Origin of the sequence: Pseudomonas reinekei (genome assembly GCF_001945365.1) — a bacterium.
GTDB lineage: Bacteria > Pseudomonadota > Gammaproteobacteria > Pseudomonadales > Pseudomonadaceae > Aquipseudomonas > Aquipseudomonas reinekei.
Window position 1 is genome coordinate 114988 of sequence record NZ_MSTQ01000012.1, and the last position, 56795, is coordinate 171782.

Sequence of the window (56795 nt, forward strand, 5' to 3'; positions counted from 1 at the left end):
GCTCGATGAATTTGCGATTGGCGGACTCAAGACCAACATCAACTTCCTGCGACGGATCATCGGCCATCCGGCGTTTGCCGAGGCGGAACTGGATACCGGTTTCATCCCGCGTTATCAGGAACAGCTGTTGCCGGCTCCGGCGCCGCTCAGCGACGAGTTCTGGCAGGCCGCCGCCCAAGCATTCGCCCTGAGTCAGCACCGCGCGCCGCGAGGTGATGACCCGAGTTCGCCATGGGTCAACGGCAACGGTTTGCGCGCCGGTTTGCCCGCAGAAATCACCCTGCACCTGAGCTGCGAAGGTCAGGATCGCGCACTGACATTGGGCGAGATCAACGCTCAACTGCGGGGCGAGCATCTGCTCACCGAGCGCGAGGGTGTGCGCCGCCAGCAACGGGCGATCCGTCGTGATGATTCTGTGTATTTGCAATGGGACGGTGAACTGCGCCGCATCGAGTCCTACGACCCGATCAGTGCCGTTGAAGCCAGTCACAGCCATCAGGGCGGCCTGACTGCGCCCATGAACGGCAGCATCGTGCGAGTGCTGGTGGAAGCCGGGCAAACCGTCGAAGCCGGGGCGCAATTGGTGGTACTGGAAGCGATGAAGATGGAGCACAGCATCCGTGCACCCCATGCGGGTGTGATCAAGGCGCTGTATTGCCAGGAAGGCGAGATGGTCAGCGAAGGCAGTGCGTTGGTCGAACTGGAAGAGGCGTGAAATGAAGATCGGTCCTACGCGTTGCGTGGACCGATCTGATCAGAACCTGGCTGTTGCCTGAACCACCACGCCGATGATTCGGCACTCGGCGGTGTAAAGGGCTTTCGGATACGTCGGATTAAGCGGGACCAGGTAACGCTGCCCGCCCTCTTCGATCAACTTGCGAAAAATTGCCTCGCTGCTGTCCTGCCACTGAGCAATAACCAGTTTGCCCGGCACGGCGTCCAGATCCGGGTCCACGAGGATCAACATGCCCTCGGCGATGCTGGGGCCGTTCGGCGCGGTCATTGCATCGCCCACCACGGTCAACCAGAAAGCCGCGCCTCGAGCGTGGTAGTCGGACAATTCGAAGCGGTACGTTGCCTGTTCGCCATCACGCACCTCGCCGGTTTCCCGCCAGTCGCTGACCGGGTAACGGAAGTACGGGTTGTACTTCTGCTTCAGGGAAACCTCGTCGTCCTGCGACTCCCCCGGCTCCCTGATCACCAGTGCCACTTCAAGAAAACCCAGGCCCAGCGCCTGCAAGACCCGGTTCATGTCGTCGATGCCGGGCTGACGGCGTTTTGTCAGCCAATGCCCGACGCCACCCTGGGACATCCCGAGGCGCTCGGCGAGTATCTCTTGAGTGACTTTGAGTTCACTCATCTTGGCCTTGACCAATTCAATCCATTTATCCATGTGCGGCACGATACGTGGCAGGCTCCCGCCATCAAAACACAAATTGTAGTATTTAATTTATGGTCACAAATACAGATCGTACTAGGATGAGTTCACGGATCTGAATCTATCACGGAGCTTGCCATCACCATGAACCCACCCGCTAACGACCTGCCCGATCAGCAAATCGACACTTCGCTCACTTCACCAAAAGGCTCCGCCGCTGCACAGCGGGCACTGGACTATTACTTGAAACCAGCTGTTTCAGAGGAGCAGGTCGAGGAGCGTTTCTTCGACGTGAACCGTAATATCAAGAGTGAGGAAGCGCTGGTCCATGCGTCGGACCTGTTGCGATGTGCTGCCGCGACGGCTTTCGAATCAGCCAGCCATCTGCAGGGCTCAAACCGGGACCTGGCGTTTTCGACGGTGCACATGATCGACATGGCCAGAGCCATGGTGGACAGGTCGTTGGAGTGCCACCAGAACGCTTGAAGCGGAGGTGGAAAAGAGAGGACGGGAAAGAATTTTCCAATCGACAGGATGAAAACGTTTGACTTGCAAACGAGAATGATTATTATTGCATCAACTGATCGCGAGATCAGTCGATGGCCCAAGGGACCTTAGGTCGGTCTCCTGGACTATCTCCTCATCAGGCTAATCACGGTTTTTGACCCGGCTTTTTGCCGGGTCTTTTTTTGCCAGTTTTCTGGCTTATAGCTTCAGGCTAATGAAGTCTTTGGGTGCCGCACATTCGATGGCGCGGATGATATCAAAAGAATATTGGTTGGCAAGAGAAGCCTGCGATCATTAGGGCCTGCGAATGGCAAATAGCACTTGAGAATCAATCGCGCAATCTCTAAGCTGCGACCGCGTCAAGGAAGACGCCCCCCGCTCCACCCCGCAATATCCCTCGGTTCCACCTCACTCTTGCGTGTAAAGTAGTCGCCATAAAAATCATATTCAGGAACCGATTATGACCGTGGCTAAATCCTCTTTCGACATTAGCGCCAACTTCGACAGCGGTAACATTCAAGTCATCGACCTTAGCGACCCGCTCAAGCCTCTGCTGGCGATCCGCCCCGATACCAAAAGCAACCATTTTCAATGGTTTCACTTCAAGGCCAGCGGCCTGCACGTCGGCCAGGAACACTGGTTTCGTCTGAACAATGCCAGCCAGTCTTCCTACAACAAGGCCTGGGACGGCTATCAAGCGGTCGCCTCTTACGACCATGTGAACTGGTTTCGCGTACCGACCATCTTCGAAGGCGACTGCCTGCGCTTCTGCCTGGAAGCCACCCAGACCCACGCCTGGTTCGCCTACTTCGAACCCTACAGCCGTGGTCGTCACGACTGGTTGATCGAGCAGGCACTGACCAAGGCCGGCACCGAACTGCTGGCCACCGGCAAGAGCGTCGAAGGTCGCGACATTCAGTTACTGCGCAAAGGCACCGGCGCCGAAGGCCAGCGCAAGGTCTGGATCATCGCCCAGCAACATCCGGGCGAACACATGGCCGAATGGTTCATGGAAGGCGTCATCGAACGCCTTGAACATCACGACGACCCGGTGTTGAACAAACTGCTGGCCAGCGCCGACCTGTACCTGGTGCCAAACATGAACCCGGACGGTGCCTTCCACGGTCACCTGCGCACTAACGCCATGGGCCAGGACCTGAACCGCGCCTGGCAGAACGCCAGCCCGGAAATCAGCCCGGAAGTCTTTTTCGTACAGCAGCAGATGGCAAAGTACGGCGTCGATTTGTTCATCGACGTGCACGGCGACGAAGAAATCCCGCACGTATTCACCGCTGCTTGCGAAGGCAACCCAGGCTACACGCCGCGCATCGAAAAACTCGAAGAACACTTCCGTAGCCACCTCAAGCGCACCACCAAGGACTTTCAGACCAAGTACGGCTACACCCGCGACGAGCCGGGCCAGGCCAACATGACACTGGCCTGCAACAGCGTGGGTCAGAAGTTTGATTGCCTGTCGTTGACCCTGGAAATGCCGTTCAAGGATCACGATGATCATCCGAACCCGCTGACCGGCTGGTCGGGCAAGCGGTCGAAACAGTTGGGCAAGGATGTGTTGACGACGGTGGCAGAGATGGTAGACACCCTGCGCTGATCACCCTTCAAAAACAGAAGATCGCGGCCTTCGGCCGCTCCTACACAGAGCGACGTATCTCTGTAGGAACTGCCGGAGGCCGCGATCTTTTTTTCAGGCGGCGATTAACCGCGATCCTTACCCCGCAACATGCTGTCCAGCACCTCATCGCGCCGCACCCAGCCGTGAAACAACGCCGCCGCCAAATGCAGCAACACCGTCAGAAACAGCAGATAAGCCAGATACCCGTGCGCTTTGCGCAAAAACGCGAACAGCTGCGCGTTGGCGGACACAATCGACGGTAATTGCAGCGAATTGCTGAGCATCACCGGTTCGCCCGACGCCGAAATCATCGCCCAACCCAGCAGTGGCAGAATCAGCATCAAGGCGTACAGCAAGAAGTGGGATGCCTTGGCGGCCAGCGATTGCCAGCCCGGCAGGTCTGCTGGCAGCGGCGGCTGTGGGGTGGAAAAACGCACAACAAGACGCACGATGACCAGCAGCAAAATTGCAACGCCTAAAGGTTTGTGCAGATTGATCAGCCATTCATGACGCTCGGATACCGAGGCGACCATGCCCGCGCCGATGAACAGCATGGCGATGATCATCAACGCCATCAGCCAATGCAGCAGTCGCGCCAAGGGAGCGAAATGGTTCGGTTGGGCGTTCATTGCTGGGCCTCCTGTTTGGCGGCGGGTAACTGGCTGACTTCGCTGGTGCGGCGCAGGTAGGAGTTGGCGTAACCGGCAGAACGTGCGGCGAGCAACGGGTCGTCGGAACCTTCGATACCGGCAGGCAGTACCAGTGGGTCGTAATTGATATCACGGCATTCGCCGTCGAGTTGCGGCTGGGTTTTATCCAGCACCAGGGTGCCGGCGTTCAACACTTTGCGCCCTTCAGGCCAGGCTTTGCTGGCGTCGTTCACCGGGTCGCCAGGGTTGGCCAGGGTGATGTTCAACTGCCAACGCAACGGTCCAGCGGCGATGCGTTGAACCAGGTCTTTTTCCAGATAATCGCTGCCCTCCGGGGCCGTCGCGCCCGGTGCATCTTGAGCCACCGGCACCATGCTCCAGCGCACCGCCTGCCGTTGTCCAGCGGCGTTCACCAGGTAAAACGCGTTGACGCTGTTGTAGGTTTCCGTCACGTAACTGGCCGACGGCTTGGCGGTCTTGATCCAGGCCAGGAACGGTCCGGCCTCCGGATGTGAACCGAAAAATGCTGGCACAGCCTTGGGGTCCGGTTTGCCGGTGGCCGGATCCGGTGATTGCGCCTGCTGCAATTGATAGAACGCCTCGGGCGTGGCCACCGGGAACACCGGCATGCTGTTCATCCCGGTGCGCCATTGCTGGCCGTTGGCCTGGGTGAAGCGCAACGCCAGGCTGCGGATGGGCACGCCACTGTCCGGCGCATAAGGATTACCGGCTGGCAAAGCAAAACGTCCAACCACCGGTGTTCGCGGGTCGTTAAACACCTGGGCGCTGGAATAACTGCGCGCCTCGCCGCTGCTCTCGAAATGACCGATCACGCACACGCCTTTGGAGTGGTTGCGGCGGAATCCCGGGTGCACACCGTTGTTGGTCTCCAGCACATTGATCAGCTTTTTCGGCGTCAGGCGCTGGGGGTCAAAGGTGCCATTGACGTAGGCAAACGCCCCGGCGACGACAGCGACGACAACAGCGATGCCCGCCAGACGCAAGATCAGGCTCGCAGTGCTCAGGGGTGGCCGGGTGGGCGGCGATGATCGATCTACCATGAATAACTCCAGGCCATCGGCCACAGATGAGAAGAATCAAGCAGACGAACCGCGCGCAGGTTTATTCCAGCGGGCGATATTTATTTTTTCAGCCGTGGAATAACCTCCGGTACCGGGCGTCTTCCTAGTCCCAAGCGTAGTGACTCATCAGAACTTCATGAACGATATCGACGAACAACTGAGAGAAATCATTCCCAGATTGCGCCGGTTTGCGGTGTCGTTGACGCGCAACGCCAGCAGCGCCGACGACCTGGTGCAAGCCAGTCTGGAGCGTGCGCTGTCGAATTGGGGCAGCAGACATAGCGACGGAGATTTGCGCGCCTGGCTGTTTTCGATTCTGTATCGACAATTTCTCGATGCGCACCGACGCACAAGGCGCTATGCGCGAATGCTCGAATTTTTTACCGGACGCGACGATGCGCAGCCTTCCGTAGAGCGCACCGTGATCGCCCAATCGACTCTCGAAGCCTTCGACCGACTGCCTGCTGAACAGCGCGCATTGCTGCTGTGGGTGTCAGTGGAAGGCCTGAGTTATAAAGAGGTCGCCGAAATTCTCGACGTCCCCACCGGCACCGTGATGTCCCGCCTGTCCCGGGCCCGACAGGCCTTGCGCCAACTCAGTGAAGGCGAAATCACCCGCCCTGCCCTGCGGAGACTCAAATGATCAGCATGCCCCCAAGCGAGCGTGACTTGCACGCCTACGTCGACCACCAACTCAGCGAGCAAGATCGACGTCTGGTTGAGACTTTTCTCGCAAGTAATCCGCAGGTTGCCATGCAAGTACGCGCCTGGCAGCAAGATGCCCAGCAACTGCGGGCGGCCCTGAGTGGCGCGTTGCAGCAACCGGCCAATCCGGAACTCGATCCCCTCATGATTCGCCAACGTCTGAAACGCCGATCGCGCCGCCATCTGGCCAGCGCAGCCATGTTGCTGATCGCCGTCAGTATCGGTGGCTTCGGTGGCTGGCAGGCCCGGGAAATGACTTTCGTCAGCACTCAACTGCCGATGACTGATGCCTTGCAGGCCTATCGCCTGATTGCCCAGCAAGGTTTTTTGCCAGCGGACTACAAGGCCAGCGACGACGGCGACATGCAGGGCTGGCTCGACCGTTACTTCATCCAGGCCTATCGTCTGCCCGATTTTGCCGGCGCCGGGTTCAAACCGGTGAGTGGGCGCTTGCTCAGCACCGAACAGGGGCCGGCGGCGATGGTGGTCTACGAGAATCAGGGCGGTCAGAAGATCAGCTTTTACGTGCGCCCGCCGGGACCGAAAAATAACCTGCTGCCAAGGGGCAGCCGCAGCGATGGCGGGTTGCAGGCCGAATATTGGTCCGGAGGTGGTTACAACTACGCGATGGTCAGCCCGACGGATACGCCGGCTGCGCAGTTGCTGAGGCAGAAGGTGCAATTCTGACGCCCCCTTTGCAGGAGCCAGCTTGCTGCCTCCTACAGGGTGACTCAACCATCACCCCTGCCCAAATACCTGCGAAGGTCGTCGCAGCAGCGGATCGAACGGGTTGATCCGCGGCCCGATCAGCGCCGCTTCCCGCTTGAGCATGTCCACCACCGTCGGCAAGCGATCGGGCCCCAGCCGGTCCGTCACGGTCGCCACACTCAACGCTGCCACTGCCCGCCCTTCACGATCGAGAATCGGCACCGCCACCCCCGCCATGCCCTGCAACACGCCAGTGTTGCGCCCGGCATATCCAAGATTGCGTACGTTCTCGACTTCCGAGCGCAGGAACACTTCGTCGTACAAGTGAAAATCCTTCAACCGGGGCAAGTTGTAGTGGATCACCGTGTCCCGCTCTTCTTCCGGCAGGAACGCCAGAATTGCCAGGCTGCCCTGACCCACGCCCAACGCTACGCGACCGCCGATGTCGCCGGTGAACGTTCGAATCGGAAACGGCCCTTCACTGCGGTCCAGGCAAATCGCATCGAAACCACTGCGCGCCAGCAAAAACAATGAGTCACCCAACGAGGCCGACAGCCGCAACAGCGACGGACGCACCAGTTCACGCAAGTTGCCACTGTTGCCCGCGCGGGCGGCCAGAGCGAAAAAATCCAGGCTCAGGCGATAGCGTTTGCTGCGCGCATCCTGCTCAACCATGCCCTCGTCCATCAGGCTGCGCAGCAAACGGTGGGTGGTCGGTTGCGACAAGCCGATGTGTTGGGCCAATTGTGTGACCCGCTCGCCCCCTTCGACGGTATCGCCCAAGGCACGCAGCACCGCAAACAACCTTGAGACGGCGCCGACACCGACCTCATTTTTCGTTTCATTCCGCTCAATGGAATATGACATTTAGTTTCTCGACAATTAATTTACTGATCGAATAAAACTGAAAATAGTTATCGCCTCAGTGAAATAGGCCATTGAGCCCATCCTAGTCTTCGTCCTAATCTGCGTCCAGACAGGGGCGATTCGAACAACAGCGGCAGCCGACTCAAGTCGAGCGCCAACGCACCCCGCAACATCCTTTCGTATCTGCCCATACAAAAAAGCGCGCCTTCGGGCGACGCATAACAAGCTCAGGTGGAGGCGCAGTCATGGCTTTTGTGCAACTTGAAAAACTCGGCAAACGCTACGGGGAAATCGACGCCGTGGTCGCCACCGATCTTTCGGTGGAAAAAGGCGAGTTCGTTTCCCTGCTCGGCCCTTCCGGGTGCGGCAAGACCACTACCCTGCAAATGATCGCCGGCTTCGTCGACGTCACCAGCGGACGCATCGTGCTCGATGGCCGCGACATCACCCACGCCAAGCCCGCGAGCCGTGGACTGGGCGTGGTGTTCCAGAGTTACGCGCTATTCCCGCACATGACCGTCAAAGACAACGTCGCCTTCGGCCTGCGCATGCGCAAGGTGCCGAGCGCCGAAATCCAGCAACGGGTGGATCGGGTGCTGAAACTGGTGCGTCTGCATCAGCACGCCGAGCGTTACCCGCGAGAGCTTTCCGGTGGCCAGCGCCAGCGTGTCGCCCTGGCCCGGGCGCTGGTGATCCAGCCGCCGGTATTGCTGCTCGATGAACCGCTGTCCAACCTCGACGCCAACCTGCGCGAAGAAATGCAATTCGAGATCCGCCGTATCCAGCGCGAAGTCGGGATCACCACGCTGATGGTCACCCACGACCAGTCCGAAGCGCTGTCGATCAGTGACCGTGTAGTGGTGATGCAGGCCGGACGCATCACCCAGATCGATGCGCCCTACACCCTCTACGAACACCCGCGCACCGAATTCATTTCCGGGTTCGTCGGCAAGGCCAATCTGCTGCCCGGCGAACGTGACAACAGCGGCGTGGTTCAAGTGTGCAACCGTGGCGAGGGCGATCTGACCCTCAGTCTGCGCCCGGAGAAAATCGATCTGCGTGACGCCGGTCAGGGCCGCTTGCAAGGCAAGATTGCCAGTCGCTTCTTTCTCGGCAGCCAGTGGCTCTATAGCGTCGCGACCGCTCTCGGTGAACTCTGCGTGGTGCGCCGCAACGATGGCTCGGCACCGCTGAGCGAAGGCACGGCCGTCGGCCTCGATTGGGATGCCGCACTCCTGCGCGTGCTGACTGTCGACGAGGTGAGCGCATGAGAGCATTCGCCGCCATCCGCCAGGGGCGCCAAGGCTATCTGCTGTCGGCGCCGGCTCTGGCCTTGTACATTGGTCTGCTGCTGATTCCGCTGGGGTTGACGCTGGTGCTGTCGTTCAACGTCTTCGACTACAACTCCGGCATCAACGGCAACGCCTTCACCGTCGAACACTACAGCAGCCTGCTGGGTGATCCGTACTTCTATGAAATCTTCCTGCGGACCCTGTGGATCAGCGCCCTGACCACCCTGCTCTGCGTGCTGATCGGCGTTCCCGAGGCTTACATCCTCAGCCGCATGGGCACCCCGTGGCGTTCGATTTTCCTGATCCTGATCCTCACCCCGCTGTTGATTTCGGTGGTGGTGCGCGCGTTTGGCTGGAGCCTGCTGCTCGGCGCCGATGGCCTGGTCAACCAGACCCTGCAAGCCTTCGGCGGCTCGCCGGTGAAACTGCTCTATACGCCGTTCGCCGTGGTGATCGCACTGGTCCACGTGATGCTGCCGTTCATGATCATTCCGGTCTGGACCTCGTTGCAGAAACTCGACCCGGCTGCCGAGCAAGCCGCGCTGTCGCTGGGTGCCAGCCAGTTCACCGTGATTCGCCAGGTGGTGCTGCCGCAGATCATGCCCGGCGTGTTGTCCGGCACCCTGATCGTGTTCGGCCTCGCCGCCAGCTCTTTCGCGATACCCGGCCTGCTCGGCGGACGGCGCCTGAAGATGGTCGCCACGCTGATCTACGACCAGTACCTGTCGGAGCTCAACTGGCCCATGGGCGCGGCGATTGCCGTGGCCCTGCTGCTCATCAACCTGCTGATCATGCTGTCGTGGAACCGCATGATCGAAGGCCGCTACAAGAAGTCATTGGGATAATTCGTCATGTCCAGGAACGGTCCTTTCGCCCTGCTGTTTCATACCCTCGTGGTGCTGTTCATGATGGCGCCGCTGGTCGTGGTGTGCCTGGTGGCTTTTACCCCGGAAAACACCCTGAGCCTGCCGACCACGGAGTTTTCCCTGCGCTGGTTCCGTGCCGTGTTCGAGCGCGCCGACTTTGTCGATGCGTTCTACAACAGCCTGATCCTGGCGTTCAGCGCCGCCTCGCTGGCGACAATGATTGCGGTGCCTGCCGCGCTGGCAATCACCCGTTTCGAGTTTCCCGGCCGGGACTTTCTCAATGGGTTGTTCCTGTCCCCAATCATCATTCCGCACCTGGTGCTCGGGGTGGCGCTGCTGCGTCTGTTCGCATTGATGGGGGTCAACGGCAGCTTTGCCTGGCTGATCTTCGCCCATGTGCTGGTGATCACGCCGTATGTGCTGCGGCTGGTATTGGCCTCGGCCATTGGCCTGGATCGCAGTGCCGAACATGCCGCGCAATCGCTGGGCGCCGGGCGCTTCACGCTGTTCCGGCAGATCACGCTGCCGATGATCCTGCCCGGCGTGGCGGGGGGCTGGCTGTTGGCGTTCATCAACAGTTTCGACGAGGTCACGCTGTCGATCTTCGTTACCTCGCCAGCCACACAAACCTTGCCGGTGCGCATGTATGTGTACGCCACCGAATCCATCGATCCGATGATGGCGGCGGTATCGGCGCTGGTGATCGCCCTGACGGCGCTGACCATGATTTTGCTGGATCGGGTTTATGGCCTGGATCGGGTTCTGGTAGGTAAACAATGAGGTCGCCATGGCGCTGCTGAAACGACTGGCCGAAGGCGATCGCCCGGCCCTGGACTTCACCCTCGACGGTCAACCGGCCAGCGGTTTGCTCGGCGACACCGTGCTGACGGCGGTGCTGACCTGTGGCGAACACTTGCGCGGCAGTGACTTCAGCGCCGAACCCCGCGCCGGTTTCTGCCTGATGGGAGCCTGCCAGGACTGCTGGGTACGCCTGGGCGATGGCCGCCGGGTGCGCGCCTGCTCGACGCTGCTTGAAGCCGGACAACAGATCAACCGCGAACCGGGGCGATCGTTATGAACATGAAGTCCATCGGTAGAAACCGGATCCCCTGTGGGAGCGAGCCTGCTCGCGATAGCAATCTCTCAGGCACCTCCCCTGTTTGCCGTATCGTCGCCCTCGCGAGCAGGCTCGCTCCCACCGAGGGACGGTCATGACGCCGGTGGTCATCATCGGCGCCGGCCCCGCCGGTATCCGAGCAGCACAAACGCTGGTTGCCCATGGCGTGCGCCCGGTGCTTCTGGACGAAGCGGCGCGTGGCGGTGGGCAGATTTATCGGCGTCAGCCGGCCAACTTCAAACGTTCAGCGGTCAAGCTGTACGGCTTCGAAGCGCGCAAGGCCAGTGCGTTGCACCAGACCATTGACACCCTGCGCGATCAGCTCGATTACCGCCCGGAGACGCTGGTGTGGAACGCCGAGGACGGCGCACTCGATACCTTGCAGGACGGCCATGCCGCACGGCTGGAGTTCTCACAGGTGATCGTCGCCACCGGCGCCACCGACCGTATTCTGCCGGTGCCGGGCTGGACCTTGCCCGGGGTCTACAGCCTCGGCGCTGCGCAAATCGCCTTGAAGTTCCAGGGCTGCGCCATCGGCGAACGTGTGGTGTTCGCCGGGAGCGGACCGTTGCTGTACCTGGTCGCCTACCAATACGCCAAGGCCGGTGCGAACGTCGTCGCAGTGCTCGACAGCTCGCCGTTCAGCGCACAAGCCCGCGCCCTGCCCGCCCTGCTATCGCAACCGGCCACGCTGGCCAAAGGCATTTATTACCGTGGCTGGCTGACCGCTCACGGCATCCCGGTGCATCAAGGAGCGACCTTGAACAGCATCGAGGGCGAACGACGCGCGCAGGCGCTGAGTTGGTCCGACTCGAACGGCCAGCATCAACTGGACTGCGACGCCGTCGCCTTCGCCCACGGCTTGCGCAGCGAAACTCAACTCGCCGATCTGCTCGGCTGTGAGTTTGCCTGGAACCCGCTCAACCGCGCCTGGCTGCCGACGCGTGACAGCGCCGGACGCAGCAGCGTTGCGCAGGTGTACCTGGCCGGTGACGGCGCCGGCATCATGGGCGCCGATGCGGCGGAAATGGCCGGAGAGCGCGCAGCGTTAGCACTGCTCGAAGACATCGGCTACCTGATCGCGCCGCAACGCGCCGTGCAACTGGAACAGTCGTTGTCCCGCATTGGTGATTTTCGACAAGGGCTGGAACGCGCCTTTGCCTTTCCCGAACACTGGGCTGCCGAGGTCGCCGATGACGTAATGGTCTGCCGCTGCGAAGAAGTCCGTGCCGGCGATATTCGTGAAGTCGTGCGCGAAGGCCATTGGGAAATCAATCGAGTCAAGGCGCACTGCCGGGTCGGCATGGGCCGCTGCCAAGGCCGGATGTGTGGTGCCTCGGCGGCGGAAATCATTGCCTGCGAGAGCCAGCGTGATGTGTCCGAGATCGGTCGGCTGCGAGCGCAGGCGCCAATCAAGCCTTTACCTTTTGGCCTGGAGGTCGAAGCATGATCGACGTCGACGCAGTGATCATCGGCGGCGGCATCGTCGGCGCTTCAGCCGCGTTGTTCCTTGGCCAGGCCGGTCAGCGTGTCGTGCTGCTGGAAAGGGATTTTTGCGGTTCGCACTCCAGCGGAGTGAATTACGGCGGCGTGCGCCGGCAGGGTCGTCCGTTATCGCAGTTGCCGCTGTCGCAACAGGCCCATGCCATCTGGGCGCGGTTGCCGCAATTGATCGGCATCGACGGCGAATATCAACGCAGCGGCCATCTGAAACTGGCACGCAGCGTTGATGACTTGCGCGCGCTGCAAGATTACGCCGCCAGTAGCCAGGGTTTCGGCCTTGATCTGCAAATACTCGACCGTGAGCAATTGCGCACGCGTTTTCCATGGGTCGGCGACGTGGCGGTAGGTGCTTCATATTGCCCGGATGACGGACACGCCAACCCGCGACTGGTGTCTCCGGCGTTCGCCCAGGCCGCACGACGGCATGGCGCGCAGGTGCATGAACAGTGTGCGGTGAGCGCAGTTGAACATGACGGCCAGCGTTTTCGCGTCCGCACGCAAACCGGACTGGAATGGCGCGCGCCCTGGTTGTTGAACTGCGCCGGCGCCTGGGCCGGCAACCTCGCTGCGCAATTTGGCGAGCCGGTGCCGATGCATTCCGGACACCCGGCGATGCTGGTCACGGAACCCTTGCCGTGGGTGATGGACGCCAGCACCGGCGTCGAGGGTGGCGGTATCTATGCCCGCCAGGTAGCACGCGGCAACTGCGTGTTGGGCGGCGGCCAGGGTTTTGCCCTGGACAACGTCCGTGCCCGCCCCGGCCAAAGCGCGGTGCTGGAAATCCTTCGCCAGGCGGTCGAGCTCTACCCGTTTCTTGAAGGTGCCCAGGCGATTCGCACCTGGAGCGGCACCGAAGGTTACCTGCCCGATCGCCAACCGGTGATCGGCCACAGCCGCACCCGGCCGGGTCTGCTGCATGCGTTTGGCTTTGCCGGCGCCGGATTCCAGATCGGTCCGGCGGTGGGTCAGGCACTCACCGAGATCATCTGTAGCGGCGCGTCAAAGACGTCGCTGGATGCGTTTTCCATCAACCGTTTTCACTCCATTTCCGTAGCTTGATAGAGGAAGGTCGCGCCCATGAAAAACTTCAAACGCACTGCTCTGCTCGGTTTGTCCTGCATGAGTGCCCTGCTCACCGTCACCCAGGCCCACGCCGAGCCGACGCTTTACCTGGGCATGAACGGCGGGACCATGGAGCGGCTCTATGCCGACAAGGTGCTACCGGATTTCGAGAAGGCCAACCACGTCAAAGTGGTCATCGTGCCCGGCACCTCCGCCGACATCCTGGCCAAGGTCCAGGCCAGCAAAGGCAACCCGCAGATGCACGTGATGTTCCTCGACGACGGCATCATGTACCGCGCCATCGCCATGGGCCTGTGCGACAAGCTGCAAGACAGCCCGACCCTGCAAGAGATTCCGGCCAAGGGGCGGATCAAGGATGAGGCTGTGGCGGTCAGCCTCGGCGTCACCGGGCTGGCCTACAACACGCGCCTGTTCAAGGAGAAAGGCTGGGCTGCGCCGACCTCGTGGATGGACATGGCCGACCCCCGTTTCAAGGACAAACTGGTGTTCCAGTCAATGGCGTCTTCGACGTTCGGGCTGCATGGGTTCCTGATGTTCAACCGGATACAGGGCGGCAATGAAACCAACGTCGACCCGGGCTTCAAAGCCTGGCCGAACAGCGTCGGGCGCAACGTGCTGGAGTACATTCCGAGCTCGGCGAAGATTTCCGAAATGCTGCAGACCGACGAAGCTGCATTGTTCCCGCTGACACCGACCCAGGTCACCGCGCTCAAACTCAAGGGCATGCCGGTGGAATACGCCCAACCGAAGGAAGGCGCCGTGGTGCTCAACGTTGCCGAATGCGCGATCGCCAACAACACCCAACCGGAACTGGCGCAGAAACTGGCTGCGTTCCTGTTGACGCCTGAAGCCCAGGCCGCCGCGCTTGAAGAGGGTGACCAGATTCCTTCCAACCCGAATACCCCGACCACCGACCGCACCCGTGGACAGGTCGAGGCGATGAAGCAATATCTGGAAACCGCGATTGCCGTGGATTGGGACCAGGTCAACGAACAGCGCCCGGCCTGGAATGCTCGCTGGAACCGGAGTATTGAGCGGTAGGGACCTGTACTGCCGTGACGGCGACATAGCGGTCCGCGCTAGTGGCGGGTTTGGACGAATACTCCTTGCAGGAGCCGGCAAGTCGGGCTCCTGCAAGGGCTGGGGACATCCGTCACTTCGTCCAGCCCTCTTAAAACGGGATATAACCTGTACAAACTGCAACATTCTGTCCAATAGTCCCGGGTTTTCGTCGACACAACTGGAAGCCAAATTACCCGACTGGTTAAACTATGCCGCCGCAGGTCGGGGAGCCTGCCTGAAGATTACGGGGTGACATCACATTGGCCGTTCGACCGACCAACCGTTCGCGACTCACACCGCGCTGGCCGTCGTTGCGCCGCCTCTTTGGCAAGGCATCAACCGCGCCCGTCTGCGGCTCGGCAAACGATCGGGTCATCCTCGACTATTTTCATCACAAGGCCCGCACCCAGGGCTACACCCTCAGTCACAGCCAGCAACGGGTGATCGACTGCATGGCGCAGCACGCCAGCTCACTGCTTGAAGCCGGGGCCAAGCACCTGCCCGGGCTTTATCTGCATGGCGCCGTGGGCCGTGGCAAGAGCTGGCTGCTCGACGGTTTTTTCCAGGCCATTCCGCTGGCGCAAAAGCAGCGCCTGCATTTCCACGAGTTCTTTGCCCGGCTGCACCAGGGGATGTTCAACCATCGCCAACAACCGGACGCACTGGCCACCACGCTCGATGAACTGCTGAGCGATTGCCGCGTGCTGTGCTTCGACGAGTTTCACGTCCATGACATCGGCGACGCCATGCTGATCACGCGACTGTTCAAGGCGCTGTTTCGCCGAGGCATCCTGCTGCTGGTCACGTCCAACTACCCGCCGGAAGGTCTGCTACCCAACCCGCTCTACCATGCCCGCTTCAAACCGGTGATCGACCTGATCAATGCGCGCATGCAGGTCATGGAAGTCGGCGGGCCACACGACTACCGCAGTCAGGCCAGAACCCATGCCCAGCAGTTGTTCACCCAGGGCCAATACGTCTGGCCCGCGACACCGGCGCAGCGTCGGGCGGCGAACGTGCCAGCCACGGACGTGCCGGCGATTGCCCTGCCTGTTGGCACTCGCCACCTGCCCGCCCGCTACTGTGAAGGACGCGTCGTCGGCTTCACCTTCGCTGATCTGTGCGAGCAGCCCACGGCCGTCATGGATTACCTGGAACTGTGCCGACGCTTCGATCACTGGATCATCGATCAACTGCCCAACCTGGCCGATTGCTCGATCGCCGCGCAACAGCGCTTCATCAATCTGGTGGACGTTTTGTACGATCAGGACAAGCATTTGATTTTGCTCGGGCAACGCTCGTTGCGTGAAAGCCTGGGCGGTGATGCCATTGACCTGGCGCGCACGCGCAGCCGGTTGGGGCAGTTGGTTGAGGTGCGGGAACCGGTTTGATCCCGGGCTTGCGGTAGACAGTAGCGGCCTCATCGCGAGCAAGCTTGCGCCTAGAGGGCGTTTGCCGCGTTCACCGGCTCCTTGTGGGAGCGAGCTTGCTCGCGATGGCGGTCGGACAGGCAACGCATTTTTCCCTATCATGCCGCCCATTCATTCGATCGACAGCGATACCCACTATGCACACCCTCGCACAACTGCGCGCCGGCACGCTGGCAGGCATCACTCGCCTGGACCTCAGCGATAACCTGAGCGAATTCCCCCGGGAAATTTTCGACCTGGCGGATTCGCTGGAAGTGCTCAACCTCAGTGGCAATGCCTTGAGCAGCCTGCCGGACGACTTGCATCGCCTGACCCGTTTGCGCGTGTTGTTCTGCTCGGACAACCGGTTCACCGAACTGCCGGCAAGCCTGGGCCAATGTGCGGCGCTGAGCATGGTCGGCTTCAAGGCCAACCGCATCGAACACGTACCGGGAAATGCACTGCCGCCGCTGCTGCGCTGGCTGATCCTGACCGACAATAACGTCAGCGAACTGCCGAGCGAACTGGGCCAGCGTCCGCACCTGCAAAAGCTCATGCTGGCGGGCAACCGGTTGCAGCAGTTGCCCGACAGTTTGCGAAACTGCCATCGACTTGAATTGATCCGTATTGCCGCCAACCGCCTGACCGGCTTGCCCGAATGGCTGCTGTGCCTGCCGAGCCTGACCTGGCTGGCCTATGCCGGTAACCCGCTGGAAACCGAAGCCGATGCCGCCGCCCTCGAAGCCACCGCGAGCATTGCCTGGTCGCAGCTGCTTCTGGAACAGCCATTGGGCGAAGGCGCTTCCGGGGTGATTCATCGCGCAACGTGGGCCAAACCGGAACAGCCTGCCGCAACGGTTGCCGTCAAACTCTACAAAGGCGAAATGACCAGCGATGGCTCGCCGCTGCACGAAATGAACGCCTGCATCACCGCCGGCATTCATCCCAACCTGATTCGCGTAGAAGGCCGGATTATCGATCACCCGCAGCAAACCGACGGGCTGGTGATGCAACTGATCGACCCAAGCTACCGCAACCTCGCCGGGCTGCCGAGCCTGGCGTCCTGCAGCCGCGACGTCTATGCCGATGACACCCGCTTCACCGCCGCTGTCGCCCTGCGTATCGCCCGGGGCATTGCTTCGGCGGCCGGGCATCTGCACCAACAAGGTATCACCCACGGTGACCTGTATGGCCACAACATTTTGTGCAACGAGCACGGTGATTGCCTGTTGGGAGATTTTGGCGCGGCGTCATTCCATGCCACGCAAGACAACCTGGAAAGCCGCGCCTTGCAACGGATCGAGGTGCGGGCGTTCGGGGTGTTGTTGGGGGAATTGCTGGAGCGAATTACGTCGGGGTTAAGCGAAGAAGAGCGTCTGCGCCTGGAGGATTTGCAGCAGCGCTGCTGTCAGCCGCAGGTGCTGGCCCGGCCGGGGTTTGATGAGGTTGTTCAGGCGTTGGCAGTGCTTAACGCCGACAGCTGACAGCCCGTACAAAAATCTGTGGCGAGGGAGCTTGCTCCCTCGCCACAGGTCAGGTCAAAGCCTGTCCGGCTTAACCCGCCAACCCGACAAACATGTCCTGCACGTCATCGTGGTTATCGAGGCCTTCCAGGAAGGCTTCGACTTCAGCCATCTGCTCATCGCTCAGGCCGCTGACCGGGTTCTTCGGCTGGTAGCCCAGTTTGGCCGACAGCACGGTGAAGCCTTGCTCTGGCAGGGCTTTCTGGACCGCGTCGAGGTCGGTAGGTTCGGTCAGGAACAGGGTCGCGCCGTCTTCACCCGGCTCGAAATCCTGGGCGCCGGCTTCGATCGCGGCCATTTCCGGATCGGCGTCCGGAGTGTCCGGCGAGGCTTCGATCATGCCCACGTGGTTGAAGTCCCAGGCCACCGAGCCGGAAGCGCCCAACTGGCCCTTGCGGAATGCGACGCGGATTTCAGCGACGGTGCGGTTGATGTTGTCGGTCACGCATTCAACGATCAACGGCACTTGATGCGGTGCGAACCCTTCGTATGTCACGCGATGGTATTGCACGGTTTCGCCCAACAGGCCCGCACCTTTCTTGATGGCGCGATCCAGTGTTTCCTTGGGCATCGACGCTTTCTTGGCCTGTTCCACTACCAGACGCAAGTGTGCGTTGGTGGCGGTATCGGCACCGTTGCGTGCAGCAATGGTGATTTCCTTCACCAGTTTGCCGAAGATCTTCCCCTTGGCGTTAGCTGCCGCTTCTTTGTGTTTAACCTTCCACTGTGCGCCCATTACTCACTCTCTTGTCTATGGCGCCGAGACATCTATTGGCCGACGCATGGCGCCAAGTTTATACGGCCTAAAGTTGGCAATCGACCAAAAATTCTCAGCGGCAGGCATCGACATCTTCAACGGCTTCTGTAGGGCGATTCGGAAACTTCGGTTCACGATGACTATAAGCGTTCGTGGTCTCGTACCCTCAGCACCCGTCCTCCTCGGTAGAAGCCCGTTCGATGCACAACGACAAGGAAAGTCCCTTCACCCTGACACTTCTCGACGACGACTTGAGTCTGCAAGTGGTGCAGTTCAGCGGCCGCGAGGCCCTCAACCAACCCTATCGATTCGATATCGAAGCCATCGGCCTCGCACCGGCCGTGCCCCTTGAGCGGTTGCTGCAACAACCGGCGCGCCTGGTGATCGACCATCACCAGTGCATTCACGGTGTGCTGCACAGCGCCAGTCACGCACATCGCGGGCAACAGCGAATCGGCTACAGACTGGTGCTGGTGCCTGCACTTCAGGCCCTTGATCGGTATAGATCGCGACGCATTTTCCAGCAGCTCAGCGTGCCGATGATCCTGGGTCAACTGCTGCAAGAGCACGGCCTGCCCGACGACAGCTACCGCTTCGAACTCGAGAATGGCGACTATCCCCTGCGGCCCTTTTGCATTCAGTACGAGGAAAGCGACCTCGCGCTGCTGCAACGGCTGTGCGAGGAGGAAGGCATTCATTATCACTTCGAACATGGCGGCGCCGGGCATGTGCTGGTGTTTGCCGATGACAGCCTGAGTTTTCCGCAGGCACCGTTGTTGATGCCTTTTCACAACGACAAGTCAGCGAGTGCTCAATCACCGGTGATCAGCGAGCTATTCCAGCGCCATGATTCACTGCCGTTGCCACCACGGGTCGATGCCCGGGATCGCGGTACACCGGACACCAAGGACGGCGCCGCCAATCACGCCTCCCCGCAAGCGGCCATGCCCTTGCCGCGCCCGGCTCACCCACAGCGCCATTGCGAGCAGCTGAGTCGCCGGCATCTGGAGCGCCTGCGGTGTCTGCAGGTAAAGATCCACGGGCAGAGCAATCACTGCCGATTACGCAGCGGGTGCATTGTGCAAGTGGCTGAACATCCGCTGCCGGGGTTCAACGATCAATGGCTGGTGATCCAGGCGCAGCATCAAGGGCAACAGGATTCGATTCTGCAGCAGGATTCACCCGGTCTGCCCCGTCGTTACCACAATCAGTTCAGCGCGATTCCCTGGTCGACGGTGTTCCGGCCCGCGCTTCAACAAGACCGGCCGCGCATCCCCGGTTTCCAGGCTGCCCGGGTGTGTGGCCCGGCGGGTAAACCGGCGGTTCAGGATGATCTAGGGCGAATCCGGGTGGATGTGTGGCCGGCGCCAACAGGTGATTCCGAAGCGTCAGCCGGTCTCTGGCTGCCGGTGGCGCTGTCGTTGGCGAACGCCGGGGGCGACCCGCCCGCGATGCCCTTGGCTGGTAGCGACGGGCTGGTCAGTTTCCTCGACAGCGACCCCGACCGCCCGGTGTTTTGCACAAGCGTCGGGCAACGCCCATCGCCACAGCCGGTTCGCCCCCAGCCGCGCGGCGACAGCCGTCTGTTGCTCGATTGGCTGGTCAATCGCACCGACCACGAGCTGTAGAAGCATCAGCCCTTGTCGGCCTTGCCGGCGGCGGCCGCGAACTTCGCCAGACGCACGTCCAGGTGCCGTGGTCGATGCCCGTGGTCCTCGGCGCGCTCCTTGCGGCGGATCGCGTTGCGCACCATCAACGAGCCGAGATAGCGAATCGGCTCCGGCGGAAAGAAACCCAGCGGCCCGTTGACCAGGGGCGAGCGGGTCCAGGCATTGTCGAGCCCCTGGACCATCGAAGCGAGAATCTGCCCGCCCATGTGGCACGGGCCGACGCCGCTGCCGGAGTAGCCAAAACCGTAGAACACGTTGCCGCTGGCACTCATCTGCCCGAAGAACGGCAGTCCGGTGACCGAGCGATCCGACGGGCCGTTCCAGGTAGCTTCGACCTTGACGTCGGCAAACGCCGGGAAGAAGTCCGTCAGACTGCTTCGCAACAAACCGGCATAGGGCGATGGCTGATCGAAAACCGGCAACATGCGCCCGCCATAGGCGAACGTATTGCCGCCCTTGCCGAGCATGATTCGACCGTCCGGGGTGTTGTGGTAGTAGTGCACGAAAATCCGCGAATCGAGCACCGTGACGCCACTGGTCAAACCAATCTCATTGAGCAAATCCGGCCGCGGTTCGGTGATCGCCATGTCGCTGGAAACGATCGCCACGCTACGTTCGAACTGCGGGAAGGCCCGGGCCATCCAGGCGTTCATTGCCAGCACCACGCGATCGGCGCGAACGGTGCCGTGACGGGTTTCGATCCCCGCCGGTTTGCCTTCCGCCAGACCGGTCATGGCGGTATTTTCATGAATCTTCACCCCCAATTGCAGGGCCACGCGGCGCAAGCCACGCACCAGTTTGCCCGGCTGCACACTGGCCGCCGCCGGTGAAAACCAGCCTTCCAGGTGTTTGCTGGAACCGGCCATCCGCTGCACGTCGGCCACGGGACGCTGGGTGAACGAGTTGATGCCGTTGCGCTCCAGCGCGGCGATCACCGCATCGGTGGAGCCAACCTGGGCGCGGTTGGTCGCGGTGTAGAGCGTGCCATCGAGGCGGTAATCAGCGTCCACCGCGTACTGTTCGCAGAAGGCGCCGATGGCGTGGATGCTGCGCTCGGATTCCTGGACCAGTCGCACGGCCTCTTCAACGCCAAACAATCGTTCCAGGGTGAAATACTTGGCCGACCACGACAGCGCACAACCACCGTTGCGCCCACTGGCGCCGGCGCCGCAGATGTCCGCTTCGATCAGCAACACATCCAGTTCGGGGTTCTGCTCCTTGAGCATGATCGCGGTCCACAACCCGGTGTAACCGCCGCCGACGATACACACGTCGGCGCGGGTGTCGCCTTCCAGTGGCGGACAGGTTTCGGATGTATCAGCCTTCAAGGCCTGGTCCAGCCAAAAGGGTCTCATGGGTCATTCTCCGGTCAGTTGCCCGCACGCCGGCCTGCCGCAGGTGCAGCAGGCGACGAGGGACGGGATTCAGGTACGCAAGGGTTTGATGGTCATCGCTTGATTGGGCACGTAGGCAAAGTGAGTGCCCATGCCACCCGGGCGGCTGTTCCAGTGCGGGATCAGCACCAGTGCCGAGAACATCGCGCAGCCGGCGAAGACGATGAACACAGTCACGGTGTCGAAGTAGCCCGGCAGCAACCCGCCAAGAATCGCCCCGACCGAGCCGCAACCATTGACGAAACCGGCCGCCGTGGCACCCGCCTTGGCGGTGCCGAAGTCGATGGCGGCCGCGCCGCTGATCATCGAGTCCGGCCCGTAGAGCGTCAGGCCCATGACAAACAACAGCGCCACCACCAATGCCACGCTGCCGGTATGCAGGGCGCCCATGAAAAACGCCAGGGACACGGTCAGCGCCAGCAGACTGATCACGCAGGCCGGCATGCGCCGGGCGCCAAACAGCTTGTCCGAGGCCAGGCCGATCAGGATCGGCCCGAGTAACCCGGCCAGTTCAAACGCGGTGGGGATGATTGCCGCACCGACCTTGCCCACCGAAGGCATCTGTTCGAAAACGATCACCGGCCCCCACAGCAGAATCGCGTAGCGCGCCGGTTTCAACATGAAATACGCCAGCCCGAGCACCAGCACCGTGCGGTTGCGCAAGATTTCCTTCAATGGCACCCACATGCTGACTTTGCTTTGCGCTTCGGCTTGTTCGGCGGTCAACTCAGGTTCCGGTTCCACCGCCGGCAAGCCGACGTCTTCGGGTTTGTTGCGTTGGAAAATAAAAAACAGCACAGCGACCAGCCCGACCACCGCCGCACTGGAAATGAACGCCGCATGCCAGCTGCCGACGAGCGTGTACGCCCACCAACCGGCAAACGGCGAAGCCACCAGCCCACCAAAGGCGTAGCACGAGCTCCATAAGCCCAATACACGCCCACGTTGCTGCGAAGGGAAGAAACTGCCGAGGTTTTTGCACAGCCCCGACCAACCGGTGGACTGCGCCAGGCCTTGAATCAGCATGCAGGTGGCGAAGATCGGTAGCGTGGCGAAACTGCCCATCACCAGCGCGGCGGCTGCCGATATCAACAAACCACCGAGTACCACAACCCTTGGGCCGAAGCGGTCGGCGAGGATGCCCCAGGTGAATTGGCCGATGGCGTAGGCGGTGAGGTAAATGGCATCGAGGTTGGCCATGGCCATTTTGTCGAGCATGAACGTCGGGTCTTCGCCAATACCGAGTTTGGCGACCGAAAAGGCTTTGCGGGTGAAGTAGAAAGCGGCGTAGGCGAGCCAGGTGATCGCGAAGATCTGCACGCGCCAACGCTTGATGGTGCCGATGTGCTTGTTCATTGTGGTTCTGACCTCAGGGTGTGAGTGTGCCGGCAGAATGTGAAGAAAACGCCTGTGTTTTTATTGTTGAGCACTGCGAAATCGCCTTGTCCCTGTGGGCGATTCCGGTCAGATGAGTCCTGTTGATGCACGCACAGGCTCATGGCACCCGCCGCTGTTCGACTGAACAGTCAGCGGGGCTGAGGTGGATAAAAACAATTACTGATTAATAAGTGAAATCGATTTATCGTATTTCAAAAATAAGCTCAGCTTGTTACTGGAGATTCCCATGTCGGTTTCCCACGCCCAGCTCAAAGCCTTCCATGCGGTGGCCGTGCATGGAAGCTTTACCAAAGCCGCCGAGCGGCTGTTTTTGACGCAACCGGCGATTTCCGACCAAGTGCGCAAACTCGAAGAGCGCTACGGCGTGTTGCTGTTCCATCGCAACAAGCGTTCGGTGCGCCTGACTGATTTGGGCGAACGCCTGCTCGGTGTGACGCAGAAATTGTTCGTGATCGAAGCCGAGGCCCAGGAACTGTTACAGGACTCCCAGGCCTTGCAAACCGGCAGCCTGATTCTGGCGGTGGACGCGCCGGTCCACGTATTGCCGCAGATCGCCCGCTTCTGTGAGCGCTATCCCGGCATCAGCGTCAAGATCGAAACCGGCAACACCGATGAGTCGCTGTTCCGGCTTTTCAACTATCAAGCTGATCTGGCGTTGCTGGGTCGCGATGTCAGCGATGAGCGCTTGCTCTCGTTGCCACTGCGCAATGACCCGATGGTGGCGTTCGTATCCCGCCATCATCCTTGGGCCGGCCGCCAATCCATCACCCTCGCGGACCTCGACGACACGCCGCTGGTACTGCGGGAAATCGGTTCCGTGACGCGCCAGACCCTGGAAGAAGAAATGGCCGGCGCGGGGTTTCGCATTCGCCCGGCGATCCAGGTGGAAGGTCGTGAAGCGGCGCGGGAGGCGGTGGTGGTGGGGATTGGCGTGGGTGTCGTTTCGGCGGCCGAGTTTGGTGCGGATTCACGGGTGTGCGCATTGCCGATTACCGATTGCAAACGCCGGCTGACAGAAACCCTGGTGTGCTTGCGCGAGCAGAGTTCGCGGCGGGTGGTGGCGACGTTTCTGCAGATGGTTCGCGAGAGTCTGGTGTAGGCAGGTCCGGCGTCTTCGCCAGCAGGCTCCCACAGTGGTGCTGTGTCGTCCCGAAAATCCGTGGAAGATGCAGATCCCTGGTGGGAGCTAGCCGGCTGGCGATTGCAGGCGAGTCGATCTACTTGCCTGTCGCCAACCCTAAAAACGCCTGAATAAGGCGCAAATCCCGCCGCCGCTCCATGCACCCCATCATGTGCCGGTTCACCAAGCCCTCACCAATGATCGGCACCGCCGCCACCCGTGGGTCATGGCTGACTTCTACCGACGACACCACACCGACCCCCAACTCCGCCGCCACGGCTTCGGTCACCGCTTCGCGACTGTCCAGTTCCAGCAACACCCGCGGATTGACGCTGGCCTGGGCACACGCCTCATCGAAGGTGCGCCGGGTGATTGAACTCGGTTCACGCAACACCATGATCACCTGATCCAGCTCTTTGAGCGGCACGCCCTTGGATCGCTGCGCCCACGGATGCCCATCGGGCACCAACGCACAAATGCGTGACTCACTGAGCGCCTGCAAATGCAGGCCCTTGCGCGGCTCGACCTCGGTCAACACCGCGACGTCGGCGTGCTCGGACAGCAACGCCGCCAAGGTTTCCTGAGCATTGCCCAGGCGCAAATTCACGGTGATCCCTGGATAACGCGCACGCAGGCTCGCCAACATCGGCATGACCATGTGCGGGCCGTCCGCCGCCACCTCCAGGCGCCCGGTCAATAACTGCCGGTTGGCCTCGAGCATCACTTGCGCTTCTTCGGCCAGACCGAACATCGCCCGGGTGATCGCCGCCAGCTTGGTGCCCTCTTCCGTCAATTCCACCCGACGGGCAGTCCGACGCAACAGGGTGATCTGGTAATGCTCCTCCAGCGCCTTGATGTGCCCGGTCACCGCCGGCTGGCTGATGAACAGTCGCGCGGCCGCCCTGGTAAAGCTGCCCTCCCGGGCCACGGCATCGAAAGCGCGGAGCTGGAACAGGTTCATGGATAAACCTCACTGATGGCTGGCATAACAACAAACAATTTGATTGATAACCCGGCAAATAGCAATTTAGGCACCAACGCTTCATCCCATCGATTGCGAGGACACGAGAATGAGTATTGCCGCCCCCATCCTGCTCACCCCTGGCCCGTTGACCACGTCGGCCCGCACCCGTCAGGCAATGATGGTTGACTGGGGGTCGTGGGATGACCGCTTCAATCAACTGACCGCCAGCCTCTGCGAGCAACTGCTGGCGATCATCAACGGCGCCGCCACCCACCACTGCGTGCCGTTACAAGGCAGCGGCACCTTCGCGGTCGAAGCGGCCATCGGCACACTGGTGCCTCGCGATGGCAAGGTCTTGGTGCTGATCAACGGCGCCTACGGCAAACGCCTGGCGAAGATTTGCGAAGTGCTCGGCCGCTCGTTCAGTACCTTCGAAACCGCCGAAGACGAACCGACCACCGCCGCCGACGTCGACCGCCTGCTGCGGGCCGACGCCGGTATCACCCACGTTGCACTGATCCACTGCGAAACCAGCACCGGCATCCTCAACCCGCTGCCGGACATCGCCCAGGTCATTGCGCAACACGGCAAACGCTTGATCATCGATGCCATGAGTTCCTTCGGTGCTCTGCCGGTCGATGCTCAGCAGATCCCGTTCGATGCACTGATCGCCGCCTCGGGCAAATGCCTGGAAGGCGTACCGGGGATGGGTTTTGTGTTCGCTCGCAAAGAATCCCTGGCCAGTGCCGCCGGCAACTCGCATTCGCTGGCGATGGACCTGTATGACCAGCACACTTACATGGTCAAGACCGGCCAATGGCGCTTCACCCCGCCGACTCACGTGGTCGCGGCGCTGCACGAAGCCCTGCTGCAATACAACGAAGAAGGCGGCTTGCCGGCCCGACACAAGCGCTACGCCGCCAACTGTCAGGCGTTGATGGAAGAGATGAGCAAGCTGGGCCTGCGCAGTTTCCTGCCGGCCGAGATCCAGGCGCCGATCATCGCCACCTTCCACGCCCCGAAAGATCCGCGCTACCAGTTCAAGGCGTTCTACGAACGGGTCAAGGCCAAGGGTTACATCCTCTACCCCGGCAAACTGACCCAGGTCGAAACCTTCCGTGTCGGCTGCATTGGCTACGTCCAGCCAGCCGAAATGCGCGAAGCCGTAGCCGCCATCGGCGAAGTGTTGCGCGAGATGGAAGTGCTCGAGATTTAAGTCCATCGCACTCCCCTGTGGGAGCGGGCTTGCCCGCTTCCACAGGTAATCGAACTCCTACAGGAATATATTTGCCATGAACTACACCAACCCGACCACACTGCAAGCCGCCATCCTCGACTGGGCCGGCACCGTTGTCGACTTCGGTTCCTTCGCCCCGACGCAGATCTTCGTCGAAGCCTTCGCCGAGTTCGATGTCCAGGTTTCCATTGAAGAAGCCCGTGGCCCGATGGGCATGGGCAAGTGGGATCACATCCGCACCCTGTGCGATCAACCGCAAGTCGCCGAGCGCTATCGTAAAGTCTTCGGCCGTACGCCGACCGACGATGACGTGACTGCCATCTACCAGCGTTTCATGCCGCTGCAGATCGAAAAAATCGCCGAACATTCGGCGTTGATTCCCGGCGCTCTGGACACCATTGCCAACCTGCGCGAACAAGGGATCAAGATTGGCTCCTGCTCCGGCTATCCAAAACAAGTCATGGATAAAGTCGTCGAACTGGCCGCCACCAACGGTTACATCGCCGACCACGTGGTCGCCACCGACGAAGTGCCGAATGGCCGCCCATGGCCGGCCCAGGCACTGGCCAACGTGATTGCCCTGGGCATCGACGACGTCGCGGCCTGCGTGAAGATCGACGACACCGTCCCGGGCATTCTCGAAGGCCGTCGTGCCGGGATGTGGACCGTGGCGCTGATCTGCTCGGGCAACGCACTGGGCCTGGACTACGAAGGTTATCGCGCCCTCGCCAGCGACGAACTGGCCAGCGAGCGCAAACGCATTCATGCACTGTTCGAAGGGTCGCGTCCGCACTACATGATCGACACCATCACCGACTTGCCCGACGTGATCGCCGACATCAACAAGCGGCTGGCCCAAGGCGAGATGCCGCAAGCCCACTGATACGCGGACAGCACCGCCCCCTGCAGGAGCTACCGAAAGCTGCTCCTGCAGGGGGCGGTGCGCTTTTGCTGTCAATTAGCTGAACAAAGCCACCTGCGTCCCTGAGCTTAAGGTAACGCCACTGAAACAGGATTACAGTTAAGGCATACCGTCGATCAAGAACGGTCGCTTAAAACCGGGCCTCAGAGGAATACCGAATGCCGTGGAAAAACTCCGCTTCGCGCTACAGCACCGTGTCGATCACGTTGCACTGGTTAATGCTGGTCTTGCTGGCACTGGTTTATGCCTGCATCGAATTACGCGGCCTCTTTCCCAAGGGCAGTGGCGGGCGAACGCTGATCGTCGAATCCCACTTCATGCTTGGCCTGACGGTGTTCGTATTGGTCTGGTTGCGCCTGTTAGCCCGCAGCCTTGGCCCTGCTCCGCAAATCCTCCCGGCGTCGCCGCGTTGGCAATTGACGCTGGCCAGGCTGATGCACTGGGCGCTGTACATTTTCATGATCGCCATGCCGATTTTTGGCTGGCTGGTCACCAGTGCCAAAGGCAAACAAGTGATGTTCTACGGTTTCGACTTGCCGCTGTTGATAAACGAGAACAAGGAACTGGCCAAAGAGCTCCAAGACTGGCACGAACTCGGCGGCACCATCGGCTACTGGCTGATCGGCCTGCATGCCGCGGCCGGGCTTTATCACCATTATGTGGTGGGTGATAACACCTTGTTGCGGATGATGCCAAAACGGGTAACCCGAACCTGAGGTGTGGCACCTGTAGGCGCGAGCAGGCTCGCGCCTACAGGACTGATGACAATATTCAGGGTTGAGCATTGAACCCCCGCCGCCCCTGCAAGCCGCCGGTATGAACGAAGATCAGGCGTGTGCCCTTTTTGAATCTGCCTGCTTCGACCTGCTGCCTGAGCGCCAGCAACGCCTTGCCGGTGTACAGCGGCTCAAGAGGAACGCCGCTGGCACTTTCGGCCTGTTCGATGAACTCAAGTAACCGCGGATCAACCTTGGCAAAGCCGCCACGGCAGGCATCGATCAGCTCATAGGCCGGATCGCTCAGCCCCGCTTGCGTCACAATACTGTCGACCTGCTGCGCCACGCCATGGTCATCCGGCACCGCCAACGCCCCGTAAACCGGGCGTTCGCCCGCTTCGGCAAGCACCAGGCCCGCCAGCGTCGTACCGGTCCCGCAGGCCAGCCACCAACCGTCGTAATCGCTCCAGCCCAGGCCGCTCAAGTGCTCGCAAACCTGATCCTTGAGCGGCATGCAGCCACGCGCGCCAAGTAACCCACCGCCCCCCTCGGGCACGGGGTGCAGGTCGGGGTATCGGGCTTTCCACGGCAACCAGAAACCGGCTTCATGCCTCGCCCGATAACCGCCATAACCCAGCCAATGCAGTTGCATGCCGAACGCCTGCAAGTCCTTTACCGTGGGTGTTTCCTGAGAATGCCCACGCAACAGGCCCACCGTGGAAAACCCGAATCGCTTGCCGGCCGCCGCCAGTGCATGCAGATGATTGGAGTGCGCCCCGCCGAGGCTGATGATGCCTTTGGCGCCGGACTGTTCAGCGACGTTGAGGTGTTCGATCAGCTTGAACCATTTGTTGCCGCTGATCAGTGGGTCGATCTGGTCCAGACGCAAGAGGGCGACTTCGACATGGGCAGTTGTGAGCCAGTCGAGAGACAGGGGTTCGAGGGGGGCTTGGGGGAGCCAGTCGTTGGGAGAAAAAAGCATCAATGCCGCTTCCGGATGAAGGTCCGGCATCTTAGCAATCAAACGGTGGCGAGGGAGCTTGCTCCCTCGCCACCGCAATTGGGTGGATTACAACTCGGCGGCCAACCGTGAGCCCTGGTTGATCGCGCGCTTGGCATCCAGCTCAGCCGCGACATCCGCGCCGCCGATCAAGTGCACGTTTTGCCCCGCCGCTACCAGGCCATCCTGCAATTCGCGCAGTGGGTCCTGACCGGCGCAGATCACGATGTTGTCCACCGGCAACACGTGCGGCTCGCCGTCTTCGCCGATGCGAATGTGCAGGCCTTCGTCGTCGATCTTCAGGTATTCGACGCTGTTGAGCATTTGCACCTGCTTGTTCTTCAGACCGGTGCGGTGAATCCAGCCGGTGGTCTTGCCCAGGCCATCGCCGACCTTGGATTTCTTGCGTTGCAGCAGGAACACTTCACGGGCCGGTGCATGAGGCGCGGCCTTGATGCCGGCGACACCGCCGCGCGCTTCCAGGTGCGTGTCGATGCCCCACTCTTTCCAGAACTCATCGCGATTCAGGCTGGTGGCCTGCCCCTGATGCACCAGGAATTCCGAGACGTCGAAGCCGATGCCGCCAGCGCCGATCACCGCGACGCGCTTGCCTACCGGTTTACGCTGTAGAAGCACGTCCAGGTAGCTCAAGACCTTGGCGTTCTCGACGCCCGGAATTGCCGGGGTTCTTGGCGCGATGCCGGTCGCAAGGATGATCTCGTCAAAGCCCCCCTCGACCAGTTTCGCCACATCCACGCGAGTGTTGAGGCACACCTCGACATTGGTGGTCTGCAGTTTGCGACCGAAATAACGCAGGGTCTCAAAGAACTCTTCCTTGCCCGGCACACGCTTGGCTACGTTGAACTGTCCGCCGATTTCGCTGGCCGAATCGAACAGCGTCACCTGATGGCCGCGCTCGGCCGCCACGGTCGCGGCGGACAGGCCCGCAGGACCGGCACCGACTACAGCGATTTTCTTGATCTGCTTGACCGGCACGTAGTTGAGCTCGGTTTCGTGGCAGGCGCGAGGGTTGACCAGGCAACTGGTCAGCTTGCCGCCGAAGGTGTGATCCAGGCACGCCTGATTGCAACCGATGCAGGTGTTGATTTCATCAGCGCGGCCTTCAGCCGCCTTGTTGACGAAGTCCGGGTCGGCGAGGAACGGGCGCGCCATGGACACCATGTCGGCATCGCCATCGGCCAGAATCTGCTCGGCCACTTCCGGGGTGTTGATGCGGTTGGTGGTGATCAGCGGAATGTTCACCGAACCACGCAGCTTGGCCGTGACCTTGCTGAATGCCGCACGCGGCACCTTGGTGGCGATGGTCGGAATCCGCGCTTCGTGCCAGCCGATACCGGTGTTGATAATCGTCGCACCGGCCTGCTCGATGGCCTTGGCCAACAGCACGATTTCTTCCCAGGTGCTGCCGCCCTCGACCAGATCGAGCATCGACAGACGGAAAATGATGATGAAATTCGGCCCCACCGCTTCACGCACCCGGCGCACGATTTCCACCGGCAGGCGCATGCGGTTTTCGTAGCTGCCGCCCCAACGGTCGGTACGGTGGTTGGTGTGGGCGGCGAGGAACTGGTTAATGAAATAACCTTCGGACCCCATGATCTCGACGCCGTCGTACTCGGCCTGTTGCGCCAGGGTCGAACAGGTGACGAAGTCGCGGATCTGCTTCTCGATGCCGTCCTCGTCCAGCTCTTTCGGCTTGAACGGGTTGATCGGTGCCTGGATGGCGCTTGGCGCGACCTGCTTCGGGCTGTAGGCGTAACGACCGGCATGGAGAATCTGCATGCAGATCTTGCCGCCCGCCTCGTGCACCGCGCGGGTGACGATCCGATGCTTGAGCGCTTCTTCCTCGGTGGTCAGCTTGGCGGCGCCAGAGTACACACCGCCCTCGTCGTTCGGGCCGATACCCCCCGTGACCATCAAGCCAACCCCACCCCGGGCACGTTCGGCGAAATACGCCGCCATGCGCTCGAAACCACCTGGTTTTTCTTCAAGCCCGGTGTGCATCGAGCCCATCAGGGTGCGATTGCGCAACGTGGTAAAACCCAGATCCAGCGGGGCCAACAGGTGCGGGTAATGAGCGGCGGTCATCGGTAACTCCACAACGAGCGATCACGGATAAATGTGGGCGCTCTTTGGCGCCCCTCTGTCATGGCCTACAGACTATGAGCAGTACAGCGGACGCTCAATGACCGAAACTGACAACTTATTGATCGCAATGAGCAGCAGGCCTTGGCAAGCGTCGGCTTGGGCCATACCCTAGTCGTCAAACCCTGCACACGGCCGTTGACTGTTTCCCCATGCGCAAACTTCTGTACCTGACTTTCTCCATGGCGCTGGTCGCCGCTCTTACAACCTACGCCATGTGGGCCGCAGACCGCCCGGTGGGTCATTACCTCTCGGACCTACGGATCGATCTCGCCGTCGACCAGGGTCAACCCGCCGACCGGGGCAACCTGCTGGGCATCCAGCCCGAGCTGTTTCCTACCGATTACCAGAGCCCTGAACGCCTTCACCGCAAGCTCGCCGCTTACCTGCAAAAGGCCCGGGAACAGGGTCTGTTGAATGAGAAAACCATCGTGGTACTGCCGGAGCATGTCGGTACCTGGCTGATGGTCACCGGCGAAAAAGATGAGTTGTACCAGGCCACCACACTCAAGGAAGCCATGAACTGGCTGGCCGTGAGCAATCCGCTGAAGTTCGTCCGCGCGCTGATCGGCGCCGAGGGTGGCAGCCGTCTGGACGATGCACACTTGCGGATGAAAGCCAAAGGCATGGCCAAGGACTATCAGGCGCTGTTCGGCGGGCTGGCGAAAGAATTTGACGTGACACTGGTGGCCGGCTCCATCGTGCTTCCCGATCCAAGCGTGATCGACGGCAAACTGAAAATTGGCCGCGGTGCGTTGTACAACAGCAGTGTGGTATTCGGTCGCGATGGCGTGCCCATCGGTCAACCGCAGCGCCAGATGCACCCGGTCTTTGAACAACAGGATGCGATCAAGGCCAATGGCGACCATACCCTCAATGTCGTCGACACCCCGGCCGGGCGCCTTGGCGTGCTGATCGGCAGTGACAGCTGGTACCCGGACAACTACCGCAAGCTCGACGCTGAACAGGCGCAACTCGTCGCGGTCCCCGCTTTCGTCGTCGGGCGAGGCACCTGGGATCAACCGTGGCGCGGCTACAAGGGATCGTCGACACCTGGTTCCGTCAGCCTCAAGCCCGGGGAGCTCAGCGAAGGCCAGGCCTGGCGTCACCTGACCCTGACCACACAAGCCCCTTCGAGCCGGGCCATCGCCGGCATGAGCGTATTCTTGCGCGGCCAGTTCTGGGATCAACCCAGCGCCGGGCAGAGTTTTCTCAGCAGCAACGGCCAGCACTTTGCCGATGGCAATGCCCGCGGTGCGCGTTTGTTGAACCTGTGGTTGTAAGCCATGAAACCGATGCCGATGCGTCTCGGCGATTTATCGGTAGGCTTCGTTCATAGCCTGGCGGACGCCGTGCGCAGCCTCGGGGCTGATCCACAGCCCCTGCTGGAGCAATATGGCCTGGACGCGGCCCGCCTCGGCGAAGCGGGCGCCCGACTGTCGATCCCGCGTTATATGCGCCTGGGGCACAGTGCGATTCAGTTGACCGGCAACCCGGCGCTCGGCTTGCGCATGGGGCAGCTCAGCCGTCTGAGCCAGGCCGGCCTGGCGGGCATCACCGCAGCCCAGGCGCCGACGGTACGCGAGGCGGCGCGCTGCCTGATTCGCTTCGAAGCGTTGTACGGCTCCAACTATCGCGGTCATTCGAGCTTTCACGAAGACCCGCAAGGCGCCTGGTTACGCTTCTATTCCATCAGCCCCTATAACAGCTACAACCGCTTCGTGGTTGATTCGATCATCGCTGGCTGGTTGCAGCAATTATCCAGCCTCAGCCCTGCCCCACTGAAGGCCGAACGCATTGAGATCGAATTCGACGCACCCGACTACAGCGCCGCCTACGACGCATTGGGCGACGGCCCAATACAGTTTGGTGCCGAACACAATCAACTGCGCCTGAGCCTGGCCAGCCTCGCCCAACGCAACCCGGAGCACTGCCCGAGCACTTGGCGCCATTTGCTGAGCTTGTGTGAGCGGGAACTGGAGCAACTGACACGCACCCGTAGCCTGCGTGAACGCATCACTCAGTTACTGGGGCCGTTGCTCAATGGTGGCCGGGAACCCGACCTGGAAGAAGTGGCGGCACGCCTTAAGCTGCCTACCTGGACCTTGCGTCGCAAACTCGCTGAAGAAGGCACGCAGTTTCGTGCAATTCTCAACGACACCCGTCGCGACCTGGCCATGACCTACATTCGCGATACCGAACTGGCGTTCGGCGAAATTGCCTACCTGCTGGGCTTTGCCTCAGCCGAAGCGTTTCAACGCGCTTTCAAACGCTGGACCGGCCAGACTCCCGGCGAGTTTCGCCGCAGTCATCGGCAATCCGCCTGACGCTTACAACTCGGTAGCATCTTCGGCAGGTTCCAGCGGGTCCAGTTCAAACGCCTGATACTCGAGCAGCTCTTCTTGATAATCGTCCATTTTTTAATCCCCCACAGCTTATTGAAGAATACGTCTGATCCAGTGGTCAGCGACTCTGAGATTAAGGTGCCCGTGTGAAAGAAAAATGACGCGGGCACGACACTCCGTCGCTACTGAATAAAACGTAGCAGGCCGCCAGGGATTTATCAGCGGTTTTTTTGATTCAGGCCGCAGAACAGCGGCCTGGCTTGATGTGTATCAACGTATGCGGATGTTACTGCCCGTCACGGCATGGCCTTGATCGGTTCACTTGGCGCAGGCAAGTCGTTGGGATTGCCAGGCGGTGTGATGGTCTGCGTCTCAGGGGCTGGCTCTGCAACCGGAGCGGGATTGATCGGCGCGGCCTCAGGCGGCGGTGCAACCGGCTCAGAAGCGGCAGGCGGCTCATCGGCGGCTTTAGGCGCTTCTGGCGCAGGTGCAGGCGCTGGGGCAGCCTCCGGGGCCAATGGCGCCGGTACAGCCTTGGGTTCAGGCATACCCAGATCGGTTTTCGGCTTCTCGGCAATGTGCGCCGCTTCCTTTACTTCCTTGGGCAGGAAAAGTTCGACCAACGCGAAGAACCGCTCGTAGAACTTGGCGGAGGTAACGGTTTCGCTCGCTACCTTGACCATCGAATCGTCCGACGAGCCAATCGGCATCGACACCGAACCCAGCACGCCGACACCGAGACTGGCGGAGTTGTTGGTTTTCTTCAGTGCGTACTGGTCTTGCAAGGCGTTGGCGAACACAGTGGCGTGATGCCCGGCACTGCCGTCTTCGGCACAGACCACACTGAAACTGATTTCCATGTGGGTCTCGCCGGTCTGCTGGAAGCTCTTGTGCCCGCTGACCAGTTTCGGATCGCTGCTGGTGATGATGTAACCCTGGCTGAGCAAAGCACGACGAGCGGCTTCGCAGGACACCGAATCGGTCACCGGATAGTTACGGGAAAATGTTCCGGAATCGTCGAAGTTCTCATGCTCATAGATGGCGGTTTTCTTCGACGAACAACCGGCAGCAGTGGCCAGCAGCAACGCCAGCCCGACAACCCGCATGGGAATTGATTTAAACATTGAACATCCTGAGAAAAACGGTTCGGGGCGTATTGTGCAACAGATCGATGCTTAGCGGCGCAACGATTGTGTCTTAAAACAGTTACAGGTGTGTTGACTCCAGTATTCGGTAAACGTCTCATGCGTTTGTCGTAACACCTGAAATGAAAAACCCCGACCTTCCGGCCGGGGTTCTCTTGACACTCAACTCAGTCAAACATCAGAAACGCTTGATGTCGGCCTCGCTTTCCAGCTGCTTGCGATACGCCGCGAAGTCTTGCTGACCTACACGCGAGGCGAGGAAGCGACGGTATTGAGCCTTCTCTTCTTCGGTCGGTGTTGCAGCTTCGTTGACGCCATTCAGACGCACGATCACCAGACTGCCATCAGCCAGGGTCACACTGCTGAACGTGGGCTTGTCCTTGCCGGTTGGCTTGGGCATGCGGAACAGCGCTTGCAGCACAGTCGGGTCTATCCCTTCCTGAGCACGGGTCGTCGCTTCGGTGACTTTCCAGTTCTGGCCGTCAATCGCCTTGTCCAGCGGGGTCTTGCCGTCGCGCAGGCTGGCTATCAACTCTTCAGCCTTGGTCTTGGCAGCCGCACTGGCGTGCTCTTTGGTCAGTTGCACGCGAATGGCGGCAGACACTTTTTCCAGCGGCAGCTGCGCAGGCTTCAGGTGTTCCTTGGCACGCAGCACGATCACGGTTTCCGGATCGAGCTCAATGGCGGTGCTGTTGGCACCCTCATCCAGCACTTCAGGGCTGAACGCAGCGGTGACCACGGCACGGTTGGCCGCGATACCTTCACCACCTTCACGGCCGAACGGCGCGGAGGTGTGAACGGTCAGCTTCAAGTCCTGTGCCGGCTGGGCCAGATCGGAAGCCTCGAACGAAGCATCTTCCAATTGCTTGGTCGCCTCGACGAAACGCTGCTCAACTTGTGCGGCCTTCAGATCGCGGGTCAGCTTGTCTTTCAGGCTGGCGAAAGTCGGCACTTCAGGCGCTTCCACACCCAATAGCTTGATCAGGTGGAAACCGAAATCGGTACGCACCGGCTCGGAAACCTGATCCTTGTTCAACGAATACAGCGCTTTTTCGAACGCTGGATCGTAGACACCAGGACCGGCATAACCCAAGTCACCGCCGTTGTTGGCCGAACCCGGATCCTGCGAGAACTCCTTGGCCAGCGCTTCAAACTTCTCACCCTTGTTCAGGCGTGCCTGGATCTCATCGATCCTGGTCTTGGCCTGCGCTTCGGTCGTCTTGTCGTTCACTTCGATCAGAATGTGCGCTGCCCGGCGTTGCTCGGACAGGTTCGCGATTTCTTTCTGATACGCCGCTTGCAGGTCTTCGTCCTTGACGCTGACCTCATCAAAGAAGGAAGCCTTCTTCAATTCCAGGTAATCGATGATCACCTGATCCGGCGTCATGAATTCCTTGGCGTGTTCGTCGTAATAGGCTTTGACTTCGTCGTCAGTCAGCTTCACCGCTGCCGGGTCGGCCTTGATGTTCAGGAAAGCGAAATCGCGGGTCTGTTTTTCCAGACGGGCGAAGGCCAGTACCTGACCATCGGTGACAAAACCGCTACCCGCCAGACCGGCGCGCAACTGACCGATCAGCATTTCCTGAGCCAGCATCTGGCGGAACTGCATACGGCTGTAGCCCAGCTGGCGAATGACCTGGTCAAAACGCTCGGCACTGAACTTGCCATCCACCTGGAATTCAGGGGTTTGCAGGATCACCTGGTCGAGAGCCGCTTCGGAGAAAGCGAATTTGGAGTTTTCTGCGCCTTGCAGCAGCAGTTTACGATCGATCAAACCCTTGAGTGCCGAATCGCGCAGCATTTTTTCGTCAAGCAAGGAAGCGTCGAAATCCTTGCCCAGCTGTTGCATGAGCTGACGGCGTTGCATATCGACCGCCTGGCTCAGCTCGTTCTGGCTGATCTCTTCACCATTGACCTTCGCCGCCTCATTCTTGCTCGTCGTGGCCTGAAAAATGGCGTCGAAACCAGTCAAAGCCATCAGTGCAACGATGACCCCGATAATGGTCTTGGCAATCCAGCCTTGTGAATTGTCCCTGATATTCTGCAGCATGCGTCCCCCATAAACGGTTGAACTTCAAAATTAGGCAACCGTGGAGCGTGGGTAGAATCCGGATAGAAGAAAGGCGCATCCGAGGATGCGCCTTCTCGTAACTGGCGGAGCGGACCGATGACTCGAACTTGTGAGCCTCGGTGTCTCGGACCGGCGACCTGCCGACTGGACTACCGCTCCGCTGCCAGGTCAGGCTTGACCCCGACCCGGATAAGCAAAAACCTGAATCGAACTTAGTTAACAGCTTCTTTCAGTGCTTTACCGGCTTTGAAACCTGGTTTTTTGGCTGCTGCGATTTCCAGAGTCTTGCCGGTCTGTGGGTTACGACCGATACGAGCTGGACGATCAGTTACGGAGAACGTACCGAAACCAACCAGAACAACCGAGTCGCCAGCCTTGAGAGCGCCAGTGACGGATTCGATTACAGCGTCCAGCGCACGGCCAGCAGCAGCTTTCGGGATATCAGCGGATGCAGCGATAGCATCAATCAGTTCCGACTTGTTCACTCTAAGTCCCCTTATATCTATTTGAGTATGATTCTAAGTTTTTTTGGTGAAAGCAAAAACGAGTGCTGAATGGCCTACAGACACTTAAGAGCCGCTTTATAACAAGGGCTCTAAAAAACTGTCAAGGAAGCCCCCCAGGCAAATACGTACTAATGCGTGCTAATTCTTTCCTTGGAATCGGACTCGCGTTTTTCATCCTTCGCGACAATCTCAGGAGCCACATCCGGCAAGGGCTCCGGCGCGTATTGCAGCGCAATTTGCAGGACCTCGTCAATCCATTTAACCGGTTTAATCTGTAGATCCTGCTTGATATTGTCAGGAATTTCCTTCAAATCGCGAACATTCTCTTCTGGAATGATCACCGTCTTGATTCCACCACGGTGAGCAGCAAGCAGTTTTTCTTTCAAACCACCAATCGCCAGCACCTGACCACGCAAGGTGATTTCACCCGTCATGGCCACATCCGCGCGCACAGGAATGCCGGTCAACGCCGACACAAGCGCCGTGCACATACCTACACCAGCGCTAGGACCATCCTTCGGCGTAGCCCCTTCCGGCATGTGGATGTGCGTGTCACGCTTCTCGTGGAAGTCCAGAGGGATCCCCAGGCTCTTCGCCCGGCTGCGCACAACAGTGAGTGCCGCAGTGATCGATTCGACCATCACGTCACCCAGCGAACCGGTCTTGATCAACTGGCCTTTCCCCGGCACGACAGCGGCTTCGATGGTCAGCAATTCGCCACCCACCTGAGTCCACGCCAACCCGGTCACCTGACCGATCTGATCCTGCTGTTCTGCCAGGCCGTAGCGGAATTTACGCACGCCCAGGAAGTGCTCCAGATCATCCGAAGTAACCTTCACCGAGAAGCGTTTTTCCAGCGCATGCTCTTTGACTGCCTTGCGGCAAACCTTGGCAATCTGGCGCTCCAACCCACGCACACCGGCTTCGCGAGTGTAGTAGCGGATGATGTCGCGGATCGCTTCGGCGTCGAATTCCAGTTCGCCTTTCTTCAAACCGTTGGCCGTGATCTGCTTCGGCGAAAGATACTTCACGGCGATGTTGATCTTCTCGTCTTCGGTGTAGCCCGGCAAACGAATCACTTCCATCCGGTCCAGCAGCGCCGGCGGAATGTTCATGGAGTTCGAGGTGCACAGGAACATCACATCAGACAGGTCGTAGTCGACTTCCAGATAGTGATCGTTGAAGTTGTGGTTCTGCTCGGGATCGAGCACTTCCAGCAACGCCGATGCCGGATCGCCACGCATGTCGCTGCCCATCTTGTCGATTTCATCGAGCAGGAACAATGGGTTGCGAACGCCGACTTTCGTCATCTTTTGAATCAATCTTCCCGGCATCGACCCGATGTACGTCCGGCGATGACCACGAATTTCCGCTTCATCGCGTACACCGCCGAGGGCCATGCGCACGAATTTACGGTTGGTGGCGTGTGCGATCGACTCCGCCAGCGAGGTTTTACCCACGCCCGGAGGACCAACCAGGCACAACACCGGACCACGAATTTTCTTCACGCGCTTTTGCACGGCGAGGTATTCGAGGATCCGCTCTTTGACTTCCTCCAGACCATAGTGGTCGGCATCCAGAATGTCTTCTGCACGTGCCAGATCCAGTCGCACCTTGCTCTGCGCCTTCCAGGGCACCTGAACCAGCCAGTCGATGTACGAACGCACCACGGTGGCTTCCGCGGACATTGGCGACATTTGCTTGAGCTTGTTCAGCTCAGCCGTGGCTTTGGCCAACGCGTCTTTCGGCAAGCCGGCGGCATCGATGCGCTTTTTCAGCTCTTCAATTTCGTTGTGGCCTTCATCGCTGTCGCCAAGTTCTTTCTGAATGGCCTTCATCTGCTCATTCAGGTAGTACTCGCGCTGACTGCGCTCCATTTGCTTTTTGACGCGACCGCGAATGCGTTTTTCAACTTGCAGCAGATCAATCTCGGCATCCAGCAACGCCAGGACGTGCTCGACCCGTGCCGACAAATCGATGATTTCAAGAATTTCCTGCTTCTGTTCGATTTTCAGCGCCATGTGCGCGGCCATGGTGTCGACCAGGCGCCCGGGCTCGTCGATGCTGTTAAGCGAAGACAGGACTTCAGCCGGGACTTTCTTGCCCAACTGAACATATTGTTCGAACTGCGACAGCAGGCTGCGGACAAACACTTCCGACTCGCGCTCTGGCGCATCAACCTCGTCGATCAACGAGACTTCGGCACGGCAATGGCCGTCCACTTCGCTGAAGCGCTCCACGGCGCCCCGCTGCTCGCCTTCGACCAAAACCTTCACAGTGCCATCCGGCAGCTTGAGCAACTGCAGGACGGTAGCAATCGTACCTACGCGATAAAGCGCGTCTTCACCGGGATCGTCGTCAGCAGGGTTTCTCTGAGCCAGCAGAAGGATCTGCTTGTCACCCGTCATCGCTGCCTCGAGGGCTTCGATGGATTTCTCGCGCCCCACGAACAGCGGGATAACCATGTGCGGATACACAACGACATCACGCAATGGCAGGAGAGGCAATTCGATGGTTGTCTTCATGATTTCGCCTCTACGGCGGCCATAAGGCCGGAAACAGATGGAAGTAAGCTTGAAACCAAGATGGGGGCAGCCTTCAAAAAAAACAAGCACAAAGACTGTGTAAAAAACTGGAAAAAGCAAAGGGGCCCGAAGGCCCCTTCTTTGTACCGGCTGCGTGACGCTTAAGCGTCTGGAGCAGCCTTGGCAGCAGGTTCACTGTTTTCATAGATATACAGTGGCTTGGACTTGCCTTCGATCACGCTTTCATCGATCACTACTTTACTCACCTCGGACTGCGAGGGGATTTCATACATAGTGTCGAGCAACACACCTTCGAGAATCGAACGCAGCCCACGGGCGCCGGTCTTGCGTTCCAGCGCACGCTTGGCAACCGACTTCAACGCATCGGTGCGGAACTCCAGGTCCACGCCTTCCATCTCGAACAGCTTGGCGTATTGCTTGGTCAGCGCATTTTTCGGTTCGGTGAGGATCTGCATCAAAGCAGCCTCGTCCAGCTCGTCCAACGTGGCAAGCACCGGCAGACGACCGACGAATTCCGGGATCAGACCGAACTTGACCAGATCGTCAGGCTCGACTTCACGCAGGGATTCACCGACTTTCTTGCCCTCTTCCTTGCTGCGCACTTCGGCGTTGAAACCGATGCCGCCCTTGGTGGAACGGTTTTGAATAACCTTTTCCAGACCGGAGAACGCGCCACCGCAGATGAACAGGATGTTACGGGTGTCGACCTGCAGGAATTCCTGCTGTGGATGCTTGCGACCACCTTGCGGCGGAACGGAAGCGACCGTGCCTTCGATCAACTTGAGCAGGGCCTGCTGCACGCCTTCACCGGAAACGTCCCGGGTGATCGACGGGTTGTCAGACTTGCGCGAGATCTTGTCGATCTCGTCGATGTAGACAATGCCCATCTGGGCCTTTTCCACATCGTAATCGCACTTCTGCAGCAGCTTCTGAATGATGTTCTCGACATCTTCACCCACGTAACCCGCCTCGGTGAGGGTGGTTGCGTCAGCGATGGTGAACGGAACGTTCAGCAAGCGGGCCAGTGTTTCGGCAAGCAGGGTTTTACCCGAGCCTGTCGGGCCGATCAGCAAGATGTTGCTCTTGCCGAGTTCGACGTCGTCGTTCTTTTTGTCACGCTGGTTCAGGCGCTTGTAGTGGTTGTACACCGCTACGGCCAGAACCTTTTTCGCACGTTCCTGACCAATCACATACTGATCAAGGATGCCGCTGATTTCTTTAGGCGAAGGCAATTTATGCGCGCTGCTTTCGGCCTGTGCTTCCTGCACCTCCTCGCGGATGATGTCATTGCACAGGTCGACGCACTCGTCGCAGATAAAGACCGAGGGGCCGGCAATCAATTTGCGTACTTCATGCTGGCTTTTGCCACAGAAGGAGCAATAGAGCAGCTTGCCGTTGTCCTCGCCGTTGCGGGTGTCAGTCATTCGTTCGATCCAAATCCGATAGGCTTGCAACACAAGATGAAGGCTATTGCGGGCTTTTTCAAGCCCGCCGCTGATCAGACGCGCCGACCAAGCCTATTTTGAGCTGCTTATTTTTAAGCTGGGCGCTGGTTGATCACTTCGTCGATCAAACCGTATTCCTTCGCAGCTTCTGCACTCATGAAGTTGTCGCGGTTGGTATCTCGCTCGATTTCTTCCAGAGTGCGACCGCTGTGCTTGGCCATCAGCATGTTCAGACGCTCGCGGATGAAGAGGATTTCCTTGGCATGGATTTCGATATCCGACGCCTGGCCCTGGAAACCGCCCAGTGGCTGGTGAATCATCACACGCGAGTTCGGCAGGCAGTAACGCTTGCCTGGGGCACCGGCTGTCAGCAGGAATGCGCCCATGCTGCACGCCTGACCGATACAGGTGGTCGACACGTTGGGTTTGATGAACTGCATGGTGTCGTAGATCGACATGCCCGCTGTCACCGAACCGCCGGGGGAGTTGATATAGAGATGGATGTCCTTGTCCGGGTTTTCCGCTTCAAGGAACAGCAGCTGCGCACAGATCAGGTTGGCCATGTAGTCCTCTACCGGACCCACCAGAAAGATCACTCGTTCCTTGAGAAGACGCGAGTAGATGTCATAGGCGCGCTCGCCACGAGCGGACTGCTCGACAACCATCGGGACCAGACCGCCTGCGGCCTGGATATCAGAGTTCTGCTGAATATACGAATTACGGAACATGCTCTGCAGTCACTCCCAAATAGTTATGTCTTGAATACGCATAAGCCAGCTCGAGAGCTGGCTTATGGTGTTTGCTTCTCAGCGCAAAAACAATCAGTCGGCTTGTGGAGCTTCTACCGGCTTGACCGCTTCTTCGTAAGAGACCGATTTGTCGGTCACGCTAGCTTTCTGCAGAACAGTATCCACAACTTGCTCTTCCAGCACAACCGAGCGCACTTCGTTCAGTTGCTGGTCGTTCTTGTAGTACCAGGACACAACTTGCTCAGGCTCCTGATAAGCCGAAGCCATCTCCTGGATCATCTCACGAACGCGAGCTTCGTCAGGCTTGAGGTCGAACTGCTTGACCACTTCAGCCACGATCAGGCCCAGCACTACGCGGCGCTTGGCTTGTTCTTCGAACAGCTCGGCTGGCAGTTGGTCTGGCTTGATGTTGCCACCGAATTGCTGAACAGCCTGCACGCGCAGACGGTCAACTTCGTTGGACAGCAGAGCCTTTGGCACTTCGATCGGGTTGGAGGCCAGCAGACCGTCCATTACCTGATTCTTGACCTTGGATTTGATCGCCTGACGCAGCTCGCGCTCCATGTTCTTGCGAACTTCGGCACGGAAGCCTTCCAGACCGGTTTCCTTGATGCCGAATTGAGCGAAGAATTCTTCGGTCAGTTCTGGCAGTTTTGGCTCGGAAACAGTGTTCACGGTCACGGTGAACTCAGCGGCCTTACCAGCCAGGTCAAGGTTCTGATAGTCCTCTGGGAAGCTCAGGTTCAAAACGCGCTCTTCGCCGGCCTTAGCGCCAACCAGACCTTCTTCGAAACCCGGGATCATGCGGCCGGAACCCAGAACCAGCTGAGTACCTTTGGCGGAACCACCAGCGAACACTTCACCGTCGACCTTGCCAACGAAATCGATGTTCAACTGGTCTTCGTTCTGGGCAGCACGATCGGCCACTTCGAAACGGGTGTTCTGCTTGCGCAGGATGTCCAGCATCTTGTCCAGATCGGCGTCAGACACGTCAGCGCTCAGGCGCTCTACGGTGATACCTTCAAAACCGGCAACGGTGAACTCAGGGAACACTTCGAAAACTGCAACGTATTCCAGGTCCTTGCCCGCTTCCAGGGACTTAGGCTCGATCGAAGGAGAACCGGCAGGGTTCAGTTTTTGCTCGACAACAGCTTCGTAGAAGGAAGACTGGATGACGTCGCCTACAGCTTCCTGGCGAGCTTCAGCGCCAAAACGACGCTTGATTTCGCTCATTGGCACTTTGCCTGGACGGAAGCCAGCAATCTTGGCCTTTTGGGCAGTCTGCTGCAGACGCTTGTTGACCTGAGTCTCGATGCGCTCAGCCGGCACGGTGATGCTCATGCGGCGCTCAAGAGCAGAAGTATTTTCAACAGAAACTTGCATGGATATTCCTCGTTGCACAGACGTTAGCCGGCCGTTTCCGACCCCAGAATCAAGGGCATGCATTCTAGTGGGTCAAACTCAAGAAGTCACCCCACTGAAAACGGGTAAAAAAGCAGCAGGCAATTAATAGGTGCGAATGCACGGATGCACCTCGCCCCGGTGGCAAATACAGCCAATCACGCCAAAGCTCTGCACCCACCCTTCCTTATATAGAAGAGGTTGCCGGGCATCGCTCTGACAGCCGCCCTTGCGAGCAAGACCGGCGGGCAGTACGGCATCATCGAGAAACATAAATACGACGAAACGCCCCGCCCTGCGACCCAGAACCTGCAGCCGCTGGATACTCAAACCGCTGAAACAAAAAAGGCGCCAGACTATTAATCTGGCGCCTTTTCGAAATATGGGGTGGACGATGGGGATCGAACCCACGACAACGGGAGTCACAATCCCGTGCTCTACCAACTGAGCTACGCCCACCATATTGCGTAACAAAGAAGCCAAACAACTTCTTCGTTGAACCCCAATCCTGCCGATCGACATGAGTGAAGCTTATTTGGTGCGGATGAAGAGACTCGAACTCTTACGCCTCGCGGCGCTGGAACCTAAATCCAGTGTGTCTACCAATTCCACCACATCCGCGGAGTGAAGCTTTTAAAGCAAAGGCGCCAGACTGTTAATCTGGCGCCTTTCGAAATATGGGGTGGACGATGGGGATCGAACCCACGACAACGGGAGTCACAATCCCGTGCTCTACCAACTGAGCTACGCCCACCATATTGCGCTACTTGTGCCAAAGCTGCCTAATGGCGCACCCGGCAGGACTCGAACCTGCGACCATCCGCTTAGAAGGCGGATGCTCTATCCAGCTGAGCTACGGGCGCCTTGTTAGCTGTACCCTTGAAGGACTACAAACTAAGTGCTTTTCAGCCTTGCAGAACGTTGATTCCACTCGACCTTCTCAACCAGTGCTAGGCTGTGCCCGACAAGTGCGACGAATAGTATAGAGCGCCCCGGAGGTCGTCAAATCCTTTTTAAAAAAAATTCATTTAATTAAAGGGGTTAGAGGAATTTGCAGACCAAGCGCCTTTGCCCTCACCGCATGACATGCGAGAATGCGTTCTCTTTTTTTCCCCTCTCGATGGTTAATCACGCGCAATGACTGCACAACTAATCGACGGCAAATCGATCGCCGCCAGCCTGCGCCAGCAGATCGCCCAACGCGTCACCGAGCGTCGCCAGCAAGGTCTGCGCACACCGGGTCTCGCGGTGATCCTGGTCGGCAGCGATCCTGCCTCTCAGGTTTATGTCTCGCACAAGCGTAAAGACTGTGAAGAGGTAGGCTTCATTTCCCAAGCCTACGACCTGCCTTCCGAAACCACTCAAGAAGCGCTGGCCGATCTGATCGATCGCCTGAATGACGATCCCGCCATTGATGGCGTTCTGTTGCAGCTTCCACTCCCTGAACACCTGGATGCGTCCAAGTTGCTGGAGCGCATTCGCCCGGACAAAGACGTCGACGGCTTCCATCCTTATAACGTCGGCCGCCTGGCCCAGCGCATTCCACTGCTGCGTCCGTGCACACCGAAAGGCATCATGACCCTGCTGGAAAGCACCGGTGCCGATCTGTACGGAATGAATGCCGTGGTGGTCGGTGCATCCAACATCGTTGGCCGACCGATGGCGATGGAGTTGCTGCTGGCCGGCTGTACCGTGACCGTCACCCACCGCTTCACCAAGGATCTGGCGGGCCACGTCGGTCGTGCCGATCTGGTCGTCGTTGCCGCTGGCAAGCCGGGCCTGGTCAAGGGTGAGTGGATCAAGGAAGGCGCGATCGTGATCGACGTCGGCATCAACCGTCAGGAAGACGGCAAGCTGGTCGGCGACGTGATCTACGAAACCGCCCTGCCCCGCGCCGGCTGGATCACGCCGGTGCCGGGTGGCGTAGGTCCGATGACCCGCGCCTGCCTCCTGGAAAACACGCTGTATGCCGCCGAAACCCTGCACGGCTGAGTATTCCACGCAGCGGTAAAAAGCGACTCAAGGAACCCCGCCCACGGCGGGGTTCTTTTTGCCCGAAACAAACCGCGACCATCCGCCGGAAAATGACTTTTTTTTCATGTTTTCCAGGACTTTCACCGGTTACTTGAACAACCATCGACAGTTATTCAGCCATACTCCAGAATGTCGCGCTTTTTAAGAAATAGCCCGTTACAAAACGGCTTATCAATACATTATGAGTCTGCCAGCGTGAAAATCCGCCTTTCCATCCTGAGCTTATTGTTTGCAGTTACAGGGACTTTCATCACGCCAATCGCCAGCGCTGGCGAAACGACCGCAGCGCCTCGAGACACCTCGAAACTCAAGCTCGCTTCCGGCAGTTCTTTACTGCTCGATATGCAGACCAACAAAGTCATCTATGCCAGCAACCCGGACGTCGTCGTCCCCATTGCTTCGGTCAGCAAGTTGATGACCGGCCTGGTGGTCGTTGAAGCCCGGCAGAACATGGATGAATACATCAACATCAACATCAGCGATACGCCGGAAATGAAAGGTGTGTATTCCAGGGTCAAACTAAAAAGCGAATTGCCTCGCCGGGAAATGCTGCTGATTGCCCTGATGTCATCGGAGAACCGCGCCGCCGCGAGCCTCGCCCACCACTATCCAGGTGGATATGCCGCGTTCATTGCGGCGATGAACGCCAAGGCTCGGGCTCTGGGCATGACCAATACCCATTTCGTCGAGCCCACAGGCCTCTCGGCACGTAACGTTTCGACCGCTCGTGACTTGAGCAAACTGTTGATCGCCGCGCACAAGTATCCGCTGCTGACCGAGTTGAGCACCACCAAGGAAAAAACCGTTACGTTCCGCAAACCCGTTTACAGCCTGGGCTTTCGCAACACCGACCATTTGGTCCGCAAGCCGGATTGGGACATTCAGCTGACAAAAACCGGATTCACCAATGAGGCCGGCCATTGCCTGGTGTTGGTGACCCGTATGGGTAATCGGTCGGTGGCTCTGGTAATCCTCGACGCCTATGGCAAGTACACCCACTTTGCCGATGCCACGCGCATGCGGAATTGGGTGGAGAGCGGCAAGAGCGCGGACGTGCCTTCGGTTGCCTTGCAATACAAAGCCGACAAAAACCTGAAGCAACGTCAGACCGGCGTCGTTGAAGCCTCGAAATAGGTCCGCCCGCAACAAAAAGCAAAAGCCCCGAACATTCGGGGCTTTTTTCCTCAGCGATTAATCGTTCGGCAGTGGCATTTGGTCATCATCCGGTATGCCGTCGCCTTTGCTGGGATCTCGCCAACCCTGTGGGTGTTCCGACGGCGCCACCGTCGGCCGCGCCAGCGGATCGCGCATCGGGCTATCCGGATCCAGCACCGGGTCGATGTCGTCTTGCGGTGTAGTGGGAACAGTTTCCGGACGTTTATCGTTGAAACTCGAATCGGTAGACATGCGTACCTCCATCAGACCTGGGGTTTGAGGTCACCCAGCGGATCATAGGGTTTGGAAGGAACCTTGGGGTTATCGCCCGGTTTTACGTCTTTCGGCGCCTTGGCCGGCCCAATGGGGTCGACCTGAGGGTCGGCGACGTCAGGAGAATCGGGGTCGAATCCCAACTCATCGCCGGACGAATGCTCAGACGAATGCGGGCCGGCGGGGGTATTGGAATGTGCCATGAACGCCTCCTGATCGCGGCCCGAAAAGTGCGGGCCTTGATCTTCAGAGGACGCCGATGCGCCGGGGTGCCCGGCAAATGACGAACGGGCTTAACGGGCGCCCAAGGCTTTTCTGGCTTTCGCCGCTGCTTGCTCCTGGCCAGCCTGGGCGAGTTCGTTCGCCGCCTTGAGCCAGCGCTGCTGATCGACTTCGGCGGGAATCTGCGTCGGTGCCTGAATCAACACCGCCCAGCCACCGGCATCCTTGAATGCCGATTCGAACGAGCCGAAGCTCATCAGCAGTCGTTGATTCATGCCGGCACGCAGCAACACGGTCCGCTTCTGCCGGTTGTATCCCGTGAGGATGGCATAACGCGGTTCCGACCAAAGTGCCGAGCCCTCGGTAAATCGCACCATGACCGGATAACCAGCCGCCACCTGCGTCAGTAAGGCTGGCAAATTGCTGTCCAGTGGATAGACCATCATCCCGTACTCACGCGCAAGGTTTTGCATGTTCTGTTGCAACTGGGCTTCGGCGCCCGGCAAACGCAATGGCTTATCGAGCAGCCCCGGAGTAATCACGATACCTTGCTGGGACAGCATGCTTGCCAGTACCTGCGGCCCGCTTTGGTTGGCCACGCCTTTATAGAAGCGCCCACTGAGTTCCACCCTTTCTGGCAGACGCTTGATTTGCGGCGACACGCTCCCCGCGCAGCCAGCCAGGCCGGCGACGCATCCCACGATGACCGCCACTGAAAGAATTCGAGAAATCACCCGCACCATCATCACTCTCTTGTTCAGACGCCGGGCAATCCGCTCCCGGCTTGGTCGTCGATCATAGGACGCCACGGAGCGCCGGTATAGCCTTAACCGGTAGTTCACGGGTTTGCATAGAGCGAACTGGTTGATGACAGTCGACCTTCGGTCAATAGCTTGAAACACGACAGCGGCTAGACTGTCACTTGCATAGTGTGTCTGCCCGCTGCAGGGCAAAGAGGAGGCATCGATGAGCCTGACTATGACGATCGTGATGTTGATTAGCGGCTGGCTGGCTGTCGCCACAGCCATGTTATGGGGCGTTCTGCGCGTTACCCGCCGGCACCATCACCACCCGAACCAGCCGGCACCCATGGTGAAAACCGATAAAACCGCCGCGCGCCACGTCACGGCCCACTGACTGACGCCTTTCCAACGCTCAAACAAAAACGGCCGCCTGAACTCTTTCGAGTTCAGGCGGCCGTTTCGTTTATCGACGGTTAAGCTTCGGCGGCTACGCGCTTCTGCTTCGCCCGGCGGGACATCATGTTCAGCACCTCAATACCCGCCGAGAACGCCATGGCGGCATACACGTAACCTTTCGGTACATGGGCGCCGAAGCCTTCGGCGATCAGCGTCATGCCGATCATGATCAGGAAGCCCAGCGCCAGCATGACCACCGTCGGGTTGTCGTTGATGAACTTGGCCAACGGGTCAGCCGCCAGCAACATCACCAGTACCGACGCCACCACCGCGATGATCATGATCGGCAAATGCTCGGTCATGCCGACAGCGGTAATGATGCTGTCGATCGAGAACACCATGTCCAGCATCAGGATCTGACCAATGGCCGCGGCAAAGCCCAGGGTCACGGTCGAGGTCGCGGACTTCGGATCTTCCGGCGCAGGGTCCATGCTGTGATGGATCTCGGTCGTGGCTTTCCACAACAGGAACAGGCCACCGGCAATCAGAATCATGTCTTTCCAGGAGAACGCATGGCCGAGAATCTCGATCACCGGCGCGGTCAGCTGGACAATGAACGCGATGGTGCTGAGCAGGCCCAAGCGCAGGATCAGTGCCATGCCGATACCAATGCGCCGCGCTTTCTGCCGGTGCTGCTCGGGCAGTTTGTTGGTCAGGATCGAGATGAAGATCAGGTTATCGATGCCAAGCACGATTTCCATCACCACCAGGGTGGCCAGGGCAATCCACGCAGTGGGGCTGGCGGCAAGCTGTAAAAGGTATTCCATGGGTCAGTCCTGACTCGCTGTAAGACGGTTTAGATTTCCTGGGAGGAAGATTCGGATTTTTCCGAGTCTTTTTCCGATGATTCTTTTTTGCTGATCAGCCCGCCCGTGGCGTCGCTGAGCGCTTGCTCGGCGGCTTTATGGGTGTCGTCGATAGCTTGTTTTGCGCTTTCGGCGGCTTTACCCATCAATTGTTGAGCGCTTTTCTCGGCCTGATCGCAACCGGCCAATACCAGTAAAGATGTAATCACCAGCGCCGTGGCTTTAATTTTCATGATGCTTCCCTCAATAGAACGAACGGGACCGAAACGATGGCCCGTTGATAGCGACGCATTCTAGGGAGACAGACACTTCAGGAAAATTCGTATTTTTACCGGCTATACTTCGATTTTTACGAACTGTAGATCGCCATGCTCAACTACCGACAACTGCATTACTTCTGGGTGGTGGCCAAGACCGGCAGCATCGTGCGTGCCTGCGAGCAACTGAACCTGACGCCACAGACCATCAGCGGGCAGATTTCACTGCTCGAACAAACCTACGGAATCGAATTGTTTCGCCGAGTGGGTCGACAGCTTGAGCTGACGGAAGCCGGACGGCAGACCCTGCCCTATGCCGAACAGATGTTTCAACTTGGCGGTGAACTGGAACTGATGCTACGGGCGCAGCCCAATGAGCAGCAGATTCTGTTCCGGGTCGGCGTGGCCGATGTGGTGCCCAAATCCATCGTCTATCGGCTGATTGCGCCCACCATGGAACTGAGCGAACCGCTGCGCATCACCTGTCGCGAGGACAAGCTTGAGCGTTTGTTGGCCGACCTGGCGATCCAGCGCCTGGACCTGGTGATCTCCGACAGCCCGATGCCGTCGCACCTGGATATCAAAGGCTACAGCCAGAAACTCGGTGAATGCGGGATCAGTTTTTTTGCCACCCCGGGGCTGGCGGCGCAATACGGCCAGGACTTCCCCCGCAACCTGCAGGGTGCACCGCTGCTGATTCCGGGTCCGGAAACCGTGGTGCGCAGCCGTTTGCAGCGCTGGTTTGCCGAACAGCAGATTCAACCGCAAATTATCGGTGAGTTTGACGACAGCGCCTTGATGCAGGCCTTCGGCCAATCCGGCAGCGGGATTTTCATTGGTCCGAGCGTGATTGCCGACGAAGTGAAACGCCAGTGTGGCGTAGAGGTGATTGGCCAGACCGACGCGGTGAGCGAATCGTTCTACGCCATTTCGGTTGATCGCAAGGTCAAGCATCCCGGCATTGTCGCCATTACCGAAGGTGCCCGACGCGAGTTGTTTACAGCGCTGTGACCTCTTCGCGCGGCTTGAAGGTCATCAAGGCGATGGCCAGCAGGATCGAGGCCAGAATGAAAGCGGCTGCAGCAAAACCCAAGCCTTGCAGGCCAACACTGTCGATCACGCGGCCGCCGATCATGGCGCCGAGGCCAATCCCGAGGTTGGCCCCGGCAATGTTCAGCGACGCCGCGAACGCCGGTGCTTGCGGCGCAGCTTTCATTAAACGCACATGACTGACCAGGAACATTGCCGCCTGAGTCACCCCCCAGATACCCATCGCCGCCGCCAGGCCGACCGGCGAATGAATGTTCGGCACCAGCGCCACCAGGCCGGCGATCATGAAGGCGCAGAACATCATCGACGCCATCAGCGGATGACGGTCCACCGCGCGACCACCCAACGAGTTGCCGATCAAGCCAACCGCGCCGAAGCCCATCAGGCACCAGCCAACGACTGTGCCGTTGAACCCGGCCAGGCGCTCAAGGATGTCCGCCAGATAGGTGTAAGCGGTAAACATGCCGCTGAACACAATCACCGACAGCAACACGTGGCCGATCATCAATGGGCTGCGCAGGATCTTGAACTGCGAACGAAAGCTGACCTGATGCTGGTGCAGATTGGTTTTCGGCAGATAGATAAACAGCAGCAACGCCTTGGCAAACGCGATAACCGCCAGAATCGCAAATGCACTGCGCCAGCCGAACGCATCAGAAATCAACGTGCCCACCGGAATGCCGAACACGGTGGCGCAGACAATGCCGAAGCCGATCTTGGCAATGGCTCGGCCCGCGTAATCCGGCCCGACGATATCGACCGCCGTTTCACTGGCCAGGGCCCAGAACACCGGCAAGCCCAGCGCCGGAATCAGCCGCGCGAACGCCATCACCCAGATGTTCGGCGCCAATGCCGCCAGGGTGTTGGCCAGACCAAACATGATCAACACCGAGATAAACAGCTTGCGCCGCTCGAAGCGGGCGAAGTACGCGGTGAGGAACGGCCCGAACGCGGCAACGGTGAAGGCGAACAGGGTCACCAGCAAACCCGCTTGCGGGATGCTGACTTCAAGATCACGGGCGATGGCAGGCAACAGGCCGACGATGACGAATTCCGTGGTCAGCACCGTAAACCCGGCGGCAGACAACAGAAGGATGGGAAACAGCATGCAAAACTCCAGAAAACGAAAACACCAGCGCTAGCCCGAAGGCCCACTGGCAATTTGAAAATGAGGATAGGGGATCTTAACAGAGTGTTTCCGGGTGAGGTTGCACGAACCTGCAATTCGCGTTGAATGCCGGGGTGGCAGTTCGTCACAGGTCTGAAAGATTGCTCCTACGCTGTGATAAAGTCCGCGCCCCGTGTGGCGAGGGAGCTGACTCCCGCTGGACTGCACAGCAGGCCCATTGGGTGGGGCCGCTTCGCTGCCCAGCGGGCGCAAGCTCCCTCGCCACAGGGATCAGCGCTGGCATGCCCCATGCTGCTCCTCCCGGTTTCCCGTCTGCGGCCTGCCCTGCTTGTTGCTGCCACTGCGGTGAAACCTCGAACCTATAAAAAATCAGAGATGCCGTTTTATGACTGCTTCATCCCCTTCTCTATTGCAACGCCTTAAACGCCTGAGCCTGGTCACACAGATCGTGATCGGCCTGATCGCCGGTATTGCCCTGGCCCTGGTTGCGCCTGAAGCGGCGAAGTCCACCGCGTTCATCGGCAAAGTGTTTGTCTCGGCGCTGAAGGCCGTCGCGCCGATTCTGGTGTTCGTGCTGGTCATGGCGTCCATCGCCAACCACAAGCACGGTCAGGAAACCCATATCCGGCCGATTCTGTTCCTGTATCTGCTGGGGACCTTCGCCGCAGCCGTGGTCGCGGTGGTTGCCAGCATGGTGTTCCCGTCCAGCCTGGTGCTGTCGACTCAGGACGTTGCGGTGACTGCACCGGGCGGCATTGGCGAAGTGTTGCAAAGCCTGTTGCTGAGCGTGGTCGATAACCCGGTCAGCGCCCTGATGAATGCCAATTTCATCGGCATTCTGGCCTGGGCCATCGGCATGGGCATCGCCATTCGCCATGCGGGCAACACCACCCGAGAAGTGCTGGGCGACCTGTCCAACGGCGTGACGGTGATCGTGCGAGTGGTGATTCGCTTCGCCCCACTGGGCATCTTCGGCCTGGTGGCTTCGACCCTGGCCACCTCTGGTTTCGGCGCACTGATCGGCTACGCCCACCTGCTGGCCGTACTGCTCGGTTGCATGTTGTTCGTGGCGCTGGTGATGAACCCGCTGATCGTGTTCTGGAAGCTGCGCCGCAACCCGTACCCGTTGGTGCTGATGTGCCTGCGCGAGAGCGGCATCACGGCGTTCTTCACCCGTAGTTCGGCGGCGAATATTCCGGTCAACCTGGAATTGAGCAAGCGTCTGGGTCTGCATGAAGACACCTACTCGGTATCGATCCCGCTGGGCGCGACCATCAACATGGCTGGCGCTGCGATCACCATCACCGTGCTGACGTTGGCGGCGGTGCATACCTTGGGGATTGCCGTGGACATGCCGACCGCTATTCTGCTGAGCGTCGTCGCGGCGATCTGCGCCTGCGGTGCTTCGGGTGTGGCCGGTGGTTCGCTGCTGTTGATTCCACTGGCATGCAGCCTGTTCGGCATCCCGAGCGAAATCGCCATGCAGGTGGTGGCAGTCGGTTTCATCATCGGCGTGTTGCAGGATTCGGCGGAGACGGCTCTGAATTCGTCGACCGATGTACTGTTCACCGCGGCGGCTTGCCTGCGCGAAGAACAGAAGACCGAGCAATTGGCCTGACACCCCCATGTGGGAGCGAGCCTGCTCGCGAAGAGGCCATCAGCGTCAACATCGATGTTGGCTGGCACACCGCTTTCGCGAGCAGGCTCGCTCCCACAGGATTTGTGTTGTAGCTGAAGGCTGCGCACCATGAAAAAGCCCCCGCAGCCCAAGGCTGCGGGGGCTTTTTTGTACCCGAGCGGTTTAGAACGCGCCCATGTAATCGCGCTTGCCCACTTCTACGCCGTTGTGGCGCAGCAGTGCGTAAGTGGTGGTGACGTGAAAGAAGAATTGCGGCAGGCCGTAGGTCAGCAGGTAAGCCTGGCCGGAGAAGCGCTTCTCTTTAGGGGTGCCAGGACGGGTGACGATCTCGATGCCTTCCTTGCCATTGATCTGCTCAGGCGTGAACTCGCCGATGTAGGCCAGAACCTTGGCGATCAGTGCTTGCAGCTCGGCGAAGGTGGTTTCGGTGTCGTCGTACTTCGGCACTTCAACCTCAGCCAGACGCGAAGTAACGCCCTTGGCGAAATCAACGGCGATCTGCACCTGACGCACCAGCGGGAACATGTCCGGGTACAGACGGGCTTGCAGGAAGGCGTTCGGGTCGATGTTTTTCGCAGTGGCGTGGGCTTCAGCCTTGTTCAGCACATCGCTCAGGGCGTTGAGCATTTGCTTGAAAACAGGAACCGAAGCGTCGTACAGGGAAATGGTCATGACAGGTCTCGTGTGGTGACAGGAGGGAAACGTGGGCCGATTATAGCCGCGCGCTGCCCTTGCGAAACCGGTCTTTTTCAGCCGCCGTAAACCTGCGCCGCCAGGATTGAAGCGCGGCAACACGGCAATGCTCGACTAACCTGCGGGAACGAGGTTTTATTAGCCCACTATTTTCCAGTTCAACTGTTAGCGAGGTTCCAGCCACTGTGAGCACTGAGCAAGAAACAACGTTCGACGAGCCACGGCTCAACAGCACGGAAATCCGCATTCTGGGTTCGTTGATCGAGAAGCAGGCCACCAGCCCGGAAACCTATCCGCTGACGCTCAATGCTCTGGTGATCGCCTGCAACCAGAAAACCAGCCGCGAGCCGGTGATGAACCTGACGCCAGGTCAGGTCGGGCAGAGCCTGCGCGCACTTGAGGGAAGAGGTTTTACCAAACTGGTGATGGGCAGTCGCGCCGACCGTTGGGAGCACAAGGTCGACAAGGCTTTGGAACTGGTACCGGCGCAGGTGATTCTGACCGGGCTGATGTTTTTGCGCGGCCCGCAGACGGTCAACGAATTGCTGACCCGCAGCGGCCGCATGCATGAGTTCGAAGATGCCGAACAGGTGGTGCATCAGCTGGAACGCTTGATTGCACGCGGGCTGGCAGTGTTGATTCCGCGTCAGGCAGGGCAGCGTGAAGATCGTTATACCCATGCGTTGGGTGACCCGGCAGATATCGAGGCGATTCTTGCGGCGCGGCAGAATCCGTCGGAACGCGGGGCTGGCAGCGGGGTTTCGGTTGAGCGGATTGAAGAGCTGGAGGCGCGGATTGCGGCGCTGGAAGAGCGGTTGGCGCGGCTTGAGTAAGTGATCAGCCAGTCAAATGTATGTTGGATGTACCGCCGTCATCGCCAGCAGGCTAGCCTGCTGGCGATGACGGCGGTCACCTGGTAACAGGGACTATTCACCTTCCCAATAATCCACCCCATCCTCCTGCCGGGCCACCGCAACAAACCCCGAAGCATTCCCTGCGGCATCGACCTTGAAATCATCCATCACCGCATACTTGCCGGAATCCGGGTATTCGCAGATTTCCGGCGACTGCTGGGTGCTGACGGCCAGGTAGCGCAGCTCGGCGTTACTGGTATTGATGATCTGGTGGGCTTTTTCCGGACCACCCGCCGGGCAGGCAATCACGTCGCCAGTGCGGATAGGAAAACGTTCGCCCCCCAGACGCACCTCACCTTCCCCGGCCACCACGTAGAACATCTCTTCATTGACCCGATGGCTGTGGAACGGGCTGCCACGCATCCCCGGCTCCAGCACATACAAACGATAACTGAGCTTCTGCGCCCCCAGTTGCTGGCCGACGCGGGCCAGGCGCTGTTGATAGCGCCCGGCGGTTTCACCGGTGGGCGCGAAGGCTTCCGGCAGCGGTTCGAGTTCGACCTGGTTCAAATTCAGAATGGGCGGATGCACAGAAATCTCCTTCACCTTGTTGTAAGGCGATCTTTTGATCTTCAGCCGCGAGCAAACGCCACCGCTTTCTGAAACTGCTCGCTGGTCGGTCGCACACCGGTATAAAGCACAAACTGTTCCAGCGCCTGGATTGCAATCACCTCCAGTCCGGTAATGACTTTCTTACCTTCGGCCCGCCCCATCACGATCAGCGGTGTTTCCGACGGTATCGCCACCATATCGAAGACGGTGCCTGCTGTTTTGACCACATTGGCCTCGAACGCCAGCTGCCCGGCCTCAGGCCCGCCGTCCATGCCCACTGGCGTCACGTTGACCAGCATCTGGGGGCGCCGGGCCCCCAATTCCGCTTGCCATTCATAGCCCAGGGATTCGGCCAAAGCCCGGCCAGCGCGTTCATTACGGGCCACGATCAGTCCGTTTTTGTAGCCACCGTCACGCAAGGCGCTGGCGACTGCCTTGGCCATACCACCGCTGCCACGCAAGGCAAACGACGTGTCCTTGGGCACTGCGTGGGTTTCCAACAGTTGGGCAACGGCAATGTAGTCCGTGTTGTAAGCCTTGAGATGGCCGTCGGTATTGACGATGGTGTTGATCGACTGAATGGCGGCGGCGGAGGCGTCCATTTCATCGACCAAAGCAATGCAGGCTTCCTTGAATGGCATGGACACGCCACACCCGCGAATGCCCAGCGCGCGGATCCCGCCCACAGCGCCGGGCAAGTCCTGGCTGCTGAACGCCTTGTAATAAAAATTCAGCCCCAATTGCTCATACAGATGATTGTGGAATCGCAGGCCAAAGTTGCCGGGGCGCCCGGAGAGCGACATGCACAGTTGGGTGTCTCGATTGGGGTTCATCTGCATGTGTATCTCCTTCTTAACGCACTTTCAGATGGGCGGGATTAGCCAGCCCATGAGTTCTGATCGATGATATTCGCGTACCTGCCGACGACACCAATGACCGTCAGCAAACCGGTACAGACCTTACACAAAATTTACTCAACGGCTGTGCGGATTTTCAAAAAAACGCTGTCTTAGAAGTATCCCCGCGACAATCCTTGAGTCTATTGCAGACGCAAGCGCCGGGTCGAAGAACCGAGGAATTATCATGATCCGTAAAATCCCCACAGTGGCCTTGCTGATCGGCGCTTTGGCTATCGCAGGGCAGGCAGAGGCGCATGGCGGCGGTGGCGGTTGGGAAGGTCCAGCGGTATTTGGCGCGATCGTTGGCACAGCCATCGTTGGCTCGGCCATCATCAACAGCAACCGGCCAGTGTATGTCGCGCCGCAACCGGTCTATGCCCAGCCTGCCCCGGTTTATTACGCACCGCCTCCTCCACCGGTGTACTACCAGCCGGCTCCGGTGTACGTGCAGCAACCGATCTACTACCGTCCGGCGCCGGTCTACTACGGACCACCCCGCGGCTACTACGGCCCACCGCGCGGTTACTATGGCCCCCGGCACGGGCACTACTGACGCACCATCAAGCCCTGCTGCATTAGCGCAATGCTGTTCATTTAAGGACGAACATTGTATCTGTGGCGAGGGAGCTTGCTCCCGCTGGACTGCGTAGCGGTCCCATTTTCGGGGTTGCTTCGCGCCCCAGCGGGAGCAAGCTCCCTCGCCACAGGTTACTGATTGCTCGCTCTATCTCAACACTCGCTGTGTACGTAAGACGGTTCCTAGGACTGTTCTGATTTACATTTTGAACATTAAATCTGCTTTCCAACTACGCCCCAGCATCTACGCACTCTCCCGCCTCTCGTCCGCTAAAAAACCATACAGAGCCACCACATCGCCATGATTGTGCCGGTGAATTTGCGCCCGCTAACGTCCAGCCAATAAGGCTCAGTCAACCATCATCACCCCGGACGTAACAAATCGATCTGGAGGATGGCAGCACTGTGCAAGGAGAGAAATTTTCAAGCGGACTGACGGAGAGAGAAAGGATGCATCTGA

General features: G+C 59.5%; 53 protein-coding genes, 5 tRNA genes and 1 pseudogene (1 of these 59 running past the window's edge). 28 read left to right on the plus strand and 31 right to left on the minus strand.

The genetic code is table 11. The annotated features are described in order from the left end of the window. A protein-coding gene (locus BVK86_RS19655) for an acetyl/propionyl/methylcrotonyl-CoA carboxylase subunit alpha (protein ID WP_075947982.1) crosses the window boundary here: on the plus strand, positions 1–715 show its 3' portion. It extends 1232 nt beyond the left edge of the window; 715 of the gene's 1947 nt are visible here — the last part of the coding sequence; its start codon lies beyond the left edge, outside the window; it ends in the stop codon at positions 713–715. 39 nt (positions 716–754) lie between these two features. On the opposite strand, the gene BVK86_RS19660 is transcribed toward BVK86_RS19655, so the two are convergent. After that, on the minus strand, positions 755–1393 hold the full coding sequence (locus BVK86_RS19660; protein WP_075947983.1) for a LexA family protein: 639 nt from the start codon (positions 1391–1393) through the stop codon (positions 755–757). A gap of 129 nt (positions 1394–1522) precedes the next feature. Here BVK86_RS19660 and BVK86_RS19665 point away from each other — a divergent pair, with 129 nt between their 5' ends. Beyond that, the gene (locus tag BVK86_RS19665; RefSeq protein WP_075947984.1) at positions 1523–1864 is read left to right on the plus strand and encodes a DUF6124 family protein; all 342 of its coding nucleotides are present in this window, start codon (positions 1523–1525) and stop codon (positions 1862–1864) included. A gap of 481 nt (positions 1865–2345) precedes the next feature. Further along, on the plus strand, positions 2346–3497 hold the full coding sequence (locus BVK86_RS19670; protein ID WP_075947985.1) for a M14 family metallopeptidase: 1152 nt from the start codon (positions 2346–2348) through the stop codon (positions 3495–3497). Between the two features lie 104 nt (positions 3498–3601). Here BVK86_RS19670 and BVK86_RS19675 read toward each other — a convergent pair whose 3' ends face one another. Continuing rightward, on the minus strand, positions 3602–4147 hold the full coding sequence (locus BVK86_RS19675; RefSeq protein WP_075947986.1) for a cytochrome b: 546 nt from the start codon (positions 4145–4147) through the stop codon (positions 3602–3604). Then, a complete protein-coding gene (locus BVK86_RS19680; protein ID WP_075947987.1) occupies positions 4144–5229 on the minus strand; it encodes a catalase family peroxidase in 1086 nt (361 codons plus the stop codon). The genes BVK86_RS19675 and BVK86_RS19680 overlap by 4 nt, the downstream gene beginning before the upstream one ends. Before the next feature lie 157 nt (positions 5230–5386). On the opposite strand from BVK86_RS19680, the gene BVK86_RS19685 reads away from it, so the two are divergent. Together BVK86_RS19685 and BVK86_RS19690 are read left to right on the plus strand one after the other, a co-directional pair. Beyond that, positions 5387–5893, plus strand: coding sequence for a sigma-70 family RNA polymerase sigma factor (locus BVK86_RS19685; RefSeq protein WP_075947988.1), 507 nt, complete (start codon positions 5387–5389; stop codon positions 5891–5893). Further along, entirely contained in the window at positions 5890–6642 is a 753-nt protein-coding gene (locus tag BVK86_RS19690; protein WP_075947989.1) for an anti-sigma factor family protein, read from the plus strand. The genes BVK86_RS19685 and BVK86_RS19690 overlap by 4 nt, the downstream gene beginning before the upstream one ends. Before the next feature lie 51 nt (positions 6643–6693). On the opposite strand, the gene BVK86_RS19695 is transcribed toward BVK86_RS19690, so the two are convergent. Continuing rightward, a complete protein-coding gene (locus tag BVK86_RS19695; RefSeq protein WP_075947990.1) occupies positions 6694–7530 on the minus strand; it encodes an IclR family transcriptional regulator in 837 nt (278 codons plus the stop codon). A gap of 245 nt (positions 7531–7775) precedes the next feature. Between BVK86_RS19695 and BVK86_RS19700 the strand changes: the two genes are divergently transcribed. The 9 genes from BVK86_RS19700 (at position 7776) to BVK86_RS19740 (ending at position 17346) form a co-directional block, all read left to right on the plus strand. Beyond that, the gene (locus tag BVK86_RS19700; RefSeq protein ID WP_075947991.1) at positions 7776–8801 is read left to right on the plus strand and encodes an ABC transporter ATP-binding protein; all 1026 of its coding nucleotides are present in this window, start codon (positions 7776–7778) and stop codon (positions 8799–8801) included. Next, the gene (locus tag BVK86_RS19705) at positions 8798–9667 is read left to right on the plus strand and encodes an ABC transporter permease (RefSeq protein ID WP_075947992.1); all 870 of its coding nucleotides are present in this window, start codon (positions 8798–8800) and stop codon (positions 9665–9667) included. Before BVK86_RS19700 ends, BVK86_RS19705 begins: the two co-directional genes overlap by 4 nt. Before the next feature lie 6 nt (positions 9668–9673). Then, the gene (locus BVK86_RS19710; RefSeq protein ID WP_075947993.1) at positions 9674–10468 is read left to right on the plus strand and encodes an ABC transporter permease; all 795 of its coding nucleotides are present in this window, start codon (positions 9674–9676) and stop codon (positions 10466–10468) included. Positions 10469–10475: 7 nt separating this feature from the next. Then, positions 10476–10766 carry a (2Fe-2S)-binding protein gene (locus BVK86_RS19715; RefSeq protein WP_075947994.1) on the plus strand — a complete coding sequence of 97 codons (291 nt, stop codon included), beginning with the start codon at positions 10476–10478 and terminating at the stop codon, positions 10764–10766. Between the two features lie 133 nt (positions 10767–10899). Beyond that, positions 10900–12255, plus strand: a complete 1356-nt coding sequence (locus BVK86_RS19720) for an FAD/NAD(P)-dependent oxidoreductase (protein ID WP_075947995.1) — start codon at positions 10900–10902, stop codon at positions 12253–12255. After that, entirely contained in the window at positions 12252–13367 is a 1116-nt protein-coding gene (locus BVK86_RS19725) for an NAD(P)/FAD-dependent oxidoreductase (RefSeq protein ID WP_075947996.1), read from the plus strand. The genes BVK86_RS19720 and BVK86_RS19725 overlap by 4 nt, the downstream gene beginning before the upstream one ends. A gap of 18 nt (positions 13368–13385) precedes the next feature. Further along, positions 13386–14432: an ABC transporter substrate-binding protein gene (locus BVK86_RS19730; protein WP_075947997.1), complete on the plus strand. Its 1047-nt coding sequence runs from the start codon at positions 13386–13388 to the stop codon at positions 14430–14432. 281 nt (positions 14433–14713) lie between these two features. Further along, on the plus strand, positions 14714–15844 hold the full coding sequence (zapE, locus tag BVK86_RS19735; RefSeq protein WP_075947998.1) for a cell division protein ZapE: 1131 nt from the start codon (positions 14714–14716) through the stop codon (positions 15842–15844). 176 nt (positions 15845–16020) lie between these two features. Next, the gene (locus tag BVK86_RS19740) at positions 16021–17346 is read left to right on the plus strand and encodes a leucine-rich repeat-containing protein kinase family protein (protein WP_075947999.1); all 1326 of its coding nucleotides are present in this window, start codon (positions 16021–16023) and stop codon (positions 17344–17346) included. 70 nt (positions 17347–17416) lie between these two features. Here the strand turns inward: BVK86_RS19740 and BVK86_RS19745 are convergent, their stop codons facing one another. Then, positions 17417–18121, minus strand: a complete 705-nt coding sequence (locus tag BVK86_RS19745) for a YebC/PmpR family DNA-binding transcriptional regulator (RefSeq protein WP_008063883.1) — start codon at positions 18119–18121, stop codon at positions 17417–17419. Positions 18122–18342: 221 nt separating this feature from the next. Here BVK86_RS19745 and BVK86_RS19750 point away from each other — a divergent pair, with 221 nt between their 5' ends. Then, complete coding sequence (locus BVK86_RS19750; protein WP_075948000.1) at positions 18343–19770, plus strand: type VI secretion system Vgr family protein; 1428 nt, start codon at positions 18343–18345, stop codon at positions 19768–19770. A 5-nt stretch (positions 19771–19775) separates the two neighbouring features. Here BVK86_RS19750 and BVK86_RS19755 read toward each other — a convergent pair whose 3' ends face one another. After that, complete coding sequence (locus BVK86_RS19755; RefSeq protein WP_075948001.1) at positions 19776–21167, minus strand: FAD-dependent oxidoreductase; 1392 nt, start codon at positions 21165–21167, stop codon at positions 19776–19778. Between the two features lie 69 nt (positions 21168–21236). Beyond that, the gene (locus BVK86_RS19760; protein WP_075948002.1) at positions 21237–22562 is read right to left on the minus strand and encodes an MFS transporter; all 1326 of its coding nucleotides are present in this window, start codon (positions 22560–22562) and stop codon (positions 21237–21239) included. A 268-nt stretch (positions 22563–22830) separates the two neighbouring features. Between BVK86_RS19760 and BVK86_RS19765 the strand changes: the two genes are divergently transcribed. Beyond that, a complete protein-coding gene (locus BVK86_RS19765; RefSeq protein WP_075948003.1) occupies positions 22831–23703 on the plus strand; it encodes a LysR family transcriptional regulator in 873 nt (290 codons plus the stop codon). Positions 23704–23821: 118 nt separating this feature from the next. On the opposite strand, the gene BVK86_RS19770 is transcribed toward BVK86_RS19765, so the two are convergent. Continuing rightward, complete coding sequence (locus BVK86_RS19770; RefSeq protein WP_075948004.1) at positions 23822–24685, minus strand: LysR substrate-binding domain-containing protein; 864 nt, start codon at positions 24683–24685, stop codon at positions 23822–23824. 109 nt (positions 24686–24794) lie between these two features. Here BVK86_RS19770 and BVK86_RS19775 point away from each other — a divergent pair, with 109 nt between their 5' ends. The 3 genes from BVK86_RS19775 (at position 24795) to BVK86_RS19785 (ending at position 27563) form a co-directional block, all read left to right on the plus strand. Continuing rightward, entirely contained in the window at positions 24795–25904 is a 1110-nt protein-coding gene (locus BVK86_RS19775) for a 2-aminoethylphosphonate--pyruvate transaminase (protein ID WP_075948005.1), read from the plus strand. 76 nt (positions 25905–25980) lie between these two features. Further along, positions 25981–26808 (plus strand): phosphonoacetaldehyde hydrolase, encoded by an 828-nt coding sequence (gene phnX, locus BVK86_RS19780; RefSeq protein WP_075948006.1) that lies wholly within the window; start codon positions 25981–25983, stop codon positions 26806–26808. Between the two features lie 197 nt (positions 26809–27005). Further along, entirely contained in the window at positions 27006–27563 is a 558-nt protein-coding gene (locus BVK86_RS19785) for a cytochrome b (RefSeq protein ID WP_075948007.1), read from the plus strand. Between the two features lie 55 nt (positions 27564–27618). Here BVK86_RS19785 and BVK86_RS19790 read toward each other — a convergent pair whose 3' ends face one another. Next, positions 27619–28545, minus strand: coding sequence for a 1-aminocyclopropane-1-carboxylate deaminase/D-cysteine desulfhydrase (locus tag BVK86_RS19790; RefSeq protein WP_075948035.1), 927 nt, complete (start codon positions 28543–28545; stop codon positions 27619–27621). An 87-nt stretch (positions 28546–28632) separates the two neighbouring features. Beyond that, the gene (locus tag BVK86_RS19795; protein WP_075948008.1) at positions 28633–30672 is read right to left on the minus strand and encodes an NADPH-dependent 2,4-dienoyl-CoA reductase; all 2040 of its coding nucleotides are present in this window, start codon (positions 30670–30672) and stop codon (positions 28633–28635) included. A 209-nt stretch (positions 30673–30881) separates the two neighbouring features. Between BVK86_RS19795 and BVK86_RS19800 the strand changes: the two genes are divergently transcribed. After that, positions 30882–32012 (plus strand): nitrilase-related carbon-nitrogen hydrolase, encoded by a 1131-nt coding sequence (locus BVK86_RS19800; RefSeq protein ID WP_075948009.1) that lies wholly within the window; start codon positions 30882–30884, stop codon positions 32010–32012. A 3-nt stretch (positions 32013–32015) separates the two neighbouring features. Then, positions 32016–33056, plus strand: a complete 1041-nt coding sequence (locus BVK86_RS19805) for an AraC family transcriptional regulator (RefSeq protein WP_075948010.1) — start codon at positions 32016–32018, stop codon at positions 33054–33056. 314 nt (positions 33057–33370) lie between these two features. Here BVK86_RS19805 and BVK86_RS19810 read toward each other — a convergent pair whose 3' ends face one another. The 12 genes from BVK86_RS19810 to BVK86_RS19865 all read right to left on the minus strand — a co-directional run bounded on the left by BVK86_RS19810 (position 33371) and on the right by BVK86_RS19865 (position 43800). Further along, the gene (locus tag BVK86_RS19810) at positions 33371–34198 is read right to left on the minus strand and encodes a DUF2242 domain-containing protein (RefSeq protein ID WP_075948011.1); all 828 of its coding nucleotides are present in this window, start codon (positions 34196–34198) and stop codon (positions 33371–33373) included. A gap of 199 nt (positions 34199–34397) precedes the next feature. Further along, positions 34398–36269, minus strand: a complete 1872-nt coding sequence (locus BVK86_RS19815; protein WP_075948012.1) for a SurA N-terminal domain-containing protein — start codon at positions 36267–36269, stop codon at positions 34398–34400. A gap of 102 nt (positions 36270–36371) precedes the next feature. Beyond that, positions 36372–36449, minus strand: a tRNA-Leu gene (locus tag BVK86_RS19820). A gap of 53 nt (positions 36450–36502) precedes the next feature. Next, complete coding sequence (locus BVK86_RS19825; RefSeq protein ID WP_002552737.1) at positions 36503–36775, minus strand: HU family DNA-binding protein; 273 nt, start codon at positions 36773–36775, stop codon at positions 36503–36505. 149 nt (positions 36776–36924) lie between these two features. After that, entirely contained in the window at positions 36925–39321 is a 2397-nt protein-coding gene (gene lon, locus BVK86_RS19830) for an endopeptidase La (protein ID WP_075948013.1), read from the minus strand. A gap of 161 nt (positions 39322–39482) precedes the next feature. Next, on the minus strand, positions 39483–40766 hold the full coding sequence (gene clpX / locus BVK86_RS19835) for an ATP-dependent Clp protease ATP-binding subunit ClpX (protein ID WP_046032565.1): 1284 nt from the start codon (positions 40764–40766) through the stop codon (positions 39483–39485). A gap of 113 nt (positions 40767–40879) precedes the next feature. Next, positions 40880–41515 (minus strand): ATP-dependent Clp endopeptidase proteolytic subunit ClpP, encoded by a 636-nt coding sequence (clpP, locus tag BVK86_RS19840; RefSeq protein ID WP_075948014.1) that lies wholly within the window; start codon positions 41513–41515, stop codon positions 40880–40882. A 93-nt stretch (positions 41516–41608) separates the two neighbouring features. Next, positions 41609–42919: a trigger factor gene (gene tig / locus BVK86_RS19845; RefSeq protein WP_075948015.1), complete on the minus strand. Its 1311-nt coding sequence runs from the start codon at positions 42917–42919 to the stop codon at positions 41609–41611. A gap of 401 nt (positions 42920–43320) precedes the next feature. Then, positions 43321–43396: transfer RNA gene (locus BVK86_RS19850), tRNA-His, on the minus strand. Between the two features lie 77 nt (positions 43397–43473). Continuing rightward, positions 43474–43558, minus strand: a tRNA-Leu gene (locus BVK86_RS19855). Positions 43559–43615: 57 nt separating this feature from the next. Continuing rightward, positions 43616–43691, minus strand: a tRNA-His gene (locus BVK86_RS19860). A 32-nt stretch (positions 43692–43723) separates the two neighbouring features. Continuing rightward, positions 43724–43800 (minus strand) — tRNA-Arg (locus BVK86_RS19865). A 274-nt stretch (positions 43801–44074) separates the two neighbouring features. Between BVK86_RS19865 and folD the strand changes: the two genes are divergently transcribed. Beyond that, the gene (folD, locus tag BVK86_RS19870; protein ID WP_075948016.1) at positions 44075–44929 is read left to right on the plus strand and encodes a bifunctional methylenetetrahydrofolate dehydrogenase/methenyltetrahydrofolate cyclohydrolase FolD; all 855 of its coding nucleotides are present in this window, start codon (positions 44075–44077) and stop codon (positions 44927–44929) included. A gap of 237 nt (positions 44930–45166) precedes the next feature. Beyond that, positions 45167–46105, plus strand: coding sequence for a D-alanyl-D-alanine endopeptidase (gene pbpG, locus BVK86_RS19875; RefSeq protein ID WP_075948017.1), 939 nt, complete (start codon positions 45167–45169; stop codon positions 46103–46105). Positions 46106–46162: 57 nt separating this feature from the next. Here pbpG and BVK86_RS19880 read toward each other — a convergent pair whose 3' ends face one another. The 3 genes and pseudogenes from BVK86_RS19880 to BVK86_RS19890 form a co-directional block, all read right to left on the minus strand. Beyond that, entirely contained in the window at positions 46163–46378 is a 216-nt protein-coding gene (locus BVK86_RS19880; RefSeq protein WP_075948018.1) for a hypothetical protein, read from the minus strand. A gap of 11 nt (positions 46379–46389) precedes the next feature. Continuing rightward, positions 46390–46602 (minus strand): DUF6021 family protein, encoded by a 213-nt coding sequence (locus BVK86_RS19885; RefSeq protein ID WP_075948019.1) that lies wholly within the window; start codon positions 46600–46602, stop codon positions 46390–46392. A 90-nt stretch (positions 46603–46692) separates the two neighbouring features. Continuing rightward, positions 46693–47420 (minus strand): annotated as a pseudogene (locus BVK86_RS19890) (peptidase C39 family protein). A 167-nt stretch (positions 47421–47587) separates the two neighbouring features. On the opposite strand from BVK86_RS19890, the gene BVK86_RS29840 reads away from it, so the two are divergent. Continuing rightward, positions 47588–47758: a hypothetical protein gene (locus BVK86_RS29840; RefSeq protein WP_167371512.1), complete on the plus strand. Its 171-nt coding sequence runs from the start codon at positions 47588–47590 to the stop codon at positions 47756–47758. A gap of 79 nt (positions 47759–47837) precedes the next feature. Here the strand turns inward: BVK86_RS29840 and BVK86_RS19895 are convergent, their stop codons facing one another. Together BVK86_RS19895 and BVK86_RS19900 are read right to left on the minus strand one after the other, a co-directional pair. Next, the gene (locus BVK86_RS19895; RefSeq protein ID WP_075948021.1) at positions 47838–48587 is read right to left on the minus strand and encodes a TerC family protein; all 750 of its coding nucleotides are present in this window, start codon (positions 48585–48587) and stop codon (positions 47838–47840) included. Positions 48588–48616: 29 nt separating this feature from the next. Next, entirely contained in the window at positions 48617–48859 is a 243-nt protein-coding gene (locus BVK86_RS19900; protein WP_075948022.1) for a hypothetical protein, read from the minus strand. A 135-nt stretch (positions 48860–48994) separates the two neighbouring features. Between BVK86_RS19900 and nhaR the strand changes: the two genes are divergently transcribed. After that, positions 48995–49894: a transcriptional activator NhaR gene (nhaR, locus tag BVK86_RS19905; RefSeq protein WP_075948023.1), complete on the plus strand. Its 900-nt coding sequence runs from the start codon at positions 48995–48997 to the stop codon at positions 49892–49894. On the opposite strand, the gene BVK86_RS19910 is transcribed toward nhaR, so the two are convergent. Beyond that, complete coding sequence (locus BVK86_RS19910; protein WP_075948024.1) at positions 49881–51041, minus strand: MFS transporter; 1161 nt, start codon at positions 51039–51041, stop codon at positions 49881–49883. The genes nhaR and BVK86_RS19910 overlap by 14 nt on opposite strands. A 406-nt stretch (positions 51042–51447) precedes the next feature. Between BVK86_RS19910 and sstT the strand changes: the two genes are divergently transcribed. Beyond that, on the plus strand, positions 51448–52680 hold the full coding sequence (sstT, locus tag BVK86_RS19915; RefSeq protein WP_075948025.1) for a serine/threonine transporter SstT: 1233 nt from the start codon (positions 51448–51450) through the stop codon (positions 52678–52680). Positions 52681–52863: 183 nt separating this feature from the next. On the opposite strand, the gene BVK86_RS19920 is transcribed toward sstT, so the two are convergent. Continuing rightward, the gene (locus BVK86_RS19920) at positions 52864–53373 is read right to left on the minus strand and encodes a DUF1993 domain-containing protein (protein ID WP_075948026.1); all 510 of its coding nucleotides are present in this window, start codon (positions 53371–53373) and stop codon (positions 52864–52866) included. A 206-nt stretch (positions 53374–53579) separates the two neighbouring features. On the opposite strand from BVK86_RS19920, the gene BVK86_RS19925 reads away from it, so the two are divergent. Beyond that, positions 53580–54227, plus strand: coding sequence for a YceH family protein (locus tag BVK86_RS19925; RefSeq protein WP_075948027.1), 648 nt, complete (start codon positions 53580–53582; stop codon positions 54225–54227). 93 nt (positions 54228–54320) lie between these two features. Here BVK86_RS19925 and BVK86_RS19930 read toward each other — a convergent pair whose 3' ends face one another. Both BVK86_RS19930 and BVK86_RS19935 read right to left on the minus strand, forming a co-directional pair. Next, positions 54321–54839: a cupin domain-containing protein gene (locus tag BVK86_RS19930; protein WP_075948028.1), complete on the minus strand. Its 519-nt coding sequence runs from the start codon at positions 54837–54839 to the stop codon at positions 54321–54323. Positions 54840–54880: 41 nt separating this feature from the next. Beyond that, positions 54881–55699: a shikimate 5-dehydrogenase gene (locus BVK86_RS19935; protein ID WP_075948029.1), complete on the minus strand. Its 819-nt coding sequence runs from the start codon at positions 55697–55699 to the stop codon at positions 54881–54883. A gap of 244 nt (positions 55700–55943) precedes the next feature. Between BVK86_RS19935 and BVK86_RS19940 the strand changes: the two genes are divergently transcribed. Continuing rightward, positions 55944–56312 carry a hypothetical protein gene (locus BVK86_RS19940; RefSeq protein ID WP_075948030.1) on the plus strand — a complete coding sequence of 123 codons (369 nt, stop codon included), beginning with the start codon at positions 55944–55946 and terminating at the stop codon, positions 56310–56312. Positions 56313–56795 lie beyond the last annotated feature (483 nt).

Excerpts from the sequence above, each read along its gene's own strand:
- BVK86_RS19660 (WP_075947983.1), bottom strand. The coding sequence starts at position 1,393 with ATGGATAAATGGATTGAATTGGTCAAGGCCAAGATGAGTGAACTCAAA.
- BVK86_RS19665 (WP_075947984.1), top strand. The coding sequence starts at position 1,523 with ATGAACCCACCCGCTAACGACCTGCCCGATCAGCAAATCGACACTTCG.
- BVK86_RS19670 (WP_075947985.1), top strand. The coding sequence starts at position 2,346 with ATGACCGTGGCTAAATCCTCTTTCGACATTAGCGCCAACTTCGACAGC.
- BVK86_RS19675 (WP_075947986.1), bottom strand. The coding sequence starts at position 4,147 with ATGAACGCCCAACCGAACCATTTCGCTCCCTTGGCGCGACTGCTGCAT.
- BVK86_RS19680 (WP_075947987.1), bottom strand. The coding sequence starts at position 5,229 with ATGGTAGATCGATCATCGCCGCCCACCCGGCCACCCCTGAGCACTGCG.
- BVK86_RS19685 (WP_075947988.1), top strand. The coding sequence starts at position 5,387 with ATGAACGATATCGACGAACAACTGAGAGAAATCATTCCCAGATTGCGC.
- BVK86_RS19690 (WP_075947989.1), top strand. The coding sequence starts at position 5,890 with ATGATCAGCATGCCCCCAAGCGAGCGTGACTTGCACGCCTACGTCGAC.
- BVK86_RS19695 (WP_075947990.1), bottom strand. The coding sequence starts at position 7,530 with ATGTCATATTCCATTGAGCGGAATGAAACGAAAAATGAGGTCGGTGTC.
- BVK86_RS19700 (WP_075947991.1), top strand. The coding sequence starts at position 7,776 with ATGGCTTTTGTGCAACTTGAAAAACTCGGCAAACGCTACGGGGAAATC.
- BVK86_RS19705 (WP_075947992.1), top strand. The coding sequence starts at position 8,798 with ATGAGAGCATTCGCCGCCATCCGCCAGGGGCGCCAAGGCTATCTGCTG.
- BVK86_RS19710 (WP_075947993.1), top strand. The coding sequence starts at position 9,674 with ATGTCCAGGAACGGTCCTTTCGCCCTGCTGTTTCATACCCTCGTGGTG.
- BVK86_RS19715 (WP_075947994.1), top strand. The coding sequence starts at position 10,476 with ATGGCGCTGCTGAAACGACTGGCCGAAGGCGATCGCCCGGCCCTGGAC.
- BVK86_RS19720 (WP_075947995.1), top strand. The coding sequence starts at position 10,900 with ATGACGCCGGTGGTCATCATCGGCGCCGGCCCCGCCGGTATCCGAGCA.
- BVK86_RS19725 (WP_075947996.1), top strand. The coding sequence starts at position 12,252 with ATGATCGACGTCGACGCAGTGATCATCGGCGGCGGCATCGTCGGCGCT.
- BVK86_RS19730 (WP_075947997.1), top strand. The coding sequence starts at position 13,386 with ATGAAAAACTTCAAACGCACTGCTCTGCTCGGTTTGTCCTGCATGAGT.
- BVK86_RS19740 (WP_075947999.1), top strand. The coding sequence starts at position 16,021 with ATGCACACCCTCGCACAACTGCGCGCCGGCACGCTGGCAGGCATCACT.
- BVK86_RS19745 (WP_008063883.1), bottom strand. The coding sequence starts at position 18,121 with ATGGGCGCACAGTGGAAGGTTAAACACAAAGAAGCGGCAGCTAACGCC.
- BVK86_RS19750 (WP_075948000.1), top strand. The coding sequence starts at position 18,343 with ATGCACAACGACAAGGAAAGTCCCTTCACCCTGACACTTCTCGACGAC.
- BVK86_RS19755 (WP_075948001.1), bottom strand. The coding sequence starts at position 21,167 with ATGAGACCCTTTTGGCTGGACCAGGCCTTGAAGGCTGATACATCCGAA.
- BVK86_RS19760 (WP_075948002.1), bottom strand. The coding sequence starts at position 22,562 with ATGAACAAGCACATCGGCACCATCAAGCGTTGGCGCGTGCAGATCTTC.
- BVK86_RS19765 (WP_075948003.1), top strand. The coding sequence starts at position 22,831 with ATGTCGGTTTCCCACGCCCAGCTCAAAGCCTTCCATGCGGTGGCCGTG.
- BVK86_RS19770 (WP_075948004.1), bottom strand. The coding sequence starts at position 24,685 with ATGAACCTGTTCCAGCTCCGCGCTTTCGATGCCGTGGCCCGGGAGGGC.
- BVK86_RS19775 (WP_075948005.1), top strand. The coding sequence starts at position 24,795 with ATGAGTATTGCCGCCCCCATCCTGCTCACCCCTGGCCCGTTGACCACG.
- phnX (WP_075948006.1), top strand. The coding sequence starts at position 25,981 with ATGAACTACACCAACCCGACCACACTGCAAGCCGCCATCCTCGACTGG.
- BVK86_RS19785 (WP_075948007.1), top strand. The coding sequence starts at position 27,006 with ATGCCGTGGAAAAACTCCGCTTCGCGCTACAGCACCGTGTCGATCACG.
- BVK86_RS19790 (WP_075948035.1), bottom strand. The coding sequence starts at position 28,545 with ATGCTTTTTTCTCCCAACGACTGGCTCCCCCAAGCCCCCCTCGAACCC.
- BVK86_RS19795 (WP_075948008.1), bottom strand. The coding sequence starts at position 30,672 with ATGACCGCCGCTCATTACCCGCACCTGTTGGCCCCGCTGGATCTGGGT.
- BVK86_RS19800 (WP_075948009.1), top strand. The coding sequence starts at position 30,882 with ATGCGCAAACTTCTGTACCTGACTTTCTCCATGGCGCTGGTCGCCGCT.
- BVK86_RS19805 (WP_075948010.1), top strand. The coding sequence starts at position 32,016 with ATGAAACCGATGCCGATGCGTCTCGGCGATTTATCGGTAGGCTTCGTT.
- BVK86_RS19810 (WP_075948011.1), bottom strand. The coding sequence starts at position 34,198 with ATGTTTAAATCAATTCCCATGCGGGTTGTCGGGCTGGCGTTGCTGCTG.
- BVK86_RS19815 (WP_075948012.1), bottom strand. The coding sequence starts at position 36,269 with ATGCTGCAGAATATCAGGGACAATTCACAAGGCTGGATTGCCAAGACC.
- lon (WP_075948013.1), bottom strand. The coding sequence starts at position 39,321 with ATGAAGACAACCATCGAATTGCCTCTCCTGCCATTGCGTGATGTCGTT.
- clpX (WP_046032565.1), bottom strand. The coding sequence starts at position 40,766 with ATGACTGACACCCGCAACGGCGAGGACAACGGCAAGCTGCTCTATTGC.
- clpP (WP_075948014.1), bottom strand. The coding sequence starts at position 41,515 with ATGTTCCGTAATTCGTATATTCAGCAGAACTCTGATATCCAGGCCGCA.
- tig (WP_075948015.1), bottom strand. The coding sequence starts at position 42,919 with ATGCAAGTTTCTGTTGAAAATACTTCTGCTCTTGAGCGCCGCATGAGC.
- folD (WP_075948016.1), top strand. The coding sequence starts at position 44,075 with ATGACTGCACAACTAATCGACGGCAAATCGATCGCCGCCAGCCTGCGC.
- BVK86_RS19880 (WP_075948018.1), bottom strand. The coding sequence starts at position 46,378 with ATGTCTACCGATTCGAGTTTCAACGATAAACGTCCGGAAACTGTTCCC.
- BVK86_RS19885 (WP_075948019.1), bottom strand. The coding sequence starts at position 46,602 with ATGGCACATTCCAATACCCCCGCCGGCCCGCATTCGTCTGAGCATTCG.
- BVK86_RS29840 (WP_167371512.1), top strand. The coding sequence starts at position 47,588 with ATGAGCCTGACTATGACGATCGTGATGTTGATTAGCGGCTGGCTGGCT.
- BVK86_RS19895 (WP_075948021.1), bottom strand. The coding sequence starts at position 48,587 with ATGGAATACCTTTTACAGCTTGCCGCCAGCCCCACTGCGTGGATTGCC.
- BVK86_RS19900 (WP_075948022.1), bottom strand. The coding sequence starts at position 48,859 with ATGAAAATTAAAGCCACGGCGCTGGTGATTACATCTTTACTGGTATTG.
- nhaR (WP_075948023.1), top strand. The coding sequence starts at position 48,995 with ATGCTCAACTACCGACAACTGCATTACTTCTGGGTGGTGGCCAAGACC.
- BVK86_RS19910 (WP_075948024.1), bottom strand. The coding sequence starts at position 51,041 with ATGCTGTTTCCCATCCTTCTGTTGTCTGCCGCCGGGTTTACGGTGCTG.
- sstT (WP_075948025.1), top strand. The coding sequence starts at position 51,448 with ATGACTGCTTCATCCCCTTCTCTATTGCAACGCCTTAAACGCCTGAGC.
- BVK86_RS19920 (WP_075948026.1), bottom strand. The coding sequence starts at position 53,373 with ATGACCATTTCCCTGTACGACGCTTCGGTTCCTGTTTTCAAGCAAATG.
- BVK86_RS19935 (WP_075948029.1), bottom strand. The coding sequence starts at position 55,699 with ATGCAGATGAACCCCAATCGAGACACCCAACTGTGCATGTCGCTCTCC.
- BVK86_RS19940 (WP_075948030.1), top strand. The coding sequence starts at position 55,944 with ATGATCCGTAAAATCCCCACAGTGGCCTTGCTGATCGGCGCTTTGGCT.